This window comes from Algimonas porphyrae, from assembly GCF_041429795.1.
GTDB classification, from domain to species: Bacteria; Pseudomonadota; Alphaproteobacteria; order Caulobacterales; family Maricaulaceae; genus Litorimonas; species Litorimonas porphyrae.
Genome location: NZ_CP163424.1, coordinates 3103403 through 3158610, shown reverse-complemented (window position 1 = coordinate 3158610; position 55208 = coordinate 3103403). Strand labels below are relative to the sequence as shown.

The window sequence follows — 55208 nt, the reverse complement described above, 5'->3', positions numbered from 1 at the left end:
CGCTGGGCGAGCGGCAGATCGTGGTCGATTGCGACGTTATGCAGGCTGATGGCGGAACGCGCACGGCGGCGATCACCGGTGCTTGGGTCGCGCTCAGCCAGGCCTGTGCCGGGCTGGTGGACCAAGGACTGATCGAAACCAACCCGGTTACGTCGCCCATGGCCGCAGTCAGCTGCGGGATCGTGGACGGCACGTGCCAACTCGATCTGGAATATGTCGAAGACAGTGCCGCACAGGCCGACGCAAATTTCGTCCTGACCGCCAGCGGCGGCATCATCGAGGTTCAGGCCACCGCCGAAGAGACGCCCTTTTCTGGCGAGGAAATGGACGAACTGATGCGGCTGGCGAAAAAAGGCATTGGCGAGCTGTGCGCGATGCAGGAAGCCGCGCTGGCGTAAATGCTGGCGTAAATGCTGGCGCTAGCGCTTTCCGACTGAAAATTCGGGAATGGGTGGGGTGTCGCCTTCGGGCACCCACTCCAAGATATCCGCGGGCTGGCACTCCAGCTCGCGGCAGAGGGCGTCGAGCGTGGAGAAGCGCACGGCGCGAGCCTTGCCGGTCTTCAGGATTGACAGATTGGCCAGCGTGATGCCGACGCGATCGGCCAGTTCGGTCAGGCTCATCTTTCGGTCGAGCAGGACCCGGTCCAGATTGACTTGAATGGCCATCAGATCGTCAGTTCCGCTTCCGCGCGCATTTCCGCGCCTTGACGGAAGGCTTCGGACAGGGCGGCGATGACCAGCACCAGGAACCAGGTCCCGATGCGGATATCCATGCCGGTATCAGCTGGGGCGACGCCCAAGGCGCCGACGGAAATATCGGCAAAGCCGTGGACCAGTATGCGGAAGATTTCGGTCGCCGCGATCAGCATCCACATTGCCCGCAGGCGGGTGATATTGGCCTCAACGAACGGATCACCCATCTGCACCGTGCGGATCACGCGGATCAGGATTGACAGCACGGCGAGCCAGGCAAAGGCGGTGATCGCCCCGGTAATGCAGGCAAAGGCCAATCGGCCCGCGCCGGGCAGGGGCCCGGCTTCGGAATTGCCCTGAAGCCAGTCATAAACACCGGTATTGAGTGCAAAGGCCAGCGCGCTGGCGCTCAGCACGACCAGCCCGACCAGCAGCAGAGCCTGCACGATTCGCAACAGGATGATAAGGCCGCTGGAAACGGGTTTGGGGGTCTGTGTCAGAGCATTCACGCATGTGTTGATAAACGATAAATCCTCCAACGCAAGGTAGGGATACGGCGTGTCAATGACTGTCCCAATCCGCCGCGCTGGCCGTTATCAAGGGTTCCGGCGTTGCGCTGCGGCGTCGCTGCGATTACGTCCCGCCCATGACTGATAATCCGCCCCTGACACAGCTCGCATCCGGACAGACCCTGGTGGTCGCGTCCCACAATCAGGGCAAGGTCCGCGAGATCCGTGCCCTGCTGGCGCCGTTCGGCCTGCAAACGATCAGCGCGGCGGAACTGGACCTGCCCGAACCGGACGAGACCGAAGACAGCTATGCCGGCAATGCCCGTCTGAAAGCGGTCGCCGCAGCCGTGGCCTCGGGCCACCCGGCGCTATCAGATGATAGCGGGATCGACGTGATCGCTCTGAACGGGCAGCCGGGCATTCATGCGGCGCGCTGGGCCGAGGACGAAGACGGGAACCGGGATTTCATGCGAGCCATGACGCGTGTGCAGCGCGAACTGGGCGAGAGCGAAGACCGACGTGCGCGGTTCGTCTGCGCCCTCTGTCTGGCGTTCCCGGATGGGTCGAACAGGGTCTATGAAGGTCGCTGCGAGGGGCAGATCGTCTGGCCGCCCCGGGGCGATCAGGGGTTCGGCTATGATCCCATTTTCATCATGGATGGCGACAATCAGACCTTTGCCGAGATCGATCCGGAGGAGAAACACGCCAAGAGCCACCGCGCCGCCGCTTTCCGCCTGTTCCTGGATGACCAGTTTCCGGATGGGCCCGTGACTGATAGCTGTGACAGCTGACACTGGGCCGGCTCCGGGGCCGCTGGCCGTCTATCTGCACTGGCCCTATTGTGCCCGGATCTGTCCCTATTGCGACTTCAATGTTCATCTCGACCGGCGTGCGGGCGAAGCCGAGGCGTTGGTCGATGCGATGGTTGCGGATCTGGGTCACTGGCGGCGCTGGACGGGCGCGCGGACCGTCGGATCGGTGCATTTCGGGGGCGGAACGCCGTCCTTGCTCATGGAAGGACAGCTCGACCGGCTGATCGGGGCGATCGACCGCCTCTGGGGGCTGGGGGCGGCAGAGCTCGCTCTGGAGGCCAATCCCAGCGATGTGACGGCGGACCGCATGACTGCCTGGCACTCGGTCGGGCTGACGCGCCTGTCGCTCGGGGTGCAGAGTTTTGATGACGGCGTCCTCAAACGATTGGGGCGGGACCATGACGGCCTGTCCGCGCGCCACGCCGTCGATACGGCGCTGGCGGCCATGCGGTCCGTTTCCGCCGATCTGATTTTCGGCGTGGCAGGGGAAACGGATGATCGGCTGGCCCGTGATCTGGATCGGCTGCTCGACTCTGGCGTGCCGCATCTGTCGACCTATCAGTTGACCATCGAGCCGGGCACGGCCTTTGCCCAGGCCGAAGCACGCGGATCGCAGCGCGCTGTTGGTGAGGATCGCAGCGCGTCGGATTTTGAACGGATTCAAGCCCGACTCGGCGTGGCTGGCTATGGCCATTATGAAGTGTCCAACTTTGCGCAGCCCGGACATGAGAGCGCGCATAATCTCGCCTATTGGCGCGGACAGGATTATGTCGGGGTCGGCCCGGGCGCGCATGGTCGTCTCTGGACGGAAAAGGGGCGCATCGCCACGGAGACAGCGCTGCGACCCGTAGACTATATCAATGCGGTAGACGTGTCCGGTACGGCAATCCGGTCCGAGCGGCTCACACCGGCAGCGGCTTCCGAAGAATATGTTCTGATGGGTCTGCGGATCGAAGAGGGGCTGTCCCTGTCACGCCTGGCGACGATCCGGGGTGAGCCGCTTACCGTCGATCCGGCCCTGATCGCGGATGGCCTGTTACATGTCGATGGCGACCGTCTTCGGGCGACGGCAGAAGGGCGCTTCGTCCTGGACGCACTGACGCGGGCATTGCTGTTATAGATGGCACGCCCCGCAGATGTCACGACATGAAAAAGCCCGCCGGGAGACGGGCCGTTTCAGATCGATCTGGCGAGGACTATCGGTATTGCTGGATCCGCGTCGTGCGCAGCCCGCTAATGCCGTGGCTCTCGATCGAGCGCTGCCAACTCATGAATTCCTCGGAGCTGAGGCCGTAGCGCTCGCAGGCGCTTTCCAGCGTCAGCAATCCACCGCGCACCGCAGCAACGACTTCGGCTTTGCGACGGATCACCCAGCGGACCGTGTCCGGCTTAGGCAGATCGGCCATCGTCAGAGGTGTCCCTTCCGGGCCGATCACCATATGCTCTCTTTTCAGCGTTCGCTCGCTCATCAGCAATGTCGTCCCTTGTTGCCGGGACCCTCCTTGCAGTTCACCCACCACTATTCAGTGCTCACGACATAGGCGCGGGGTCTTAAAGAGGGCTTAAGCGGGGCGATAATTTTCTATTGTTTTCAGTCGTTTACCATTCTTAATGGATAGTAGGTAAGGTTAACAAAACCTGCCCGTCCTGTGGATTGTTCCGGTAGCGGTCTGATTCTGTTGAGCCTTTTTGACGGACCGTCATGGCTCGGATGGCTGCCGCGGGCCGTCGACTCTGTCCCGGACCTTACCTATATGGCGTTCGCTATGGCCAATGCCGTTCTCGATACGCCGCTTAATTCGCTCGGATTCGCGAAACCGGAAGCGCAAACCCGCGTCGTCGTCGCGATGAGCGGAGGCGTGGACAGCTCCGTCTGCGCCGCCCTGCTGGCGCGTGAGGGTTATGAGGTCATTGGCGTGACATTGCAGCTGTATGATCATGGCGCCGCCGTGAAATCGGCTAAGAGCTGTTGTGCCGGACAGGATATTTACGATGCGCGCCGCGTGGCTGAAATGATCGGCTTTCCGCATTATGTGCTCGACTACGAAACCAACTTCCGCGAGTCTGTCATTGAGGATTTCGCCGACACTTATCTGATGGGCGCAACGCCGATTCCCTGTGTGCGTTGCAATCAGACCGTCAAGTTTCGCGACCTGCTGAACGTCGCGCGCGATCTGGGCGCGGACTGTATGGCAACCGGCCATTACATACAGCGCGTAGCGGGGCCCAACGGGCCGGAACTGCACCGCGCCTATGATGGCGGTAAGGATCAGAGCTATTTCCTGTTCGCTACGACGCGTGAACAGCTGGATTTCCTGCGCTTTCCGCTCGGCCATATGGACAAGTCGGACACCCGCCGACTGGCTGAAGAGATGGGGCTGAATGTGGCCTCGAAACCTGACAGCCAGGATATCTGCTTCGTCCCTGAAGGGCGTTACACGGATGTGATCGAGAAGATTCGTCCACATGCTGCGCAGCCTGGCGATATTGTGGACCAGAACGGCACTGTGCTCGGTCGCCACCGGGGCGTGATGTATTATACGGTCGGGCAGCGGCGCGGTCTGGGTCTGGGCGAACATACGGGCACGGATCCGCTCTTCGTGATCCGGATCGACGCCGATGCCGGGCAGGTGGTGGTCGGCCCGCGCGCAGCGTTGGAACGCTCCGACATCTATCTGACGGATGTGAACTGGATCGGGCCCGGCACGCTGGCGGATGCGGACGGGGCGGACATTCACGTCAAGGTTCGCTCGACCCGTCCGCCCGAAGCTGCGACCTTGCATGTGGAGGGCGAGACAGTGCGCGTCCGGCTCGCAACACCGGATATGGGGATATCCCCCGGTCAGGCCTGCGTCTTCTACGAACCCCGCGCCGACGCCCAACGCACTCTCGGCGGCGGCTGGATCGTGCGAACGGGGTGAGCTGAGGTCGGGTTCCTCATCGGTTCCCATCTGGACACATTATTTTTTTGAAAGCCGACAGGGCGGGCTGGTTCGCTTAAGGAGGGAGTCTAACCCACCAGAGAGGAGCCCCTTATGGCTGTCATGAAAACCGTCGAAATTATGGCTGAGAGCGACAAGTCGTTCGAAGATGCGATCGAAAACGCCGTGCAGCGGACCGGCAAGACCGTGAAGAATATCCGGTCGGCCTATGTCAATGAGATGCACACCAGCATCAAGGACAACAGGATCGACAAATACCGGGTGAACGTGAAGATCACTTTCGAAGTCGGCGACTGATCCGCCAACCCTGAGCCGTCATCAGACGGACTCCTATCAGACTGAACCCTATGCAGACTGAAGTCTAAGTCGTGCCGAACCCGTCATCCCAGAGGGCGGGTTCGCATTGTTTCTGCCGGTTTTCAGTACGGATACCATGCAGCGGTGCGGCAGCGTTATGCTGGATCAGGCCCCAGAGCAGCACCAGTGCGATCATACCCCCAATGACGGGGGCGAGAGCGGGCATGACGATCAGGGCGGATAGCAGGCCTGCCAGCAAGATGATGCTGACACGGCGTCCGCGGCGGCGATCAGAGCTGTCATGACGACGTTCCATAGTGTCTTTATTACCGCACTGACGTTAATTCCGTGTTTACAAGCCGATCGACCCGTCGCCACCGCTGATTTCGAGGCTTCGGAGACATGGTTGACCTCACCTGATCCGTCCCCACATAGACGCCTGACTGCATCGCGGCTGATGAAAGGATGCCTCGTGACCGATACAACTCTCTTTGTCATAATCGCGCTGCTCGGCCTCGTCGTGGTCGCGCTCTTCGTCTATTCCAGTCGCCAGAAACGCCGTTTCGAAGCCGAACGTGCGGAACGCCGCCGCAAGCTGGACGAGATCAAGGCGAAAGCCCGCGCCCAAGAGGCAGCAGAGGACTAAGGGGCCGTCCCGTCCGCGCCTGCTGAAAAGCTTGCGCGTGTCCACCTGGACATGACCTTCCCGGACAGGACCTCCATAGATGACGCTGACACGAGCAGCTGAACCCGCTATCGCATACGCCACGCAACAGATTATTCCCTTTTGGAAAGCTTTCTCATGAACCAGTCCTCCGATCCTGTCGTCATCGTCGGCATCGCCCGTACACCGATGGGCGCTTTCATGGGCAGCCTGTCCTCCGTCACCGCGCCGGAGCTTGGTTCTGCCGCCATCATGGCGGCGATGAACGAAGCCGGCGTCGAAGCAGACGCCGTCGAGCAGGCCATCATGGGCTGCGTCCTGCCGGCCGGGCAGGGCCAAGCGCCCGCGCGTCAGGCTGCGCTCGGCGCAGGTCTGCCGCGCAGCACGGAGGCGACGACCGTCAACAAGATGTGCGGATCCGGCATGCAGGCGGCGATCATGGCGCATGATGCCATCAAGGCGGGCAGTGTCGATATCGCTGTCGCAGGCGGCATGGAGAGCATGTCAAACGCGCCCTACCTGCTGCCCAAAGCGCGTGAAGGCATGCGGATGGGCAATCAGCAGGTCATCGACAGCATGATGCATGACGGGCTGACCGACGCCTATGCCGGTGGCGCGATGGGCGTGTTCGCCGACGAAATCGCGACCGAATATCAGTTCACCCGTGAGCAGCAGGACGCTTACGCCATCGAATCCGTGCGCCGCGCCAAGGCCGCGCAGGGTGAGGGTGGCTTCGACCGCGAGCTGACGCCCGTCACGGTCAAGACTCGCAAAGGCGATATCGTTGTCGATACGGATGAAGGTCCCGGCAAGGCCATGCCGGAAAAGATCCCGAATCTACGCCCGGCCTTTACCAAGGACGGCACGGTGACGGCGGCCAATGCTTCCTCCATCAATGACGGTGCGGCCGCCATGGTGCTGATGCGCCGCTCTCAGGCGGAGGCAGGCGGCCATAAGGTTCTCGCCGAAATCGTCTCCCATGCCGCTCACGCGCATGAACCCGCCAAATTTACCACGGCCCCGGTTCACGCCATGAAAAAGGCGCTGGAGAAAGCGAGCTGGGAGGTGGATGATGTCGACCTCTGGGAAATCAACGAAGCCTTCGCTGTCGTGCCGATGATCGCCATGCAGGAAATGGGCATCGACCATGACCGCGTGAATGTGAATGGCGGCGGCTGCGTCCTCGGCCATCCGATCGGCGCATCGGGCGCGCGCATCATGGCGACCCTGATCGGCGAAATGGAACGCCGCGACGCCAAGACGGGCGTGGCGAGCCTGTGCATCGGTGGCGGCGAAGCCACGGCGGTATGTCTGCGTCGGGACTAGGGGGCTGGGACTACGTCGTCGCGGGTGGTTCAGCCGTGTCGTCCTCATTAGGGGCGGATGGAGCAACGGGTTCATCACTTTGAGCGGGGGGTAGGTCTGTAAAGATTTCCCGCCGTAATTTTCCCAACTGTCCTGCGATGATGATTTGCGCCTGATGTGGAATTGAACGCTTACCCGTCAGCCAGGCTTTGACAGTGGATTCTGGCACATCAATCAAGGTCGCAACAGGTCCAACTGTCGTTGCCTCATTAGCGACAGCGACGTCGCCAATGTACCATCGTTCGATCGAATCCCCCGTTTCGTTGAATATTCGGCGACCGACGGAGTAGATTGAGTCAAACGCTTCTTGCGATAGCAGGCCTGACACCAGACCGAGAAAAGAAACGAAGTAGGGGCTTAGATAGGTCGAGTCGTCACCTGCACCGGTGTCAGCAATCAGGACCACACCTGACTTGGCCACGACGTAGATTGCGAAAGCCGCTACACCGCCCATCATCGGGAGGAAAATATAGTGACTTAGTTTCGCACGGTTGTTTCCAGCCAGGAAAAGACGGACGAGGTTAATGGATGCACCCAGAGTCCCCATAAATATGACGAGCAGGACAGTCTGAATCTGTCGGGGTGAATGAATTAAATTGATGTAGACGGAACCCGGTGAAAAATTGGCGACTGGGGCGAAGAGTGTTCCCAGAAACGTAGATTTATTAGTTTCACTTGCTGTCTTTGAACTCTCTGTCGTTGAGCTCTCTGACTTTGAACTCTCTGACTTTGAACTTTCTGTCTTTGAATTCTCTGTCTTTAATCGAGTGAAATATCTGTAAGTTTGCCATGGCTCTTCCATCTGCGGCACCATCGTCCAACGTTTGTCGAGAAAGCTGATGTCATCTCGATCACATTCAAGTTGGTGGTTGGCGATCCCGGATGTAGTAAATCTATCATATTTCGAAAATCGCCTTAAAGCTGATGCCTCAGTCATGGGAATGTCTCGATCTTTGATAATAGCGAATGGTGTATCCTCGACCGTTTGAAACGTCCTGATTTGACGTATATTTTCTGCGCGCCGGGCTATCTGAGATACTTCACAGGCAGCACGGAATGCCGCGAGGTAACTTTGGGGAGGAGATTGAATCCCGTCAGCGCTATCCTGCTCAGCCGGTTGCGTCGTTGACGAAGGAGGTGTTGAAGTCGCTCTATTGGAATTTTGATCCGTGCTCTCACGATTCCAGTATTCTGACAACATCGCGTCAGCTTCTTTTATAAGTTGGCTACCTGAGGATATCGCCCTGACGTTGTGAGTGTACTCGGTGGTGGCCCCGTTTATTCTTTCGGAAAAGACCTTCAATCCTGCCACCGTTAAAACGGCATTCGCGTCGTTTAGCTGTACATCGCGAATAGTATGTTGAAAATGATGGGCCGCCAGCGAACTGATCGACAGAAAACCTGAAATGACGAAAAACAGGAATGGGATCAGGGCCAACCCGAATCTATGAAGTCTTGAAAAGACTGCCTCCGCAGATCGCATCCACGGGTTCTTCGGCTTGTTTTCATCACCGTGCTGACGCCGCACACCCATGTCCGGGTCGATGACTGTTGGTTCTGTCAGGCTTTTGAAATTAGCGCGTTTCGACTGCATATTTTCGCCTTCCAAAAAGATGGCGCGTGCTCTTTCTAAGCTTAAATCTTATATGACTTATAATTGCGCCGAGTGTACGCATAAATTAATGCTAAAGATTGTAAAGCGAAGTGTCGGCTTTCGAAGCCTATGGAAGGGTCGCAACTTAAAATTGGCATTGGTCGAGTGACGACTGCGGTCAGATCGCTCTGTCGACTTCTGGTCGAGCGCATTTCCGAAAAGCGTCAATATGCGTGTCTGCCGTTATCCGTCAATGTGTCCTCGTGCACTGTGCAGTCCGGCGAGAACCAACCACATCGCATGCCCTCGGAAACGTCGGTCTCGACGATAAGTTATTCCGCGATATTCGAATCTAATGCCCGCCGCCCAGCCGCCCGAGCCTTACGCCGTAATCCACGGCTAGTCCGTAATCCGGGTCGTCGTCGCTATCGACCATAAGTTGCCCGGCATTGGTCAGCAGCTGGTGGCAGTCGCGGGTGAGGTGACGGAGCTGCAAGGTCTTGCCGGCGGCTTCATACTTAGCGGCGATGGCTTCGATGGCTTGCAAGGCTGATTGATCGACAACGCGGCTATCGGCGAAATCGACGATCACCGTATCCGGGTCGTCCTTGATCGTGAAGAGCTCGGAAAACCCTTCGGCGGAGCCGAAAAAGAGCGGGCCTTCCAGCTTGTAGATTTTGATGTCGTCCGTTTCTTCCGTGTGCGCGTCGATCCGGCGCGAGGCGTTCCAGGCATAGGCGAGCGCGCTGACAATGACGCCGACCACCACCGCCACGGCCAGGTCGTGCCAGACTGTAACGACGGTCACGAGTATGATTACCCCCGCGTCGAGCTTGGGAATGCGAGCCATGATCTTCACCGAATGCCAGGCAAACGTCCCGATCACGACCATGAACATCACGCCGACAAGAGCGGCGAGCGGGATCATCTCGATCACGGGGCTGGCGAACAGGATGAAGGCGAGCAGGAACAAGGCTGCCGAAATGCCGGACAGGCGCGTGCGACCCCCCGATTTCACATTGATCATGGACTGTCCGATCATGGCGCAACCGCCCATGCCGCCGAAGAAGCCCGTGACCGTATTGGCGACGCCTTGCGCAACGCATTCCTGGCTGGCTCCGCCGCGCTCTTCCTTGATCTCGCCGACCAGGTTGAGCGTCAGCAGAGACTCAATCAAGCCGATTGCAGCCAGAATGACGGCGTAAGGCAGAATGATCTCGAAGGTTTCGACGTTCAGCGGCACCATTGGAACATGAAATTGCGGCAGGCCGCCCGCGATGGAGCTCATATCGCCGACAGAGGGCACGTCGATACCGAAACCGATGACCAGGGCGGCGACGATGCCAATGCCGGCCAGCGGGGCCGGGATCGCCTTGGTGATCTTCGGCGTGCCCCAGATGATCAGCATGGTCAGGCCGACCAGACCCAGCATGAGCAGCAGCTGCGGCATCTCCATCCATGTGCCGTTGAGCATGTTGAACGGGCCGGGGTGGTCGGTCGGCGGGGCCGGAGCCGTCTGGAACTGGGTCAGCTGCGCCAGGCCAATCACGATGGCGAGGCCATTGACGAAACCCAGCATGACCGGGTGGGGGACCAGACGGATGAATTTGCCAAGACGGAACACGCCCGCGAGGATCTGCAGGATGCCCATCAGTACGACCGTCGCGAACAGATATTCGACACCGTGCAAAGCGACGAGGGCGACCATGACGACCGCCAGCGCGCCTGTCGCGCCCGAAATCATACCGGGGCGACCGCCGATCAGAGCCGTGATCAGCCCGACGATGAAGGCGGCATAAAGGCCGACCAGTGGTTCGACCCCGGCCACGAACGCAAAGGCGACGGCTTCAGGAACGAGCGCGAGCGCGACGGTCAGACCGGCCAGCAGCTCGGTCTTTGTCCGCCCGGCATTGAAGGTCAGCGGCCCGGAACGGCGGCGTGCGGGAATAGTGATACGGTCGGCAAAGGCCGACAATGTCGAAGAAATCATAAGAGCGCCATGGGGCTGGGCCTACGGATGGGCAGGCATCGCGATGGCGCGGCGCGTAAGCGAGGCGGCAGGCGATAGCAAGGGCCTGTCGCGGTCCGGCTTCACATCGATCGCCCGTTTTATCGGGAGCACGCTGGCGTTTGAGTTCTCTTACTGCGTCGTGTCGCTATCTTCTGCGTAGACCCATTCATATAGATCGCCGAAGCCGGACTGGTCGGCGTGGGAGGCCCAGAGCTCGGCGTCCGAGGGCTGACTGTTCATCACGAAAAAGCCTGCAACAAGGGTTGCTGCAATACCGGTCATGCCCGCCCAGAGGGTTTTTCCGTGCCAGAAGCCGTGATCATTGGCTGCGTCCAGCGGGGCCTGATCGCGGGCTGCGCTCATGATGCGGTCTGCCAGATCGGCACGCGGGGCAGGCGTGCTGGATCGGGCGAAGGCGGTTTCAATTGGATCAGGCATGTTCAGTTTCCTCCATCAGAGCGCGCAGGGCGCGGCGGGCGCGGACCAACAACGCCTCATAGGCTTTCTGGCCCAGTCCCATAACCGCAGCGGCGTCGCGTTGCGGCATGGCTTCGTCATAACAGAGCGACAGGGCCGTTCGCTGCCGTTCCGGCAAGGTCATCATCGCCGTTTGCAGCGCGTCCCAGCGTTCATCGGCCACCATCTTTCGGTCGACCGGTGCGCGGCTATCGACCGGTTCCAGCATGTCGCCGGGCAGGTCCGGGCGCTTCTTGCGCAAACGGTCATAGCAGCCATTGGTCGCAACCCGGCACAGCCAGGTCAGGATCCGGGCCTCGCCGTCCCGCCAGTTCGGTGCGGCGCGCCAGAATTTCAGGAATGTGTCCTGACACACATCCTCAGCTTCGAATCTGTCGCCGAGAAGGCGGTAGGCCACGCGGTGAACGCTCGCCATGCGGCGATCGATCAGGGCGCGCAGCGCCGCCTCGTCCCCGGCCCGAAGGCCGGGAATCAGGTCTTTATCAGGTTCGTGCATGATCCGTGCGACCGCTAGGGTTGGCCGCCAGGTGCGCCAGGTGCGCCAGGTCGGCCGGGACCACGGGGGCCGCGCGGCTTGCGGGCTTCGCCCTTGGTCAACACACCATCGCCATTCCTGTCCATTCTGGCAAAAAGCGCTTCGCCCATAGCGTCATATTCGGCACGACTGACAAGACCGTCCTTGTCGGCGTCCAGTCGGGGGCGTTCGGCGCGGCGTTCCTTGCGGTCGCCCTTGCGCGCCTGGCGCCGCTCTTTCGCCGCTTCGCGAGCGGTCTGGCGTTCCGCCTCGGACAGTTCGCCATCACCGTTGGTATCGAACCGTTCCATCGCCTTTTCGCGACGATCGTCGCGGCGCTCACCGCGTTTCTCCTGAAGGGTCGCGCGGGCGGCCTGCATCTCGGCCTCAGTCACAGCGCCGTCGCCATTGGCGTCCATCTTCATGAAGCGCTCGCGGGCTTTATCGGCGCGGTCGTTTGCGCGCAGCGTGCGCATTTCGTCGCGTGTCAGTTGCCCATCGAAATTGGTGTCGGCCGCCGAAAACCGGGCATCGCCTGCCGCCTTGAATTCAGCGTAGGTGACCTGACCATCCTGATTAATGTCGGCGGCGGGGCCAGCGGCGAGCAAGGTTGTTGCAGCGGCGGCCAGTAAAAGGGGTCTGAACATATTGTCCTCCATGGGTGTGCGTTCATACACTCCAACGGACGGTGCGGCTATCTCCTGCGCAGATGACTGCTTTTTTAGAAAAACAGGTTGGCGTCACGCCACGCGCGTGCGGTCTGTCATATCGCGCATCAGACCCAGTACATCGCCGGGCAACCTGCTATCGAGCGCATGGCCGCCATGGGGGGCTGGCGCGCCGAGATGATCGCGGACGACCTCGCGCAGCATTTGCGACGTCTCGGTCGCATCACGGGTGGGGCCGAGCGCCAGCGTCACCGGATCCCACATACGGTTGCGGCGACGCACCGTATCGATCGTCCAGTAGGCGCGCATGAAGCCATCGACGCGTGTATCATAGCCTAGCAGGCAAGTATCGGCCCCTGCAGCCAGACAGGCTTGCGCCGGGCTGAGGCCCGCCGGCCCGACCGCAAACACCCAGTCATAGGACATGGACAGGGCCGCCATGGTGCCCAGACCTTCGGACAGATTGTCGGGATGCAGGACGGTGGCCGAAAAATGTTCATTGGCGGTCACAAATAACGCATCGCGCAGGGCGCAGGCTCCGGCCAGAAAATGTTCCAGTGTACGGGAATAGAGAATACCGGCTTCTTCCATCAACGCGCCGTCCGTGCCGTCAAGCAGCAGCACGGTCTCGCCACGGCTTGCGGCTTCGCGCGCCAGACGCAATGTCGCGCTGATCAGCTGGGCATGGCAGGAGGGTTCTTCGGCCGCGCAGAGCACGCCGACCAGACGCCCGGCAGGTTCGTAAACCGACCTGTCGGGGACGCGCAAATCCGCCATCGCTTGAGGGCGAGCGATCATTCTACCACCTTTCACCGGCAACCCTTGTGGGTGCTCATTGAAAGACGGGTGTAGGGGCGTCGCGCTAAGGCCGCGCTAAAGAGCGTGGTTAAGCGGGACTAAGTGCGCGGTTTACGAAATGTAGACATCTGTAAACCGCGCAGGTGATTGGCGATTGGCGAACGGTGAGGGCCTAGCTTTCCGGCGCAGGTCCGCGCGGTGCCGGGTCCATCACGACGAATTGGCCCTGCCGGATCTGATAGACTGCCAGGCCGCGTTCGGGCCGCCCATCCGGGCCGAAGCGCAGATATCCATCCGTTCCGTAGAAGCCGAGGGGACTTTCCGTGCGCTCCACACGACCGCGCGGATCACCATCAGCGACCACGGCACCCAGAAGCACCGCGTCATAAGCCAGGCTCGTCAGGCTCAGCGGCGCGTTGCCATACGCACGCTCATAGGAAGCATCGAAGTTGGCACGGGCCTGTTTGTCGGACGCAGCGAAGACGCCGCCGTCCAATGCCGGTTCACGCGCAATGGACGTGTCGTCCCAGCGCGACGTTCCCATGAACAGAACCCGGTCCGGATCGACACCATAAAAGGGCATGAGCGGTGCGAGCGAGCGCAGCGCGGTTCCCGCTTCGGGCATCAGGATCGCTTCGAACGCATCAAAGGGCTGGTTACGGCTCTGGCGATGAAACTCCGCCAGACGCTGTGCCGGCTCCTGCATCACCGAAATATCGTTGCCGCGATAGGTTTCCGCTGCCGTGACCTGTCCGCCCATCCGGTTGACGCTCGCCTCATAGGCGGCGCGCACGCGGCGGCCATAGGGATCGTCAGGACCGAAATAGGCAAAGCGCGTCACACCCTCGCTCATCGCGAACTGGACGATGCGTTCCACCTCCGCTTCCGGCGGGAAGGAAAGGAGATAGCGACCGCGAGCGGCGACAGACTGATCGTTGGAAAAGGCCAGCAGGGGCGTGCCGGTCCGGCCTGCCACCTCGGATGCGGCCACAACATTGCCGGCTATGATCGGACCCAGAATGACGTCGGCGCCTTGTTGGATTGCGGCCTGAGCGGCGGAACGCGCCCCTTCGGGCGTGCCCTTCGTGTCCAGCACGGTCAGCACCACATCCGGGTCGGGCCGTTCGAACAGAGCCAGTTCGGCCGCTTGAAACATGGCGTTGGCTTCCTCACGCAGACGCGAACTTTCGGCAGAAAACGGCAGCAGAAGCGCCAGACGCTTGGTATCGCGGCCCGCCATATGCGGCAGGGTCAGCCCGTCGCGATTGTTGAAATAGGGCGCGGCCTCGTCCGGCACATCGATCGGAATTTCGACGGTTTCTTCAGGAACGGTCGGTTCGACCGGCTCCACAGGCTCGGGCGTGCGCGGATCGACGGGACGGTCCGGGCCTTGTGTGACTGGGCCGGGTTGCTGCGGCTGAGGCTGCGGCGGTTCATAGGGAACGGTGGTGCAGGCGGCGAGGGTGATCACACCCAGTAGAAGGGTGGCCGTCCTCAGCTGCGACAGGGTCCGCCATTTGGCGTTGGATTTAGCGGCGCGCTCGCGCATAGATGGTCTCACAAGGTCAACCCCCGGCTGGAAGGTCTCGACATAACCCCTACTCCTATAAGTGTGCAGGACCCGGCGCAACCATTGCCCACTGCGTATGACGGTTCGCCAAAGCCGGATGATCTTGCGTCAGGCCTGTATGTCGTGGCGACCCCGATCGGCAATTTGCGGGATATCACCCTGCGGGCGCTCGACGTGTTGCGCGGCGCGGACCAGATACTGGCCGAAGATACGCGCCAGACCGCGAAATTGCTGAGTGCCTTTTCCATCGACGCCTCTGTGAGCGCCTATCATGACCATAATGCGGCCAAACGGGTTCCGGGCCTGATCAAGAGCCTGAAAAAGGGCGGGACCATCGCGCTCGTTTCAGATGCCGGGACACCGCTGGTCAGCGATCCAGGCTTCCGTCTGGTGCGGGCCGCCGTCGAAGCCGGGATCGATGTCTACCCGCTGCCTGGAGCCAGCGCGGTGCTGGCAGGACTGGTCAAATCGGGTCTGCCCAGCGACCGCTTCTTCTTTGCCGGTTTTCTGCCAAACCGCAGCACGGCCCGGCAGCGAGAGATCGAAGCGTTGCGAAACGTCCCGGCCACACTGATCCTGTTCGAGACGGGACCCCGGATCGAGGCCTGTCTGCGGGATCTGGCGCAAGGCCTCGGCGACAGGCGCGCCGTGCTGGCGCGGGAGCTGACCAAACGCTTTGAAGATGCCCGACATGGGACGTTGAGCACGCTGGCGGACGGCATGGTGGCGGACCCGCCCAAAGGCGAGCTGGTCTTGCTGATCGACGGGCCTGAGACCGCGCGCTGGGACGGCGATGTCGTGCGCGAAGCGCTGCGTGATCGGCTGGAAACGCTGAAGCTGAAGGCCGCCTGCGCGGAGCTGGCCGAGGTGTCGGGCTGGTCGAAGCGTGAGCTTTATGCGCTCGGACTGTCCTTGAAGTGACCGAGCGGCGTCAGCGTGCGGAGCGGGCGGGCCGCCGCGCCGAAACGCTTGTAGCGCTTTATCTGCGCCTGACCGGGCACCGCATTGTCGCACAGCGCTACAAGACACGGTCCGGGGAAGCGGACCTGATCGCCCGGCGCGGTCGCACCCTGATCATTATTGAAGTCAAGCAGCGCGCCCGCGCCGATCATGCTGTCGATCCGGTCACGGCGCGGTCCGAAGAACGGATCATCCGGGCGGGCGAACAGTTCCTGTCGCGCCATCCTCACTATGTCGAAGCGGGCTACGCCTTGCGCTATGATATCGTGATCGTGCTGGGACGCTGGCGCATCCGGCATCAGCGCGACATGTTCAGAGGTTGGTGATCTGTGTCGGCATGGCGGTCGTTAACCGCTTGGTGACTCCGTTTCCTTAGACTTCGGTCATGTTTAGATCTGCTCGTACCCTCTCCCTTGTGCTGCTTGGCGCGACCATGCTTTCGGGTTGCGCCCTGGCGACGGCAGGGATCAAGAAAGGCGATGAACGCAATTTCGTCCGCTCGCTGCAGGATGTGAATGCAGGCCGCGCGATCGAAGCGCGCATGAAACGCGCCCACGATTATTCCCTGTCCGGTATCGATGTCGAAGTCGCCGAAGGAGTGGTTCTGCTATCCGGCAATGCGCCGCGCAAGGAAGACCGGATCGAAGCGGCCCGGATCGCTTGGTCCGCCCCGCAGGTTGAACAGGTCGGCAATGAAGTCATGATCCGTGACAAACAGGGTTTCGTGCGCAATGCCAAGGACGGGCTGCTGGAAAAATCCGTGCGAGCGCGTCTGGTCGCCGACAAATATGTCAAGGCGCGCAATTTCAATATCGAGACGCATGACGGCATCGTCTATCTGATGGGTGTGGCGCGGACGGATGCAGAGCTGGAACGGGCGGCGCGGATTGCCTCGCTGACGCGCGGGACGCTCGAAGTCGTGTCCTACGCCCGGATTGCTGACATACAGGTCCAACCGGATATGGGTCCCGTGGAAAGACAGGCTGAACTGATGGCGCCGACTCCGGTTGTTCCGACGCAGCGTGACCTGCCCGATTTCGTTACCCGCGCGCCCCTGCCGCAGCAGGACCGGTCGGACATTCCCGCCCCGATGCGCGCGGCCCCGATGAACGAACCGATCCCGTATCGTGATCCGCAGCCCGCCATTCCCTATGATCTGGGCCAGACCGACGTCCCGGCCTTGCCGGCGCCCGATCCGAATGCACCACCCTATTATATCGACCCGGAAACCGGTCGTCAGATTCCGGTCAAAGTGCTCACGCCTGGGCAGCCGGACGAATAGGAGTGCGTTCTTTCGTAAGAGTGCCGTGTCCATGGATTCCTTCGACCGTCGCCTGCTTGATCTGGTTCAGCGCAATAACCGGCTGACCTACGACGCCTTGGGCGACGCTGTCGGCCTTTCCTCCAGTGCTGTCAGGCGCCGGTTGAAACAGTTGCGCGAAGACGGCGTCATCATTGCGGATGTCGCCTTGGCCGATCCGGCCAAACTTGCGGAGACGGTCATCATTTCTGTGCATATGAAGATTGAGAGCCACGAAACCTACGCGACTCTTAGTGAGCGGATGCGTGACTGTCCCGAGGTTTCGCAATGTTACACAGTCTGTGGCGACACGGACTTCATCATTATTGCGCATTTCGGCAATTTGACGATCTATGATGGCTGGGCCAAGGCCAAGCTGATGTCCGACCCGGCCATTGCGCGCTACACAACACATGTCGTCTCAGGCCGGATCAAATATGATACGGCCATTGCAACTGAATGATTGGCGGAATCCGCAATAACAAAGGCTGAAAATAATGGATAGCGTTGCCATGGTGCCTGATTTCACCGGGATTTGACATGGACGCTGCGTTATCAGCGGCGCATGTCACATGCCGCGATACGCCATATTCTTCTTAGCCTTGGTTTCGGTGTTACAGCTTTCAGTCCCTCCATCGGGCTGGCCGTTGATGAGAGCCAGCATGCGGTACAACCGTTTGAAACCGCCTTTCAGCCTGGCAAAGGCGGTACGGTTCTGAAGGGTGCCCGCACCGATGCGGACGGTCTTGTCAGGACTCCGGATGGGAAATTGGCGACGGGACTATTTGAAGACCGGTTTGAGACAGGATCGATTCGGGTCAGGCGTTTTGTTAAGGACGGCAAAGCCCATGGTGTTTGGCTGGAATATGACCCGGATGGCCAGCTGCGATTTTACAGCGAATGGCGGAATGGGCTCGGACATGGGCTATGGATCTACTTTCACGACAATGGCTGGATCCGCGAGCGATCCACAGTTCTCAATGATCGCTGGCACGGGGTCAGCGAAGGCTGGGATCCGGATGGGCGGAAACGGTTCGAAGCGATCTATATTGATGGCGAAAAACGCCAGGAGCGCAGTTTCAGCGCAAAGGAAGAGATCATAAAATGAGCCGATTTATCAAGTCATCAGGCGTCGCATTCCTGCTTACGCTGGCGTCGGAGGCCTGGGCCGGGCCTGAGCGCTTTGCGCCGGAAGCGCTGGGTCAGGACGGACGTATTACGCTCACGCCGACCTTCTCTCCAGACGGCACAACTGTCTATTTCGCGCAGTCAGAATGTGCGCCGATCTGGACCTGCCCACAGCGTCTGAAACGCGCCACCTTGGGGCCGCATGGCTGGAGCCGCCCGGAATGGGTGACATTGCCTGATAGTGTCGGCTCTCTGAAGGCCCGCGTCGATTTTCCGTCCGTCTCCCCGGATGGCACGCGATTACTTTTTTCATGGTCTGCACTGCCGCAAAGCCTATCAGGGCGAGACATTTACGAAAATTTCGATCTGTATTCGCTTGATCTGACGGACCCGGGAGCCGTTCCGGAACCGCTCCGCGGTCCCGACCTCAACCGCGTGCGCGAAGGGCGTGTCGCCAAGCTCAGATTTGTGAACAATGAGACCGCGCCCATACTGACGCGGTCCGGCGATCTCTATTTCTGGTCCGAACGTCTGGACGGTGTGGGTGAGCGCGATATCTATTTGGCCAAACGCGACGGTCAGGGCGGGTGGCTGGCTCCGGAACCTTTGCCAGCGCCGATCAATTCAGCGGGTCGGGATGACGGCTCATGGATCGATCCGTCAGGGCGTCTGATGCTTGTGACCTATGGGGACCGCGGTGGATCGGGCGGGGCGGATCTGTTCATGTCATCACGCACAGATACGGGCTGGACCCAGCCCGTCAATCTGGGCCCATCTGTCAATTCACCCGACAATGACTTTGCAGGAATGATCAGCCCCGACGAAAAGACGCTCTATTTTTCGTCTACACGCCCTGTACCGGGTCAGGACGAGACGATGGCCCAGATCTGGATGATGCCCGTTAACGAGATTCCTGTTCTGGCGAGAGCCTTGTCTCGTCTATCCGACTGATTTACAGCCAGGTTTCCTCGACCGCTTTGTCCCAGCCGACTGTTGTCGTCTCGCCATCCGTGATGGCCGGGCGTTTGAGCAAGAGGGGGTGGGCGTCGATCAGCGTGACGGCCCTTACATTATCCACGCTTCCGTCATCTGGATTGTCGAGGGCGCGCCATGTGCTTGAGCGGCGGTTGAGCGCGCGCTCGAATCCGACGGCGTCGACGATCTTCGCAATGTCCTCGGTCTTCAGCCCGTCTTCGCGGACATCGACCACATCGAATTCCTTGCCGGCTTCGCGCAGGGCCTTGGTCGCCTTGCGGCACGTATCGCAATTTTTCAGCGCATAGACTTTCATGAGGGCTTCCTTTCCCAAGTGGCGCCGTGATCAGCAGCGGCTCAGACACGTCCCGACAGCAGGTCGACAAAGTCGGTGATCGCTGCATAAATCTGTGCGCGCGTCGTGTCATTATGGAGTTCATGTTCGACCTTATCGAAGGCGCGAAAATCGGCCCGCGCCGCCGTACCGAAGGCCTGACTGGCCGCATAATCGGTCAGCTGGTCGCCTGTCGCGTGCAGCATCAGCAGGGGCAGGGACCAGTCGGCAGCCGCCTCGGTCAGCTTTTCGCCCGCCTCGATGATTTCGACGGCTGTCCGCAGGCCGAGCTGACCATGATTGAGCGGGTCCTGCTCATAGGCGGCCTGCTCCTCCGCTAGTGTGGAAATCTTGCTGCCCGCGATCGGTTGCTTCATCGTCAAGGACGGAAACAGTTTCGACATGCCTGTCACGAGGCTGCGCTGCACGCCTTTGACAGGCTCGGATGGCGCGATGAGTGGCGCCGATGCGATGATCCCGTCAACGCCCGGGTCTGGTCGCAAGCCGTGATCCAGCACGATCCCCCCGCCCATGGAATGACCGAACAGGATCAGGGGGCCGCTTTTGCGCTGGCTGTGTGCGTGATCGAGCAAAGCGGCGATATCGGCGCGAAAATCATCGAAGCTGCGGATCACACCGCGCTTGCCATCGCTTTTCCCGTGCCCGCGCAGATCGACTGCAAATACGTCGATCCCGTTGGCGGCCAGATGCTGGCCCATATCGCCATAGCGGCCCGAATGTTCGCCAAAGCCGTGGATCAGTGCCAATGCGGCATGGGGCGTTTGCGCCGCCCAGTGCCGGGCAGACAGGCGCGTGCCGTCTGCGGCGGTCAGCTGAAAGCTGTGAACATCATCCATGACGTCGGGTCCTAATCCCAGATGGCCGTACCGTAAGCGACGACTTCGCAGCCGCCCGTGCCGCGACTGCTGTCGCCCAGGTTGGACGACACCAGCCGCACGTTATGTACGGAAGTGGCACCAAGGGCCTGCGCGCTTTCGGCCATGCGCAGCACGGCTTCGCGGCGCGCGCGCATCATGAAGCCCTCATGCATGTGAAACCGTCCGCCGATCAGCTTGCGCAGCAGCACGGCAATCCGGCGGAAGAAATCATAGGCCACAACGGTGGACCCGGTCACAAGTTCGCCTCTCTGGCCGTCGATACGGCTGCAATTGGTCAGCAGAAACGCCCCCAGTCTGGCTTCACGCTGCTCCAGATCGGCCAGATGCCGCTTTTGCGCCAGCGTGCCGAATATGCTGCCAATGATCAGCAGGGCGATCAGCGGACCGAATGTTGCCGCCAGCGATATGAGGATTTCGTCAAGCACGCGGTCCCGCCTTCGCGCTGGCTATTCGACCAGGACGGCCGTGCCGTAGGCGTAAAGCTCGGACGCGCCTGACGTAACGGAACTGGTCGAGAGCCGGACATTGACGACTGCATTTGCGCCTTGTGCCTTGGCATCCTCGGTCATGCGCCGGATCGCATCGCGCCGGGCTTCTTCGAGCAATTCCGTATAGCCGCGCAGTTCCCCGCCGACGATATTCTTTAATCCGGCGGCTATATCCCGCCCGACATGTTTGGCGCGCACCACATTGCCTTGCGCCAGCCCGATATGTCGCACGACGGTGCGCCCCGGTACGGTTTCCATATTCGTCAGGATGATATCGTCGCTCATAGGCTCCCGATTGGCATGAAAATGCAGGCGGGACAATGTTGGTCGGTCAGAATCCGCTGATCGGTCCGGGCCAGTTTGCGTGTCCGGCTTGCGCGATCCTGACCCTTGCGGCAAAGCGCGCCCCATGCCTGACCTTCAGAATTTGCGTGTCGCCTTTCAGATGGATCCGATGGAAGGCGTAAATATCGCCGAGGACACGACCTTCGCACTGGCGCTGGAGGCACAGCGCCGCGGGGCGACCCTGTTCGATTACGGGCCGCAGCATCTGGCCTATGATGCCGGACGGGTTATCGCCCATGCACGCCCCATGACGCTGCGCGATACGGTCGGGGATCATGTGCGCTTTGAAGACCGCCGCATCATCGATCTGACGGACGATATCGATGTCGTCTGGATGCGACAGGACCCACCCTTTGATATGGCCTATATCACGGCAGCGCATCTGCTCGAACGTCTGAAAGGGCAGACCCTCGTTGCCAATGATCCGCAATGGGTCCGGTCCCTGCCGGAGAAGATCGTGCCGCTGGATTACGTCCATCTGATGCCGCCGACCATGATTGCGCGCGATCCGGTCATGATCGACGCGTTCCGCAAGCGTCACGGCACGGTCATCATCAAACCGCTCTACGGCAATGGCGGAGCGGGTATTTTCAAGATCGCGCCCGATGATTCCAACTATTCCTCCCTGCTGGAAATGTTTTTTGCCAGCAACCCGGAACCGGTCATGGTGCAGGCTTTCATCCCGGAAGTCAGTGCCGGGGACAAACGCATCCTGATTGTCGACGGTCAGCTGGCAGGGGGCTTCAACCGCGTGCCGCTTAAGGGCGAAACCCGGTCCAACATGCATGTCGGCGGCATTGCCGAACTCGTCGAGCTGACGGATACGGACATCGCGATTGCCGAAGAGCTCGGTCCCATGCTGCACGCGCGCGGGCAGATACTGGTCGGCATCGATGTCATTGCGGGCCGCCTCACGGAGATCAATCTGACGAGCCCGACTGGCGTGCATGAGCTGAAGCGCTTTACCGGCGTGGATACGGCGGCGATGTGCTGGGACGCGATAGCGGTCCGCCTCAAGCGGAATTTTTGATTGCTAATCAAAAATAGCGAAGCGCCGCGAACGCTGTGAGCGGATGGTCGCAACGCGGCCAAAACCAAGTCCGCCTTGGGCGGAATTTTTGATTGGCATTCTTCACGCTGCGAGAGGCAAAAATAGCGAAGCGCCGCGAACGTTGGGAGCGGATGGTCGCAACGCGGCCAAAACCAAGTCCGCCTTGGGCGGAATTTTTGATTGGCATTCTTCACGCTGCTAGAGGCAAAAATAGCGAAGCGCCGCGAACGTTGGGAGCGGATGGTCGCAACGCGGCCAAAACCAAGTCCGCCTTGGGCGGAATTTTTGATTGGCATTCTTCACGCTGCTAGAGGCAAAAATAGCGAAGCGCCGCGAACGTTGGGAGCGGATGGTCGCAACGCGGCCTCCCAGCGAAAAGGGGCTGTGTTGGTGCGATACGAATCTCGGCAGGATATTAAATTATCGCCCCATTTCAATGATTTGAGTTAAGAATAGGCGTCGGGGGTGAAATCCCGCGTTGCATGCTGCGTATATAGGTCATGAGCACGCTTGCGCTGATCACCTTGCCGCTTCCCGGCCATATGCGGCCGATGATGGCCGCCGCGCGCGCCCTGCAGCAGGCAGGCCATCATCCGGTTGTCGTCGGTCCGGCGGACCTGACGGCGCGGGTTCCTGACGATATCGCCACGCGGACGATCGGACAGACCGATCTGCCAGCAGGCGCGGTCGATCATATGTGCGCCTGTCTAAGCCGGATGAGCCGCCTGTCGGATCTCCGGCAGATGTTCAGGGCCATCGCTACTTTGTCGCAATTCTACCTCGACCATTTGCCGCAGGCGATTGAGCAGATCGGAGCAGATGCGATCCTGCATGATCAGCTCGAACCCGGTGCGGGTCTGGTCGCGCGCAGCCTGTCGCGCAGTTGGGGTGTACGCCATATCAGTCTGGCCTGCGCCCTGCCGATGAACCGCGAGCCGTCCGTCCCGCCGCCATTCATGGGCTGGCGCTTCCGTCCGAGCCGTTATGGCGCGTGGCTGAATGCCGGTTATTACCGTGTCGTCAATGCGCTGCATGCTGAGCAGGGGCTGGTGCTGGCGAACGGGGCGCGGCGTTTCGGGCTGACCAAGCCGGACGATCTTGAAGACTGGCAGCAAGTCTGGTCCGTCGATGACGGGATTTCTGATCAGACCGATCTGGTGCAGGGTCTGGCCAGCCTGGATTATCCACGCCAGTCGCCGCCAACCTATCTTGGTCCGTTCCGAGACAGTCGCGACGCCTATCCGGGCCTGTCATCCATACAATCCGAACGAGACGGTCGCCCGCTCGCCTTCATATCGCTGGGAACCCTGATGGGCGGAAAACGCCGCATTCTCCGTGCGATGGCCAACGCCGCGACCGCACGGGGGTTGCAGCCTATCCTCGTCCATGGCGGACGTCTGAATGTGGAACAGGCCGATCTGCCGACCGGGACGATCGCCCGCGACTTCCTCGATCAGCGCGCGATCATGGCCGACGCGGCTGTGGCCATGCTGCATGGTGGCTATAATTCGACGACGGACGCGATTGCGGCGGGTTTGCCGCTGATCACCGTGCCGCTGGCCTTTGAACAGGGCGCGATTGCTGCCCGGGTCGAGCGGGCGCAGTTGGGCCGGACCGTCGGGCGGTTGGGGTCGGGCCTGACGCTGCGCCTGCAACAGGCTCTGGACGCGGTGACAGGGTCGCCGACCATTCGTGCCGCCAGCCGCCGGGCCCAATTCGAGGCGCTGGCCGCGCCGGGCCTGTCCGGTCTGGTCGCCAGTGTCGATGGCGCGCTGCGGCAGTGTCAGCCGCGCCTCCGCCCTGTCGATCAGCCCGGTCGTGAGCATGTTGCCTCGCAGCACAGGCCCGAGATTGTCCCGGCGCAGTAGATTGATCCGGAACCAACTGCTCCGACTAGACGTTTGACGGGTCCAACACATTGACTGAGGAGATCCCCATGTCCCGCACGGAAGACACAAAAATCATCGATAAAAAAGGCCTCGGCGTAGCCGGCCTGATTCTGGCGGCAACCCTGTCGCTCGCCGCCTGCAACACGATCGAAGGCGTGGGCGAAGATACGGAAAGCGTCGGCGAAACCATTCAGGAAGCTGCGGATTGATTGTCCCCGCTTAATCGCATCAAGCCGTCCTTCCCCTGGAAGGGCGGCTTTTTTTATGGGCGGTTAAATCCGCTCCGTGATCCGGATAGCGGTATGGCAGCCCGCACGGATCAGGCGTGACAGGACCGGATAACCCGGCGCCTCATGCGCGCCACCATCAACGGCAATGTCGCGGTGATGCAATTCATCTTCGCGAAATTCGCGGAAGGTTTCGGCGAGTTCCGGCTCGTCCTGCGCGATTTCTTCGGCCTGACTGGCATAATGCTGCTCGATCACGGTCTCGACCGCTTCTGTACAGACATGGGCGGCTTTCTCACCCATCAATGCCGTTGCGACACCCAGGCCGTAACCGGCGACGTTCCAGATCGGCGTCATCGCCGTCGGGCGCACTTCGCGTTCGACCAGCAGGCGATCGAAGGCGTCCAGGTGCTTTTGTTCTTCGGCTTCCATTTCGGCCAGCTGCGCCGCCATGGCCGCAGTCTTCGGACTGCGCGAGAAGACGGCCTGCTGCCCGCGATAGATGGCGACCGCGCCATATTCGCCCGCATGATCGACGCGCAGCATTTCGGCGACGCGGCGCGGTGTGCGGCGTGAGGGACGGGCGGGCTTCAGACGCGGTTTCACGTCGAGGCTTTCTCTATGCCAAGACGCCAGACGCCGAGTGCGCCCAGCAGCGAGATCAGCGCGTTCCAGCCCGCCATGGAAATGCCCAGAAACGACCAGGCCACATCCGAACAGGCAGGCAGCTTGATCGGATTATCGAGAAATCCGAGCGGATCGTCGGGATCGATCGTCGGCACATCACCGATGGCGCCGGCCGCGCAGGCTTTCGGGCCTTCCCACCAGCCAAATTCAACACCGACATGAAAACTGCCCAGTCCGGCGGAAAAGAGCAGCAGCAGGATCAGCAGGACCGGGCCTAGCCAGAAGGGCAGGCCGCGGGCCGCACCGACCGGCGTGACGCCGAACGCTCCGCGCGACAGGATGACCGCCACAGCGACCGCCAGAACAGCCATATGCGCATAGCGCTGCCAGTAGCACATGATGCAGGGCGCATAGCCGAGCACATATTGGAAAAACCACGCCCCGCAGAGCAGACCGAGCGACAGGGTTCCGGCGAACAGCGCTGCGCGCGCATCGGAGTGTTTGAACAGCGGGGTCATTGAACCCCTATAGGATAAATCCCGCGCCCTGTCAGTGGGTCGCGCAGCGCCGCAGACTAAACTTTATGCAATGGGCGGTTGGCCTGTCCGTGGAAATAGGGTTAACCGCCTGTTCAGCTTGATTTCCTAACCAGCGGACCATCATGTCACCGCCGTCCCACGCCACCGCCGATCTGCCCGAGAGCCAGCGACCACCGCTTGGCGCGCGCCTGCGTGAACAACGGCGCGCCCTGGGGCTCAGCCTTGATGATGCGAGCGAGCGGTCGGGTGTGCGGGCCGATTATCTCGCTGCGCTGGAGCGGCACAATCTCGATGCGCTGCCGACGGTCGGTTACGGGCTCGGTTATGTGCGGGCCTATGCGCGCGCGCTCGGGCTCGACGAGGCCGCCTCGGTCGCCGATTTCAAGCGTGACAGTGCGGTACCGAAAAACCTGTTCCGCCGCGATACGCCCCATTTTGTCCCGACCCGGCAGCTGCGCCTGCCGCGCGGCTCCGTTCCCGCGCTCGGTGTCATTGCCGCCGTCGTCATGCTCGGGGCCTGGTACGGGGTGCAGCTCGATACGGTCGCCGCACCGTCGCCCGTCATGACCGCGCCGTTCGACCCGGACGCCACGCAGGACGCACAGCCCGTGCCGGACACGATCCTGACGCTGCGCACGACCGCGCCGAGCTGGGTCACCATTCGCGATCCGCGCGGACGGCTGGTCGCCAACCGCGTTTTCGTCACTGGCGAGAGCTGGCAGATGGAAGTCGGACGCGATTACCGCGTTGATGTGCGGGATGGCGGGGCCGTCGAGATTCTGATCGGCGAGCGCACGCTCGGCCCGGTCGGCGAAGCGGGCGTGCCGCGCCGCGATCTCGCTCTCGGGACGCTACGCTAGCCTACTGCGCTTGGACGGCTGCTGCCGCCGATCTGCCTTTAATCCGTCACGGCCTTGGGCTAAGCCCGCAAGCATGAGCGCACAACCGACCTCTCTGGATGCCGTCCGCCCCTGGCGCACCATCACCCGTCGTCCCTGCCGCAAGATCAAGGTCGGTGCCGTCGAAGTCGGTGGCGATGCCCCCATTGCTGTACAGTCCATGACCAACACGCTGACCCATGATGTCGACGCGACCGTGGGGCAGATCCGGCGGCTTGAAGAGGTCGGGGCCGATATCGTCCGCGTGTCCGTGCCGGACAAGGAGAGCTCCGCCGCGCTCCGGGCGATCGTCGATCAGGTCAAGGTCCCGCTCGTCGCCGATATTCACTTTCACTATAAGCGCGGGCTCGAAGCGGCCGATAATGGCGCGGCCTGCCTGCGCATCAATCCCGGCAATATTGGCGGGCAGGACCGGGTGCGCGAAGTCGTCGCCGCCGCGCGCGCCAATGGCTGCTCGATCCGGATCGGCGTCAATGGCGGGTCACTGGAACGCGACCTGCTCGAAAAATATGGCGAGCCCTGTCCCGATGCCATGGTGGAATCTGCGCTCATGCATGCGCGCATGCTCGATGAAGAAGGGTTTCACGACTATAAGATCAGTGTGAAGGCGTCCGACATCTTCCTGACTGTTGCCGCCTATCATCAGCTCGCGGAGGCCACGGACGCGCCGCTCCACCTCGGCATTACCGAAGCGGGCGGGCAGCGCATCGGGACAGTCAAATCCTCCATCGGCATGGGCAATCTGCTCTGGGCCGGGATCGGCGACACGATCCGCGTGTCGCTGTCGGACGAACCCGAAGAGGAAATCCGTGTCGGCTTCGACATGCTGAAATCGCTCGGGCTGAGGACGCGCGGCGTCAACATCATCTCGTGTCCGTCCTGCGCGCGGCAGGGGTTCGATGTGATCAAGACGGTCCGAGAGCTTGAAGATCGCCTGTCCCACATTCACGAACCGATCAGTCTGTCCATCATCGGCTGCGTCGTCAACGGCCCGGGCGAAGCCATGTTCACCGATATCGGCTTCACCGGCGGCTCCGCCGGCTACGGCATGATGTACCACGCGGGCAAAAAAAGCGGCAAAACCGACAATGACGACATGATCGCAGAGATCGTCGAAGCGGTGGAGGCGCGTGCTGAGGTGCTCAGGGCTGAGCGCGACGGGGCGATGGCGGCGGAGTGAAGTGTAGCTTTGCGAAATTTATATGATTTTGGACTCTATTTTTTCTATGAATGCTGACCGCTCTGGGGGCTTTTTGTAAAGGAACGCGTTTTGCAAGTCAGGGCTATATCTTATAGCCCCACCCTATCGAAACCATAGACACAATATACATCGCCTAATCTCGCTTTTCTGAAACCATCTCTTTATCTGCGACGTAACAACGCATGTGAACCGGTTTGGAGTGGAACCAATGAAACGAGTGGCTTTGATGGTGGGGGCTGCGGCTCTTGTGGGTGCGTGTACGACGGCGGAAATGGCCGAAGAGACGGAAACCGTGACGATGGCGGCGGCGGAGAATGTCTGTACGACCTTCGGTCCGCAGACGCCGCGCGATATTTCCCTGAGGACGGGCACGAACCCGGATATGTTCCAGATGGCCCCGGCCTCGTCCGAGATGAACCTCTGCAACATTCACACGCACACCAACGCCGAACATAAAGGGCCGGGCTTTTCCGTCTTCGTCGATGATAGCGATTATGGCGGCTATGCCTGTAATGGCACGGACGAGCTGACCGCCGCCGAACTGGCTCCGGCTCCGGGCGCTTATGGCAAGGTCAAGCCGGGCGACACGATCGAGGTGCACTGGGTGCATACCTCCTGCGATATCGATCCGGGCGAGGGTCTCGGCTCCTGCCTGTCCGACACCTGTACCGACCCGCTGCTGCGCGTCGAAGCGCAGACGTTCCTCGTCGTCAATGACAGCAATGCGCTCGACTTCACGACGATGGACTGGACGGGTGCGGAGGTGAACGGCCTCGATCAGCCGATGATGATCCCAGCCAATACGGGCGAGCCGATCGTCTTCCGCGGCTCCACGACAGGACCGAGCTTCGATCAGCAGACCTGCTCGCCGCTCAAGGTGACATGGTCGGTCCGCCCGACGTGCGCGAAGCTTGACATCAACTCCCTGCATCGCTGGGCCGAAGCCGGGAACGTCTTCAACGAAACGGAAAGCCACGGCGTCCGCCAGCTGGTCACGGATCCGCGCCTGCTGTCCGAAATCGAATAGATAATGACCGAATAAGCCTGTCCCCTTTAGGCTTGCGACCCGGACCGCTTCCCCTGGCGGCCCGGGTCTTTTTTTGGGGGGAGTGACCCTAGCGACTGATCCAGCCGCGATACCAGTCGACGAATTGCGGCAGGCCCACGCGGATCGGGGTCTGCGGGGCGAACCCGAAATCGGCCTGTGCGCGGACTATATCGGCATAGGTGGTGGACACATCGCCGGGCTGGCGCGGTTGAATATCGAGCGACGCGGTCACGCCGCAGGCGCGTTCGATCTCGCGCACGAAATCCATCAGCGCGACCGGCGATGTATTGCCGAGATTATAGACGGCGTGACCGTCCGCAGGCGTTCTCAAGATCGTCTCCATCACGCCGGAAATATCGTCAATGAAAGTGAAATCGCGCTGCATGGCGTCCGGCGCGAACAGGGTGATCGGCTCGCCCTTCAGCATCTTCTCCGCAAAGATCCAGTAGGCCATGTCGGGCCGACCCCAGGGTCCATAGACGGTAAAGAAGCGCAGTCCCGTCAGTCTCAGGCCGTAAAGCCGCGCATAGCTCTCCGACAGCATTTCCCCGCCAATCTTGGTCGCCGCATAGAGAGAGGCCGGCGTGCGGACTGTGTCGGACTCCGAGAAGGGAACGTCCGTGCGCTCGCCATAGACCGAACTGCTGCTGGCATAGACGCAGTGTTCCAGCGTCTCGCAATGGCGGGCCAGTTCAAGCACTTCCAGATGGCCGGCCAGATTGGCATCGATATAGGCGCGCGGCGCTTCGAGGCTGTAACGTACACCCGCCTGTGCAGCGAGGTGGAGGATATGGGTCAGCCCGGCCGTTTCGAATTGTGACCGCAGCGCACCGGGCTCCGCAATGTTCTGCGGGTTGAAGGTAAAGCCGGACTTGTCCGTCAGCTGCGCCAGACGCGCCTGTTTCAGTGCCGGGTCGTAATAATCGTTCAGGCTGTCGACGCCGATGACTGTATGGCCGGCGCGCAATAATGCGCGCGCGCAATGAAAGCCGACAAAACCCGCTGCGCCTGTTAACAGGATTCTCATGGGCGCGCTGTAAGACGGGTGGATGGAAATGGCCATGCCCGAAAACTTTCGACATTCCACCCCCGTTCCGGAGATCGTTCCGTCGATCGATCCGGCCTTGCGCCGCAGCGCTGCACGTCTGCGCGAATGTATGGCGATGGCATTGCCGATCTGGGCGGCGCGGGCTCAACGCCCAGACGGCAGCTGGGTCGAACATCTCACGCTTGACGGAACGCCCGATCTGGGGGCGGAACGGCGCTGGCGCGTCATCGGGCGACAGGCTGTCGCCTATGCGCAAGGGACGCTGGCGGGCTGGCATGACGGCACGGACACTGCCCGGCGCAGCTTTGACGCCTACTGGTCGCAGGGTTGGACCGGCACGCATATGGTCCACCGCATCGGCGCTGACGGCACGGTCACGGATGGGCGGCATGATCTTTACGATCACGCCTTTGCGCTGCTGGCATGCGCTCGCATGCTGCAAGTGACCGGGAATGCGGATTATCACCGGAAGGCGCAGGCCGTGACGGCCTATCTGGATCGCCATCGGCATCCGGCTGGCGGTTGGTATGAGGGAACGGTCAAACCGACGCCGCGGCGACAGAACCCGCATATGCATCTGCTCGAAGCGTCACTGGCTCTGTTCGAAGCGACGGGTGATGGGGCAGACCTGTCCATCGCTCACGCGGTGATCGCGCTGTTTGACACGCATTTTCTCAAGGACGGACTGATCGGTGAATTTTTCGGCGATGACTGGTCGCCTGACCCGGCATGCGGCGATCATGTCGAACCGGGGCATGCGGTGGAATGGGTCTGGCTGTTGCGCCGCTACGAAGCGGCGACGGGGACGGATCGCCGCTGCGCGCGGCTGTCCCTCTATGACCGGGCCTTCCGGCAGCGTCTGGGCCGGCTTTACGATGCGGAACAGCGCGACGGGACGATCGACCGTCAGACGACGCGCCTCTGGGTTCAGACCGAAGCTGTCAAGGCGCATCTGGCCATGGCGGATGCGGGATGGGCCGGGGCCGCCGGCATGGCCGCCGCGTCGATCGATGCTATGTTCGGCACTTTCCTGCGTGGGGACGGCCTGTGGAATGATCAGCTCAATGCGTGCGACGCGGTGCTATCGGACACAATCCCGGTCAGCACGCTCTACCATATTGTCGGCATGGCGGCGGAAGCGGACCGCCTGGTTCGGGGCCGCCCCTAACGGTCAAAGCCATCTGCCTTGACGCCTATGTCTCCGGGACAAGCACTTCGATGTTTAACGCGGCCAGATCCATCTGCCGCGACTCGCCGGCGACGCCCGGGAAAATCGCCAGTAGATCCACATTGGGCGGATTATCCGTGATCGGCGGCATGAAATCGAACGTATAGTCCTGCCAGTCCGGGCCAAGATTGAACTGGAACCAGTCCGACCGCCGTGATTCCATCGGATAATAGGCCGACTCGAACTGCTCCAGCGCGTCGATGCGTGGCGCACGTGCGCGCAGCGTGACGCGCAACCTGCGTCCGGAAAAGGCGCGCTCATAATCCGGACCCAGCGTCAAAAACACACCGATCGAGGCCGGGCCTTCACCCTTGGGCGTGAATTGCGACAGCCGCATATAGCCGCCGCCTTCCTCGACATAGGTGCCGTTCGATCCGGGTGAAATCGTCAGGGCCAGCAGGTCGGGTCCGGTCAGGCTCAATCCCTCATTGACGATGTCCTGATCGCTCAGAGGCGTATTGCCGGCAAAGGACAGGGCCAGCCCGACCATGGCGATGATGACCATGGCTGCCAGCGGATAGAAAATACGGTCCCCGAACATGGGCGCGCCCTATCACGTTTTGCGCGCTGCGCCATAGCTGCGCCGCCGATTGCGCGCGAAATACGACCCTCAGATCAGGAACAGGCCTCAGATCAGGAACAGGACGGCGCGCTCATCGGCGCGATCCAGCAGCGCCCGGCCCAGCATGTCGGTCAGGTCTTCGGAAAACCGTTCCGAGGCGTGTCCATCCCAGGCTTTGCGCACGGCGGCAATCAGATCGGGTCGCTGCTTGGCGATCGCCTGATCGATGCGCTTTTCCGTCAGGACCTGCCGCGCCAGAACCGGGACCTTGGCCCCGCGGAAACGTCCAGCAAGCGCACGTTTGCCATAGAGAAAACTGCCGCCCGCCACGGCCCCGCCAATCAACAGGCCGAGCGGGTTCATCAATAAGGGCGCAAACAGATTAGCATGGGCCAGCAAGGCACTGACCAGAATGGCGGCCAATGTTGTACCCAGCAGGGCCGTATCCGCCTCCAGATGGCCGATGGACGGGGCGGACAGGCTCATCCCTTCCAGATGCTGGCTGACATGCTGGCTGTCATCCAGGCTCAGCACCATGGCGGGCAAGCCGTGTTCGCGGCAAAGCGGGTCGGTGATGGTCTCGATGTCGCGCTGTAATCCCGCGAACCAGCGTCCAATGACGGGCTTCAGCTTGGCCTGCGCCGTGTCCGACCGCAACCAGTCCGCGACCGATTGCGTCAAGGTCGCTTCGACCGCATCGAGCGAGGCGATCGTGCCGGATCGCCAGCTGCGGAAGGCGGGTTTGATGCAATCCTCGGTCAGACCGTCCACCAGAGCCGGCGCCAGGGTCTCGCCCAGCGACAGGGCGGCCTTGGAGGCGAGGTCCGTCACGGCACCGTCGGGCTGCATCAGCGCGCCGACTTCCGACTTGAAGCTGGCGTGGAGGAATTCGAACCGGCCCAGCCAGGCCAGGCCGCGCGCAATGGCAAATTCCGGTTCCGCGCCCCGAATTACACGGGTCTTCGGAAAGGCCTTTTTCGTGGCCGGCAAGACGAGCGGCAGGCGCGACGCCCCGCCCGTTAGCAGGACCGTGTCCGGATCCCGCCCGCCCAACCGCTCGATCGTCTCGCGCAGGGCGTAATCGAATGCGCCGGCCCAACTATAATCATGCAGGGCAACCAGCGGTTTGGACAGGATGGCATCGGCGTCAGTCTTGTCGATGCGGATTTCGAACAGAACGCTCTTCCCGCCCGCAACGGGCAGCCGACGGATCATCTCGACCGGTTTGTCCTCGCCGGTAAAATAGGCTTCCTTGGCCTCGCGACACCAATATTCGAGAATGGGCCGATAGGAGGGATGGGCCTTCAACAGGGCGTCGATAGCCTTGCGCTGTGGCTGCCGGGACAGATTGAGGTCGAGGATTTCCCGGTCCAGCAGGCCGGAGCCGAGCACATTATGACCGACATCGTCGGCTTCCAGATCCCGGCAATAGGTGAAGTCGGTCGTCGAGCTGCCAATGTCGACGATCAGGACGGATGCCCGCGCATCGTCCATCGACAGATAGCCCTGTTCCAGCGCCGTCATCAGCGCAGCCCGCGATTCGGACACGATACGGGCCTGTTTCAACCCGGCCGCGCGCATGAAAAGATTCCGGTAGCGTTCCCGCGTGTCTTCGGTCCAGCCCGATGGACAACCGATCAGAAAGCGGCTTTCCTGCGCGCCGCGCAGCGAGCCGTCCTTGGCCAGCCCGTCGACCAGCGCCTTGGTGAACAGGGTCAGCGGTTCGCGCACATCCGGCGCGTCGAGATCGGGCGATTTGAACTTCGCCCAGATCCGTGCATCGGACAGGCTGAGCGCTTCCGCGCCGATCCGTACGGCGCGCCCGTCCTTGGCGACCGCCGTGACAAGGCTGCGCGTGCCGCGATATTCCAGAATTTCAGGCTCGGAATGGCCCTGCGCAAAAGCGCGGGCGAGCGCGGTCTCGCCGTGGCCGAGATCGAAGCCGATAAATTCGATGTCCTTGGCGTTGCGTGTCGTCATCTGCTGCGCACCCAGACCGTCCCGCGCCGCACGACCCGGCCATCATCCGTGACGAGGGCGGGCGCTGCCGTTTCGAATGCGGCGAGACCGGGCTCATCAGCTGATGCGGGGGCAGGCAGACGGTCGAACCAGTCGGCGGTCTTTTTCGAATAATCGACCTGCCGCAGCCCTGCGCCTTCGATCAGGGTCGGCAGTTCGCGCCGCGCCAGTTCCAGCGCGTAGGCTTCGTCATCGGCCCGTCCCGCTTCCAGCAACCCTTGCAGCAGGGCCGTCAGGCGCGGATCGTCATGCCAGTGCGCCTCCGTCACCGGGGCGGACAGGCGCAGCAGAATGTGATCGGCGGTTTTCAGCGAGTTGGTGACCTGCGAAATCAGTCCGGCCTGATCCAGCCGGACGACGGCGCTCGCCTTGTGTCGGCGTCCCTGCGCGTCTTCGATTGCCGTCGGGCGGGGCCAGAACGGCAAATGAGTCAGATTGATTGTCGAGGCCGCATGCAGCGCTGCAAGTCCGAATGCGCCCCAGACGGCGAGACCGACACCCTGCACCAGACCTGCCGCGCCCAGCAGCAAAGCCCCGCCATAGAACAGAGACGGCCGCAGCTTGACGGAAAAGCCGGGTTTGGCTGCAACTTCGTCCCAGACGATGTCGGCATGGCTGGCCCTGTCGATCAGCCCGGTTCCGGATTTGACGATTTCGATCAGCCATTGCCCGGCGCGTTGCAGCTGCGGGTCGGTCGTCGCGCGGGCGTAGCGGGCCGCCGTCCGGTCGAGCACGCGGCGTACCGCGCCGACCGCCTCTGACGGGCTGTCCGTGTCGGACAGAGACAGGCTGCCGACTTCGCGCGCGAAATGCTGCGACAGGGACAGGCTTGGTGTTTTCGGATCGGTCGGCACGATACCGGATGTCGTGACGCAGGCGGATCAAGTCAAGCCGATTGGAACGGGTTCGCGAAATCGGACGTTGTGAAGGACACGGGCAGCCCGTCCGGACTGCACATGAATTGAGCCTTCAAGGAGAGCCACCATGACCAATGATATCGATATTCTCAACGATGTGACCAAGACGCTGATCGACAGCCATAAGGGCTACGAAACCTGCGTTGACGTGTCGGATGACAGCTATGCGCTGCAAAGCAATTTCCGTGACCGTGCCGAGCGTCGCGCCGCGCTGATCCAGGAATTTCAAAGTCATGTGCGGACACTGGGCGGCGAGCCGTCCACATCCGGCTCTGTCGCGGGCGCGGCACACCGGGCCTGGACATCGTTTACGACGCTGTTCGCGGATGATGAAAAGGCTGCGATCGAAGCCATCGATGACGGCGAAGAGTATCTGGCCGAAAAAATCGAGGCCTGCCTGAACGATGCGGCCATCCAGCCTGGCACGCGCGAACTGCTGCAAAAAGCCTATACGGATGCGCGCGAGGGCGAACGCTTTGCCGATGCGCTGGAAAAAGCGCTCTAATCGGGCGTCATACTCGCTGCAGCAAGGCCGCCTCCGGGCGGCCTTTTTCACGTTTGAAACAGTCAGGACCGGATGAGGGCCAGCTTTTCGCTACGTCCCAGCTGTTTGATCGAATATTCGCGCTTTGATGCCGTGCTGCGGCAGGCGGCCGGTTCGGACCAGACCAGCGCGACAGGTCGGCGCGCCTTCGTATATTTCGCACCGCGCCCGGCATTATGGACGCTCAGTCGCGCGGCGGCGTCGCGGGCAATCCCGGTATAGAGCGAGCCATCCGCGCAGCGCAGCATATAGACAGTCCAGTCGGCCATAAGCGCTGTCTGACGCGTCGGGCTTAAGGTTCGGTTGACCGCGCCTTGGCAAGCTCTGCCAGATTGTCATCCAGCAGGTGCGCCGTATTGACCGCCAGCTGCACGGTCATTTCGTACGTATCCAGCGGGATTGTTTCGAACGTATCGCTGGGGCGATGGTAATGCGGATGATCCTCGACACCGAAATAGAGAAACGGAATTCCGGCGGCGTGCCAGGCGGCATGGTCGCTCTGACTGGTCCAGTCATTCGGCCCGTCCTCCGGACGGTCATGACCGAGCCTCACGCTCAATCCGGTGCCGGCTGCGGCCTGTTTGACAAAGGGCGCGAGCGCGGGCGTGTGATACGTGCCGGAGCCATAGATCACGCCCTCATCATTCTGCGCGATCATGTCGAGATTAAGGTTCAGGCGCGGGCGGTCGTCAATTTCCGTCCGGACATATTCCCGCGCACCGCTCAGGCCCATTTCTTCGGCGTCCAGCCAGATCAGGCGGACTTCATGGGTCGGTGGGGCGTCGCGGAAACTCGCCAATATCGCCAGTAATGCCCCGACACCGGACGCATTATCGTCCGCGCCATTATAGACGTCTCCTGTCTCGGTCATGCCGAGATGATCGAAATGGGCTGTGATCTCCAGAATTGGGCCGTCAGCCGTGCGGCCCGGCAAGGTGGTAATCAGATTGGTTCCGCGAATGTCGCGCGTTTCGCCGCTGCGACGCGTCACCGTGCGGGTGAAGGCGTGCTCCGTCGGTGCAACGCCGTCATTCAGATCGCTCACCCTTTCCGTAATATAGGCCTGCGCCATCGCAGCCCCGTCCGTCATGGCGGCACGGCCCATCATGGCATCGTCCGAGAGAACGCGCATGGCCTCGATTGCGATCTGCGTATCGGCTGTGGGAAGCGGCTCGACCGTGTTGCAGGCACTCAGCAGCAGGGCAGCACTCAGGACAAGATGTTTCATTGCGGCAGGCTTTCTGAAAAGAAGCGGCGGACATTGGTGCCCATGATGGCGCGGATATCCGCCTCGGACAGACCGGTTTCGAGCAGTTGATGGGTGATGACCGCCAGCTCCGACGTATCGAAGGCGACTGCGACCGTTCCGTCATAGTCGGAGCCGAGCGCGACCGCCTCGACCCCCATCAGATCGATGGCCTTGCGCATGGCCTTTGCGATCCCTTCGGGTGAGATATCGCAGATCGCGCCTTCGAAATAGCCGATCCCGACAATGCCGCCGCGCTCTGCAATCTGGACCAGCACCTCATCGGGCAGGTTGCGCTGCTGGCTAACGGTACAGACATCGCGGACGCCGCCGTGGCTGATAAATACGGGACCGGATTCCGGCATGGCGAGCACGTCGCGGCTGACCGCTTCGGACGCATGGGCCAGATCGACGGCAATGTTGAGCCGCCACATTTCGCGGACGGCCTCGAAGCCGAAGGGCGTCAAGCCGGCCTGGCTCTGACCGTGCAGGGAGCCGCCCAGCGCATTGTCGAAGAAATGCTGCAACCCCATGGCGCGGTAGCCTTCATCGAACAGGCGTTGCACATTGGCGATATCGCCTTCCAGCGGGTGCGCGCCTTCGGTCAGGAGCAGCCCGACCAGCACGCCGTCCGGCTGTTCAAGGTCGGCGGCGGTACGAGCAATGACCAGTCGGTTATCATGCTGGCGCTCATAACGGGCCAGACGTTGCGCCTGAAAGGCGGCGCGTTCGTAAATCGATTGCCATGTCCGCACCGGCCAGAGCTGCGCGATGGCCAGAAGCGTAATATCATCCGGCGCATCGGCGGCATTTTCAGCGAAGTTCAGTCCGCGCGGAGATTTGGTGACAGCCGAGAAGATTTGAAAATCCACGCCGCCTTCGCGCAGGCGCGGAAGATCGACATGACCATGATCATGGCGTTTGGACGTATCGCGCCGCCACAACAGGCTGTCCGCATGCATGTCCGCGACATAGAGCGTATCGTGCAGGGCCTGCGCTTCGGCGCTGACTGGATGGGGTCCGAGCTCGACGAGCGGGTTCATCCTGGCATCGGTCTTCGGCACGAAGACGAGCTGCAGATAGGCAAAGCCGGCAATGAGCAGGATCGCCAGTCCGATAAGGATTTTCTTCAGCATCCTGTCTCCCTAACTCCGCCAGCGCAGCGTTCGCGCCTTGACCGGATTAACGAAGGGTTTGCCGGTTTGCTGCGCCTTCGCCCAGTTCTTCTTGAGCTGGTGATACCATTTGGCCTGTGTGTCGGCGTCTTCGATCAGCATCAGATTGGGATCGAAGCGCAAACCCTGCGCCTGCAGATCGACCATGTCGCCATCCTGCCGCAGGAAGGCTTTCGCCCCGAAGGCCAGCACGGGCGACAGCGCCTTGAACAGGCCATGATCTGTGAAGAAAAGCTGCCGGATCCGGGTGTGGGTCGCGTCTTCAGGCGTCACGGCGGTAAAGGACAGGACGGTCTTGTCGCCGACGCGGATATGCTCGGTGCGAATGCCGGGCAGCTGGAAGGTGATTTCCGTGACGGGTTTTCCTCCCAGCAATTTGTAGGCCGCCGAGTTGGAGGACGGGCTGTGCGCGGCCATGGCGAAGCCCCGCTCGCGCGGTTCGAAGGCTTTGGCCTTTTCGTGCATGGAGGCCTGGCTGCGCCACCACCATTGTTTGTGCACGTACGGCCCATGTGCCGGGTCCATCAGACCGATCACGGCGTGATCGACATGACAATTCAGACGCACACCGTCATCGATGACGGGCCGGGTCTCGACCAGTGGAAATAGCGGCGGCGGGAAAGGCGGCTCGCCGGAAAAACGCTTATCCGCGCTGAACCATATCCAGAGAATTTGTCCCGTCTGCGCCACCGGGAAGGTGCGAACGCGGATTTTCTCCGGCGCGACGGCGCTGTCCTGCGTCAGCGCCGGTATCTCCGTGCAGCGTCCATCCTGCGTGTCGAAGACCCAGCCATGATAGGGGCACTGGACGCCGCCTGCCGTCAGGCAGCCCGCAGAGAAGGGCGCGGCGCGGTGCGGACAGATGTCGCGCATGGCGAAGACGCTGCCGTCTTCACGACGCCCGATGCAGATCGGCTCTCCGGCGATGATGACGCGGTGCAGGCCCGCCGATCGGCCACGCTTGGGAATGTCGGACGCGAGCGCACCGAAATACCAGATGTCGTGAACGAAGTCGGTCATTTCGGCAGTCCGGGTCCGTGCAGAATATACTGAATGGTCAGGTGCCAGTCCTTATCCGGCTGCAGCACCATGTCGATCCCGTCGACCGGCTGATTAACGGCATCGGGCGGCGATTGCGGTTCCAGCGCCAGGCCAGCGCGCGCGATGAAACCGGCCTCCGTCAGCGCTTCGCCCGTATAGAGCTGAAAGCCGGGCGCATCCGATTGCAGGAACAGGGTCCGCACCCCGTCCGTCAGCGCCGCCAGATCGCGCAGGCCCGCACCGGGGACGAGCAGATTATTGTCGATTACGCGCGCGCCGATCTCCTGCGGGTCGCCGAAATCAAGCGCGGTGTCCGTGACGGACAGTGTCTGTCCGGTCGGAATGTGATCCGTATCGGTCTGGGTGACATGGGTCGCATGGCTCTGCAGGGCGTGGGCGTCGATAGGCTGGCCGACATTGCCGCTCAGGTTGAAATAGCTGTGCTGCGTGATGTTGATCGGTGTGGCTCTGTCCGTGCTGACGAACCATTCCAGGCGCAGGGCGTTTTCAGCCAGCTGCGCCATCATCACGGTCTGGCGGTCGCCTGGAAATCCGCCATCGCCATCGTCGGCGTCGAGGGTAAACTCGAGCATGCCGTCCACGACGGTGACGTCCCAGAGCCTGTGCTGCCAGCCCGCCGCGCCGCTATGCAGCGTATTTGGCGACAGGTTGGGCTCCGTCTGGAAGATCTCACCATCGATCGAAAAGCGGGCACGACCGATCCGGTTGGCGACCGGGCCGATGGTCACGCCGATACTGGGATGGTTGGACAGATAGCGCACCGGATCGTCAAAGCCGACGACGATGTTGGTGCCATCCGGCAGGATAAGCTGCGTCAATGTCGCGCCGTAATTCAGCCAGACCGCGCTCAGCCCTGACGGCGCGCGCATGGTAAACTCGATCAGATCGCGCCCGTCAGATGTCTGGCCGACGATCCGCTGTGTGATGGTGTCGCGCTTGCTGCCGCCTGCGGAATGCGGCAAGACTGATCCGAAGACCGACGAAAGGCTTGAACGGAGAAAACCCATGAACGCCCCTACCAATGAGAAGAAGATCCAACAAGCGATGGAAGCAACGCCCGGCTTCAATATTCCGGATCCGACACAGATCGACCGGCTCGAAGGGCAGGTCTCCGACACGGAATGGCGCATCCGCAAGGATCTGGCCGCACTCTACCGCCTGATCGCCATGCATGGCTGGTCCGATCTGGTGTTCACCCATATTTCCGCGCGCCTGCCGGATGAGGACGGTGAACACCGCTTCCTGATCAACCCCTACGGCGTCATGTTCGACGAAATGACGGCGTCGAGCCTGGTCAAGATCGATGGCAATGGCGGGATCAAGCAGGCGACGCCCTATTTCGTGAATCCGGCGGGTTTCACCATTCACTCCGCCGTCCATCTGGCGCGCGACGACGCACAGTTCGTGATCCACGTGCATACAGCCAACGGCATGGCCGTCAGTGCGCAGAAAGGCGGATTGCGGCGCTATACGCAGATGGCGATGCAGGTCCATGATGACCTCGCCTATCATGATTATGAAGGCATCGCGCTGGATCTGGACGAACGTGAGCGCATCGTCGCCGATCTGGGCAGCAAGAGCCTGCTGATGCTGCGCAATCACGGTACGCTGACGCTGGGCCCGTCTGCGGGCACGGCCTTCCTGCGGACTTATTTCCTCGAAAATGCCTGCCGTGTGCAGATTCTGGCGCAGGCTGCGGGCGAGGATAATCTGATCGAGGAACCGGCTGAGATGGGTGCCAAAGTCTATCAGCAAGGCGCCGCCGCCTTCATGCCGGGCATGGGGGATAATCTCGTCTGGCCGGGTTTGATGCGCAAGCTCGCCCGGACCAATCCGGGACATGATCACTGACATCGGCCCGTTAAAGGCATGAAACCTGCACTGTAATGCGCGCGGGCCGACTGCAGATGACCAACTGTAAATAGTCTTTCCTTAACGCTGGCTCCTTAAACCGATTGCCAGTAACGCAGGAATTGGGGCTATCGGGTTATCAGGGCACGCGTGAGGGGCGCAGAATGCGGTGGAGACTGTCGTGAGACTTGGGTTTGTATTTGGAAGTGCTCTGGTGTGCCTGGTCGCGATGAGCGGGCTGGGGCCGACCCTGTCTGTCGCCAAGGCCCAGACGACGCCCGATCCCTACATCAATGCCCTTGACGACCGCCCCGCAGCCCGCCTGCGTCGCGCGCGCGAACAGGGCAAGATGGCGGCGCGCGCCCTGCCGCCCCAGACGATGCGCCCGATCATCGATCATGTGCCACCTGCCGATGGTCCCGACATGGTGGTGATCCCGCCCGGTCGGTTCATGATGGGTAGCCCGGTTTCGCAGAGCAAGCGCGACCGGAATGAGGGCCCGCAAGTGCCCGTGACAATCGATTACGCGTTCGAGATCGGTCGCTATGAGGTGACGTTCGCAGAATGGTCCGAATGTGTGAAAGCCGGCGGTTGCAACGGGTTCCGACCCGAAGATAATGGCTGGGGACGCGGCAAGCGCCCGGTCACCAATATCAGCTATAATGACGCACAGAGCTATATTAAGTGGCTGAATGCGAAGACCGGGCGCAATTACCGCCTGCCATCCGAGGCGGAGTGGGAATATGTCGCCCGCGCCGGAGAGCAATTACCCTTCTCGACCGGATCAGGCCGCGCGATCAGCGCACAATTCGCCAATTTCAACGGCGAATTTCCTTATGGGCCCGGATCGACACCGGGCAAATATCTTCGCAAGACCGTGCCGGTCGGCAGCTATGCCGCCAATAGTTTCGGCGTCCATGACATTCACGGCAATGTTTATGAATTCGTCAGCGACTGCTATGTCGCAGGTCACAAGGGCAATCCCGGCAACGGGGCGCCGCGCCGGGATGGCAATTGCGACGCGCGCATCATTCGCGGCGGGTCCTGGGTGACGCATGGCTATCAGATGCGGGCCGCCAAACGGCTGCGCTATACCAAGGATCACCGCTACGACGATTTCGGCTTCCGTCTGGCACGAACGATCCCGACACCCCCGCGTCCGCCGATGCAGCCCGGTGCGGGACCGGTGGTCCGGACCAATCCGGTCGCGCCGCTGCAACCGATCCGCCGCTAGGCTGGACACGCGCGCCTGCGAGCCGCCCGTCCCCCCATGCAGCTATGATGCGGCTCTGATGCGGTTCTGATTTTTCTTTGCCCCGACGCCTGACAGCGCGCATAGCGACGGGCATGAGCGAAATGATGACGTCGGATTATTGCCTTGTCGGGGCCGGGGCGATGGGCATGGCCTTTGCCGACACGCTGATTGCGGAAACCGACAAGACGCTGACAATCATCGATCGCCACCCCAGGCCGGGCGGCCACTGGAATATCGCCTATCCCTTCGTGACCCTGCATCAGCCATCGAGCTTTTACGGCGTCGCCTCGCGGGAGCTGAGCCGGGACCAGATTGACAGAACGGGCTTTAATCGCGGCCTGGCGGACCTCGCGACCCTGCCGGAAATTCAGGCCTATTACGAAGCCGTGATGCGCGACACATTGTTGCCATCCGGGCGCGTGACCTATCTGCCCAGCCATGACTATCAGGGCGAAGGGCTGGTGAAGAATGTCCGGTCCGGGGCCGTGCAACAGATCGCATTCGATACGCTGGTCGACGGCACCTACTGGCAGAATAGCGTTCCGGCCAATCATACGCCGAGTTTCAACGTCGATGACGGTGTGCAGTTCATGCCCTGCGGCGGGATTGCCACACTGGATACGCCGCCCGCCGGCTATGTCATCATTGGCGGCGGCAAGACCGGGATTGACGCGCTGCTATGGCTACTGGAACAGGGCGCAGACCCGGATCAGCTGACCTGGATCATTTCGCGCGATGGCTGGATGCATGACCGCGCCGCGACCCAGACGCGACCCGAATTCTTCAAGCAGACCATGGGCGTGCAGGCCGCCGCCTTCGAAGCCATGGCGCAATCCACCAGTCGCGACGACATGTTCGACCGGCTCGAAGCCTGCGGCTATTTCGTTCGGCTCGACCCCGATATTCGCCCGCAAATGTTCCACGCTCCGACCATCAGCCGGGCAGAACTGGAGGCTCTGCGCAGTATCAAAAACGTGATCCGCCTGGGCCGCGTCAGCCATATCGGGCGCGACCAAATCACGCTGGCGCGCGGGACGCTGCCAACCTCGCCGGATCATGTTCATGTCGACTGTTCGGCATCGGCGGTCAAGAATCGCAAGACGACCGCCATATTCAAGCCGGGCCGGATCACATTGCAGACCGTGCGTGCCTATCAGCCGACTTTCTCCGCTTCCTTTATCGCCCATCTCGAAGGGCTGGGCGGAACCGACGCCGACAAGAACGCCAAGGCAGGCGTCGTACCGCTGCCGGACGGGCTCGACGATTTCGTGCGCATGGCCGCAGCCAACATGATGAACCAGGCGATCTGGTCGCAGGATAAGGTGCTGCAGCGCTGGATCCGGACCAACCGTCTGGACGGCTTCTCCGGCCTTATCGCCAGTGCCGACAAGGATGACCCCGAGATCGTCGACATTCTCACCCGACTCCGCAAGAACGCCATGCCCGCCGCAATGAAGCTTCAGAGCTATCTTGTCGGTTGAGGCTTATGTCTCTGACGATGACAGGGAATGCGGACCATAGGGAAATGGGGAGGGCGACTGAATTTGCGAGGGGCCCAGCAAGGCGTTGAAACGCAAGCGGTCCTTGAGGCGATAAGCATGGATCGATTTTCCCCTCTCTCCCTCATCCCGGATATGATCCGGGATTCATCTCCCAACCCTCCCGGCCAGCCCAGCCGTCCCGTGATGAATCCCCCGGTCAAGCCGGGGGATGAAAGGGAGGGGAGAGCCAGAGGATGAGGAGGAGAGGTGTGCGGGAGAGGCGAGAGGAGGAAGAGGAGAAAAGAGTGACGGGGCGGAAAAATTGCCAAGGAAAAAGAGTCGGCAGCGATCACCGGGTTGATCGGAATCCCGCGTAGTTCTGCGACTAAGCCCCTGTCATTGCATGTGACTTGAATCCCTCATCCCCGCCTCTCGAAACGGGCTTATGATCTGACGATCCATTCCTTCGTCACGAGGCGGTTGCATGACCGTGGTGGGGATGGGGTCTTCCGGGGGTCCGGGCTGGGCGCGTCATCGCAGCGGCGTGCCGAACAGGCCGCAAGGCATGTTCGACAAGACCGGTCTGGATGGCGGACGTTTGCGACATGCACCGCAGACCGAGGCCCGAATGCCCGTGGGGAGCGTGAATATCCGGCTGTGCCGGACGAGTTGGCGGCGCGCGCCTTTGAGCCGTCCTTCGCTGCGAAGGGCTGTGAGACCGTCGTCATTCGTTTGCGACCGACCGGACACGTATCCCTGCTGGTGACTGCACCGGAAACCGACGCGCGGGCTTTCGTTCGTTGCAAAAGGGTGTTCATTGCTTTTTTCCCGCAAGGGACGAGAGCCCGCGCCTCGTGCTTCTTCAAGAAGCGCCTCTTCAGGTCGACCCCACGATGGGCGGCAGGACAGTGCCGTGTGGCCAAAAACGCAATAAAGCAGGCGCAGCGTGTATTCACACTGATCGGCTTTGATCCGGGCACCCAAAGGCTCACGCTCACGGCTTGAACGCGACCGCGCTCTCGCCTAACCGCCGCTCATGACTTTTGACGATCTGACATCCCGCGCGACAGCGACCCCCGACCTGACAGCCTTGTTCGCCAACGAACCGGACCGGCTTGACCGGATGGCGCTGCAGGTCGGGCCGCTCAGGGCGGATTTCTCCAAGCAGCGCGTCAGCGCAGAGGATCTGGACGCGCTTCTGTCGCTCGCCGAAACACGCGATGTTGCGGGTTGGCGGGCGCGCCTGTTTGCCGGTGAACCGATCAACAGTTCAGAAAACCGCGCCGTGCTGCATACGGCCTTGCGCGGCGTTGGCGGCGAGGCCGTGGCGGATGATGTTGCGGCGATGCGTGCCCGGATCGCGACATTCGCCGCCGAGCTGCGCCAGTCCGGTTGCTTTGATGATATTGTCCATATCGGAATCGGCGGGTCGGATCTGGGGCCGCGTCTGGTGGCTGATGCGTTTGACGCAACAGCCAAGGCCGCACCGCGTCTGCATTTCGCCAATAATGTCGACGGCGCGTCCGTGAACGATGCCATTGCCGGGCTCAACCCGAAACGCACCCTCGTCATCGTCGTGTCCAAGAGTTTCGGGACGCAGGAAACCAAGATGAATGCCGAGAGTGTTCGCGCCTGGCTCGCGGCTGCGAACTGTTCTCCCAAGGATCATGTGCTGGCGGTCTCGGCCAATCCAGACCGGGCGATTGCCTTCGGTATCGATCCGGACAATATATTCGACTTCTGGGACTGGGTCGGCGGGCGCTATTCGGTCTGGAGCGCAGTCGGTCTGTCGCTGGCCATCGCCTATGGGCCGGAACTGTTCGGCGAATTGCTCGACGGGGCGGCGCAGATGGACCGTCACTTCCGCGATGCGCCGCTAGTCCGGAATATGCCCGTGCTGATGGCGCTGATCGGCATATGGAACCGCAATGGGCACGGTTATGACAGTCTCGCCGTCATCCCCTATGCGCGCCGCCTGCGCAAACTGGCGGCCTTCCTGCAGCAGCTGGAAATGGAAAGTAACGGCAAAAGCGCAGGCCGGGACGGCACCGGTGCCGGGGTGACTTGTCCGGTGATCTGGGGCGATGAAGGCACGAACGGTCAGCACGCCTTTTTCCAGTGGCTGCATCAGGGTCCCAAAGGCGCGCCCGTGGACTTCGTGGCTGTGCTGACGGACCATGAGAACCGTCCGGATCATCATCGGGCGCTGCTGGCCAATTGCTTTGCCCAATCCGAAGCACTGATGCTGGGCAAGGATGAGGCGACGGTGCGCCGGGACAATGCCGAGCGGGACGATCTCGACAGCCTGGCGCCGCAAAAGACCTTTCCGGGCAATCGCCCGTCGACCACGCTGACGCTGGATGCGCTCACACCGACCGCCATCGGTCATCTGATCGCGCTCTACGAACATAAGGTGTTCGTTCAGGGCGTGATCTGGGGCGTGAACAGTTTCGACCAGTGGGGCGTGGAGCTGGGGAAGGTTCTGGCGGATACGATTCTGAGCGAAATAGAGGGGGGTAAAACCGGCGATCACGACCCGTCGACATCTGCACTGATTTCGAGCGTTCGATGACCTATGTTATTGAACGATAACTGACTTCGCATTAGGTGCGCATAACATTTGTTATGCCGCCTCTGCGTTTTTGGACGGGACGCACAGTCGGTCAGAAGGAGTTGCCCTTGACCCCCGTCTTCACGGGCAATGTGCTGATTGTCGAAGACAATTTCATCATTGCCATGGATACCCAGGAACTTGTCGCCGACCTCGGCGCTACCAGCTCCCAGGTCGCCAATAGCTGCAACGATGCCCTCGCCCTGCTTGATGAGGGTTGCTTCACGGCTGCGATCCTCGACTTCAATCTGAGTGACGAAACATCGGTTCGGATTGCCGATGCGCTGGAGGAACGCGACATCCCCTTCGTCTTCGCGACAGGCTATAGCGATGCCTCCGTTCTCCCGGAGCGCTACCGCGATACGGTAATGTTGAAAAAACCCTATTTGCAGGATGACATCCGGGCGGCGTTCGCCGCGTTGAAAGACAGTGGAGCCGACGGCTAGGCTTGCCGCCTGCGGGGCGGGCGGCTAGGGCCGCGCCGTCATGGCAAAAAAGAACAAACCCTTTCGTCCCAAAGCCCGCCGTCCGCGGGGGTTCGAAGATCGTCCCGCCGATGTGATCCGGGCCGAAGCATCGCTCGTGGCGAAGGCTTTCGCCGTCTATGACAGTTTCGGCTTCGAGCCCCTGCAAACGCCTGCTTTCGAATATGCCGACGCGCTGGGAAAATTCCTGCCCGATGAAGACCGACCCAATGTCGGCGTGTTCGCGCTGCAGGATGATGATGAGCAATGGCTGTCCCTGCGCTACGATCTGACCGCGCCGCTCGCCCGCTTCGTGGCGGAGCATTACGACGCCATCCCCAAACCCTATCGCCGCTATCAGGCGGGGTCTGTCTTCCGTAATGAAAAACCCGGTCCAGGACGGTTCCGCGAGTTCACCCAGTGTGATGCGGACACGGTCGGGGCGGGCGGAGCTGTCGCCGACGCTGAAATGATCATGGTCGCCGCAGAGATTGCGCGCGCAGCCGGACTGCGCGACGATCAATATGCCGTCCGGGTCAATAATCGCAAATTGCTGGACGGCATTCTGGAAGCGTCCGGCGTGCCCAATACAGATGCCGGTGCGACGCAGCGCCTGCAGGTCCTCCGCGCGATCGACAAGCTCGATCGGTTGGGCGAAGACGGGGTCGAGGCGCTGCTCGGCGAAGGCCGGGAAGACGAATCCGGTGACTATACGCAAGGGGCGAGACTAACCGCCCACGGGATCAAGGCCGTACTGGGTTTCACTACGGCCTCCGCCGACCGGGAAACCACCATTGCGACCCTGTCGGGTCTGGTCGGCGGATCGGACCGTGGCAAGCAGGGCGTCGATGAACTGGCCGAGATCGACCGGCTGCTGACAGCCACCGGCTTCGGACCGGAGCGGGTCAGCTTCGACACTTCAGTCGTGCGCGGCCTGGGCTATTATACCGGCCCGGTCTTCGAGCTCGAATTGCTGGCGGAAATTACCGACAAGAAGGGGCGCCCCGTGCGGGTCGGCTCGATCGGCGGCGGCGGTCGTTATGACGATCTGGTCTCGCGGTTCCGCGGACAGCCAGTGCCTGCGACGGGATTCTCCTTCGGTGTATCGCGCTTCGTCTCTGCGTTGGAGCGGATGGATGCCATGGCCGTCGCCGCACAGCCGCCTGTTCTGATCACCGTCTTCGATCGGGGACTGTTGCCGCATTATTTCAAACTGGCGGCGGAGCTGCGTGCGGCAGACATTCGCGCCGAAGTCTTTACCGGCTCAGGCAATGTCACCAAGCAGCTGAAATATGCCGACAGGCGCGGCGTGAAACTGGCTGTGCTGATCGGTTCGGACGAGGCTGAAAACGGGCAGGTCACGATCAAGGATCTGTTCCTAGGCGCGGAAATGGCCAAGGCGATCGAAACCAATGAAGAATGGAAATCAACCCGCCCGGCACAGCAGACGGTCGCGCGCGACCACGCTGTCGCGGCGATCCGGGAGATGATGGCGGAGCCGTAAAAAAGGGGGGCGGCTTGTGCGTCGTCTAGGGGAAGGGGAGAGGCACAAGCCGCCAGTCAAGGGATGGCCTCTCTTAACGCCTCAATCGTGACGACAGCATGACGATAGGCTGACATATCTGTGAGACTATGCGGGTGCTGAACCGTTCGGAGCCACAAAAAAAAAACCCGAACGCAAGCGTCCGGGCGAGTCGAAAAGAGAGAGACCGAAGAAACGGCCCATCTCCGTCTTAAGAAAACACCGCTGAACCTTATCTGAATGTCCGAATTGTCATGTCGGACGTTGACGCCGGGGCCGACGGGCGCGACATGGCGGGCATGCTCGAGCTCAAGATTATCCCTGTCACACCGTTTCAGCAGAACTGCTCGCTTCTCTATGACTCCGAGACCAAGGAAGGCGTCTTCGTCGATCCGGGCGGCGAGGTCGACAAGCTGCGCGCCAAACTGGACGAGCATGGTGTGACGCTAAAGGCGATCTGGCTGACACATGGCCATCTCGATCATGCTGGCGGCGCGGACCAGTTGCGCGAGGAACTGGATGTGCCTGTGATCGGGCCGCATAAGGACGACCAGTTCTGGATGGACGAAATCGCCGACCACTGGGCGCGCTATGGTCACCCCGGCATGGGTCGCGCCGTCGTGCCGGACCGCTATCTGGATGATGGCGACCGGCTGGAACTGGGCGGTGTGCATTTCGACGTCGCCCACACACCGGGCCATACACCGGGCCATGTGGTGATCCACAATCAGGATATGAAGATCGCCTTTGTCGGCGACGTTCTGTTTCAGGGCTCGATCGGGCGGACCGACTTTCCCAAGGGCAATCACGCGCAACTGATCGACAGTATCAAGACCAAGCTGTTCCCGCTCGGTGACGATATGCGCTTCGTTCCGGGTCACGGCAATATGAGCACTTTCGGGCAGGAGCGTCGCACCAATCCGTTCGTCGGTGAGAATGCCACGATGGGCCCGAATAGTTCGGGTCCCGGCTAGGTCGACTAATCGTCTGTTTCGCTGTCGTCGTCCGCGCTGCGTTCCAGCTGCTGCGAGGCGACGGATGCGATGACGCGCTCCTGCAAGCCGTTTGGGTTGAGGCTGCGTGCGATGTTGAACAACTCGCCCTCGATGGTCATGTCGAACTGGAACGGCACGCCGAACAGCACGTCCGGGTTCGACCCGGTAAAGAGCAATCCCATATTGACAGCCCCGTCCAGCGGGCCGTCGATTTCCGCAAACAGAGCCTGATAGTTGAAGTTCTCCAGCGCCTTGAAAGCCGTGGCCGCCGGATTGGCATCCGTATCGCCGATCGGGTTGTCGCCCGAATAGCGGATCGTACCGCCGTTCGGGACTTGCAGACGCCCATTCTCGACATTCACATTGATACCGCGAACGACGACGGGAATTTCGCCTTCGATGGCGCCCGTCACCGATAGTCGGCCATCGCCGATATCATTCAGGAACTCGCCGATCTGCACATCGCTGACGCGCAAGGTGACTCGGTTCTCTTCCGCGCCATAGGTCCAGATGAACGGGTCGAACGAGATGCGCCCATCGCCGATCGGAAAGATAGCGTCGGAAATCGCGACACCATCGGAGACCAGCGCATAGGTCAGCGTTCCGTCCAGCAAAGGAATGCCCGGGTCGAAACTGGCAATCCGCAGGATCTGATCCGGTGCCGTCACGACCGGGAAAAGCGAGGTGAGCTCGATAGTTCCGGACAGTCCGGTCACGGGGCCCGGAGCCGTACCCAGCGACATGTCGCTGATCTGGACCTGCCCTGATCCGGTGATCGGCTCATCGCCGCCAAAGGCGATCCGCAGATCGGCGTCAATCGATCCATCGACCTGAGCGATCTTGCCGCGCAGGGCCGGGGCCAGTTCCTGCGGTTGCAGGCCGCCCGGTCGGAAGCGCAGATCGCGAATGGATACTTCGGCTTCGCCGCGCCCATCGACCAGACGGTAAGCGATGTCGATCGGATTGCCCGGGACTTGCGGCAGAACAGTCTGGGCCGTTCCAGTGAACTGACCGTCGGCGAAACGCAATTCGCCGGATGCATTCAGGACCGGGATTGGAGGACCGTCCGCGGTCGGCGGGATGACGCGCACCCGTCCGCCAGTGAACGTCAGCGCATACGCTTCCGCCGTGCCAGCGGCCGTCAGGGCCATATCCCTGACGCGGTAGCCGGGCGTGATCAGGGTCGATGATGGGGTCGACAGGCTGAATTCGCTGCGCCCACTCTCTGTCAGCCGGACGGAGAGCTCGCCGTCTGGCAAGGTCAGATCCGTCCGTTCGACGGGGAAGGTGTCGGACTGAAGCGCGACCTGTTCGAAATCGACCGCCCAGTCCTGATCCGTATCAGCGACCGATCCGACGACGCTGGCGGCACCGATCTGCAGATCGAGCTCTGCGGCAGGGGCCGCCTCGCTGGCCGGTCGCCGGGCACTCAGCTTGGCTTCGGTCAGGCCCGTCCGCACAGTCGCTGGACCAGTGGCCCGGCGGGCATAGACGGGTCCGTTCGGGCGCAGCGTTCCCGAAAAATCTTCGACGATCCACTCCGAGGTCGTCTCCAGCCGGTCGAAGCGCAAAATGCGGTTCGGGCGGAAATTCATTGCGACGGCGCCGTCCTGCAGGGTCGTTTCAATCACGCCGGATGCCCGCAGATTCTCGACATAACCGCCGGGCAGGTCGCCATCATAGATCGCGCCACCGTTCAGGCTCAATCGTGACGCCGCATCCAGCGGGGCCTGATAGTCAAAGTCGATCGAGAGCGGTGCCAGACGCGCCGGTCGGCCTGTCCGCGTTTGCGCTTGCCAGGACGCGCCAGTCGTCATGGACCCGGATGCAGCCTCCGTCCCGGTCGGGATCAGCCCATTGTCGGAGCGGATGGTGAGCCTTAGCGGCGTGAGCGTGAGCGGGATCGGTCGGGACAGATTGGCCTGCAGGGCCAGCTGATAGGCTGGATCGTCCATATAGTAGCGATAGGCGGGCGCGTCATCGACAGAGGAAAGAATGACCTGCCGGGTCGGATCCCCTAGCGATTGCAAGGTTGCGGGTCGGCGCAGCGACACGGTGCGGGTCCGGTCGGACAGTTGCAGGCGGAAAGACCCGTCCAGCGATGACCCGCTCAGCATGTCACGGATCGGTCGGACCAGACTGGGGGCAAAATTCTGCGCAACGGGCACATCGGCCAAGACTTCGCTGAGGCTCAGCGTGCGGGCCAGATCGTTTCGGCGCGCCTCATCCGTGAGCACCAGCCGCGAGAGATTCGCGTCGATATTGGCGTCGATGTCGCCGCCGTGCCAGCCGCCGTCGATCGACAGCCGGTTGATCGTCCCGGCCATATCGGCAGCACTGTCGAAGGTACCGCCGTTGAGTTCCAGCGTGCCCTCCGCAAGCTTCCGTGTCGGATCGTAGACGGCCGAGAGGCTGAGCCGCGTCTGGTTCAACGAGGCGGACGGGTGAGCCACAGAGATTTGCGTATCCGGCATGCTCACACGTAGAGGATCACCGTCCCGCGTGAAGTTGATCGGGCCTTCGAGCTGGACGGAGACATCGTCGCGGGTCAGCGCGGTCCGCGCGATCTGGCCGGAGACAGTGAAAGTCTGGAGCGAGTCGATCTCCATATCGCCTGAAAAAGGAACTGTGCCGTAAGGCGTGCGGAGCTCGATGGCAGCGTCGTCCAGGCCGATCCCCTGGATTGGCAGACCTGCACCGCCCCCCGTCGATGGAGGTCGCCAGCCATCGATGATATTGCCGTCTTCATCGACAGTGACGGAGGCGTTCAGCCCTGTGAAATCAAGCCGTTCGACCTGCCCGTTCAGCAAGTCGCGCCACTGGTACGTGGCTTGCATGCGATCGATGGTGAGGAAGGGCGTGTCCTCATAGGACAAACGGATATTGCGCACATCCGCTTCGGTACCCGTGGCCGAACGGATTCGGAGGTCCGCCGTGACGCCCATTGATTGGAGATAGGTGATCGCTTGACGTTCCATCAACGCATAGCGCTGGTTCCATACCCAGATCGCCGCTGCGCCGACGATCAGCAGTGTGATGGCGGCGATCCACAAGCCGATCCGCAGGAGGCGCGCAGGCACGCTGCGCTTCTTATTTGCGATTGGGCGGGAACTCATGTCACAAGGCTTACGCCGGACCGACTGAACTCACCATAAAAAACATGTAACGTGACGGGTGAAGTGGGAATGGTTAACTTTTTACGAAGGTTGGACGGGCACTGTCAGGGGAGCAAGTCCAACCCTAAACCGACATATTGTGCCTTTCTGCGTGCCCGAGGACGACACTAGCCATGAAGAATACCCTTAAATCCGCGCTTGCCGTTCGCATGCAGGCTTTCGGTCAATATAGTTCGACGCGCGTGCCAGCCGGTAATGGCATCAAGGCGCTTTGCGTTTTCGGCGCTGTCGCGCTGGTCGGCCTGATGGCGCTGCCGACGACCGATGACGGGGTTGACGCGGTCACGATCGCCGAGGCCACCGCTCTTCCGGTGCCGACTCTCGATTTGGCCCGCTTCGACATGGCTCTCGCCGAAGAATTCGCCGCCCCCGAACTGGCGGTGCGTGAAGTCACGCTCAAGCCCGGAGATAATCTCGGGCCGCTTCTGCAACGCGAAGGGATGAGCGGGCCGGATGCGCACCGTTTTGTTCAGGCATTTTCCGAACAGTTCTCGCCGCGCCGTCTGCGCGCCGGTCAGAGCTTTAACCTGCATCTCTCAGGCGATACGATTACAGACGTCACCTTCCGTCCGTCCGCGGAACAGACAGTGTTCGTTTCGCGCCAAGGTGCGGACTGGACATCACGCGCAGTCAATGCGGAGTTCCGCTACGAAATGATGGCAGTGAAAGCGTCGATCGCAAACTCTCTCTATGTCGATGCAACGCGCCTGGGCGCGCCTGACAAGGTCGTGGCGCAATTTGCGAGTATTTACGAATATTCCGTCGACTTTCAGCGAGACATTCAGCCGGGGGATGAATTCGAGCTCTTCTTCGAGGTCGCGCGCGACCATAAGGGCGATGTCGTGAAAGCGGGCGACCTGCTCTTTACCTCTTTCTCGCCGCGCGGCAGGACGATGGATTACTGGCTGTTCGAAGACGATAACGGTTTTGAGAACTATTATGATGCGTTGGGCAAGACGGCCAAACGCAAGCTTCGCGCGACACCGATCAATGGCGCGCGCCTGTCATCGTCTTTCGGGAGCCGTAAACACCCAATTCTCGGTTATCGCAAAATGCATTCCGGAGTCGATTTCGCCGCACCACGTGGCACGCCGATCCTGGCGGCGGGGTCCGGCGTCGTCGAACGCGCCAACCGCTATGGCAGCTTCGGCAACTATATTCGTATCCGTCACACCGATGGATATAAAACGGCCTATGCGCACCTTCAGGGATTTGCGCGCGGCGTGAAGGCGGGCGCGCGCGTACGTCAGGACCAGGTCATCGGCTATGTCGGCACAACCGGTCGCAGCACCGGACCGCACCTGCATTATGAAGTCATTCACAACGGCAAGAAAATCAATCCGCGCAAACTCAGCCAGCTGTCGGGTAAACCGCTGTCGAGCGACCGTATGCCCGAGTTCGAATCCCGGCGTAGTGAGATCGAAGCCATGCGGGCCAGCACCTTCACGGTCCAGCCTGTCACCGTCCCGCCTGTATCGCTAAGAGTCGCACAGGCCACCGAGACGGATATGCCGGTGCTGGCCGGGCAATAGCCAAAGCGCGCTAATTAAAATCAAGCCCTGCTCGCTCAGCGAGTGGGGTTTTTCTCTTTCTATCTATGGTGTTTGTGATTGTTTAATTCGCTTGCGAACCGAAATGGGCTTGGGTTAGTTGCAGGTGATTCCCATCGGCTCCAATTGGGCGAATATAAATGAAAAACCTCGTCAATTTCTTTTTCTCCTTCGACAAATTGTTTAAGGAGAAACTGGTTATCCCCTTCTTCTGGCTGGCATTGATCGTCTGGGCGCTGAGCTATTCGGCAACGGCGCTGGATTCAATCGAGCTCGATCCGCTTGCGGCGCTGATCGAATTTGTCGGATTCTTTGCGGAACTCTTGCTGGTCCTGGTATCGATCCGGATTATTTCCGAGATCTTCGTCGCAATCTTCCGGATCAATGATAATCTCTCCCCCGATGGCGGGAAAAGTGAGCTCGCGGATATAGACCCGATTGCCGAAACCCGCCGCGCCGCGGAAATGGCGGCGTCCCGGACCCGCGAAGTCACCAAGAGTGCGACAGAAAAAACCCGCTCGACGCTCGACGATGTCAAACATTCCGTCGAGGACACGGCTGAAAATCTGACAAGCCGGGCCCGCTCTCTCACTGGAACGGCCAAGCCACAGCCCAAGGTGATTGATCGTGACGAGTCGGCGCTCGGTGTCGGGTCGACGCCGAAACCGGAAGATGAACCCACACCGGTCAAGGCGCTGGAACCGTCCGCGATCGACAAGGCGACCGTCCAGAAGCGGGGTCGCGGGCGCCCGAAAGGCTCCAAGAATAAGGCCACGCCTGCCAGTGTCGCAACCACCGCCGCCAAGCGTGGCCCCGGTCGCCCGAAAGGTTCCAAGAACAAGTCGACCACGAAGACCGCTGCGACGCCCAAGGCGGCCGCAACAGCCAAGACAGCGACTGCGACAAAAGCATCGTCTGCGCCTGCAAAACGGGGTCGCGGTCGGCCCAAGGGCTCCAAGAATAAGCCGAAACCGGTCGGAGCGAGTATGGCGTCAGCGCCAAAGCGTGGTCCGGGTCGTCCGAAAGGATCCAAGAATAAGGCCAGCGCCAGCGGGTCCAAGCCCGGCCCGAAAAAAGGACAACCTATCCCGCGCGATGCCGATGGCAATCTGCTGAAAAAGGATGGTACGCCTCGCAAGAAGCCAGGACCGAAGTCGAAAGACTAAGCCCCCCCCTTAAACCATCAAAGCCCGGCCTTGCAGCCGGGCTTTTTATTCTCGGGATAGGGTCGACCCTAGAGCGTGTCGAGTTTACCCTCGGCCTTCGCTGCCAGATAGTAAAATACGACGCGATCCTTCAGCCGGTCGGCTTTCATGGTCTGGCAAACGGATTGCACCTTTTCGTCCAGCGCTGCGAGATCGCCATCGACGTTCAGCGTCTTGCGTAGCCAGTTGCGTGCAACCGTCTTGCGTTCCGTTTCATCGGAGCAGGCAACAAACATGGAGTCGCGCGAACTGAGAGCGGCGCCCAGATGATCGACAATCTTCATGATGTGGATCGGGTCGGCGGCTTTGTCATAGGCGCTGACCTTTTCAAGGTAAGGCGCATATTTGTCGCTCTCCTCGACCTTCTCGGACAGTTCTGCGCGTTTGTCAGCCTTTTCGACTTTAAGAACGATCTCCTCTTTCAGCTCCTGAACGGTTTCTTTCGCATCCTGGACAGTCTGCTCGAGCTCA

The 55208-nt window shown here is 61.4% G+C and carries 58 protein-coding genes (2 of these 58 running past the window's edge); 30 read left to right on the top strand and 28 right to left on the bottom strand.

Annotated elements, in window-relative coordinates:
* Positions 1 to 398, top strand: the 3' portion of a protein-coding gene (gene rph / locus AB6B39_RS15350) for a ribonuclease PH (protein ID WP_371398655.1). Its footprint begins 316 nt before the window's first position; only the last 398 of its 714 coding nucleotides appear in the window; the start codon falls outside the window, past its left edge; the stop codon is at positions 396 to 398.
* A 21-nt stretch (positions 399 to 419) separates the two neighbouring features.
* Here rph and AB6B39_RS15345 read toward each other — a convergent pair whose 3' ends face one another.
* Complete coding sequence (locus AB6B39_RS15345; RefSeq protein ID WP_284372194.1) at positions 420 to 668, bottom strand: helix-turn-helix domain-containing protein; 249 nt, start codon at positions 666 to 668, stop codon at positions 420 to 422.
* Positions 668 to 1204 carry a DUF2975 domain-containing protein gene (locus AB6B39_RS15340; protein WP_284372196.1) on the bottom strand — a complete coding sequence of 179 codons (537 nt, stop codon included), beginning with the start codon at positions 1202 to 1204 and terminating at the stop codon, positions 668 to 670. Before AB6B39_RS15340 ends, AB6B39_RS15345 begins: the two co-directional genes overlap by 1 nt.
* 137 nt (positions 1205 to 1341) lie before the next feature.
* Here AB6B39_RS15340 and rdgB point away from each other — a divergent pair, with 137 nt between their 5' ends.
* On the top strand, positions 1342 to 1995 hold the full coding sequence (gene rdgB, locus AB6B39_RS15335) for an RdgB/HAM1 family non-canonical purine NTP pyrophosphatase (protein WP_284372198.1): 654 nt from the start codon (positions 1342 to 1344) through the stop codon (positions 1993 to 1995).
* A complete protein-coding gene (gene hemW / locus AB6B39_RS15330) occupies positions 1985 to 3136 on the top strand; it encodes a radical SAM family heme chaperone HemW (protein WP_284372200.1) in 1152 nt (383 codons plus the stop codon). The genes rdgB and hemW overlap by 11 nt, the downstream gene beginning before the upstream one ends.
* 76 nt (positions 3137 to 3212) lie before the next feature.
* Here hemW and AB6B39_RS15325 read toward each other — a convergent pair whose 3' ends face one another.
* Complete coding sequence (locus tag AB6B39_RS15325; protein WP_284372202.1) at positions 3213 to 3485, bottom strand: DUF1153 domain-containing protein; 273 nt, start codon at positions 3483 to 3485, stop codon at positions 3213 to 3215.
* Between the two features lie 297 nt (positions 3486 to 3782).
* Here AB6B39_RS15325 and mnmA point away from each other — a divergent pair, with 297 nt between their 5' ends.
* Both mnmA and AB6B39_RS15315 read left to right on the top strand, forming a co-directional pair.
* Positions 3783 to 4937, top strand: a complete 1155-nt coding sequence (gene mnmA, locus AB6B39_RS15320) for a tRNA 2-thiouridine(34) synthase MnmA (RefSeq protein ID WP_284372204.1) — start codon at positions 3783 to 3785, stop codon at positions 4935 to 4937.
* A gap of 114 nt (positions 4938 to 5051) precedes the next feature.
* Positions 5052 to 5255 (top strand): dodecin family protein, encoded by a 204-nt coding sequence (locus AB6B39_RS15315; protein ID WP_284372206.1) that lies wholly within the window; start codon positions 5052 to 5054, stop codon positions 5253 to 5255.
* 64 nt (positions 5256 to 5319) lie between these two features.
* Here AB6B39_RS15315 and AB6B39_RS15310 read toward each other — a convergent pair whose 3' ends face one another.
* On the bottom strand, positions 5320 to 5571 hold the full coding sequence (locus tag AB6B39_RS15310) for a hypothetical protein (RefSeq protein ID WP_284372208.1): 252 nt from the start codon (positions 5569 to 5571) through the stop codon (positions 5320 to 5322).
* 156 nt (positions 5572 to 5727) lie between these two features.
* Between AB6B39_RS15310 and AB6B39_RS15305 the strand changes: the two genes are divergently transcribed.
* Both AB6B39_RS15305 and AB6B39_RS15300 read left to right on the top strand, forming a co-directional pair.
* Entirely contained in the window at positions 5728 to 5901 is a 174-nt protein-coding gene (locus AB6B39_RS15305) for a hypothetical protein (RefSeq protein WP_284372210.1), read from the top strand.
* 156 nt (positions 5902 to 6057) lie between these two features.
* Entirely contained in the window at positions 6058 to 7245 is a 1188-nt protein-coding gene (locus AB6B39_RS15300; protein WP_284372212.1) for a thiolase family protein, read from the top strand.
* 10 nt (positions 7246 to 7255) lie between these two features.
* Here AB6B39_RS15300 and AB6B39_RS15295 read toward each other — a convergent pair whose 3' ends face one another.
* From AB6B39_RS15295 to AB6B39_RS15265, 7 genes are all read right to left on the bottom strand, one after another.
* The gene (locus AB6B39_RS15295; protein ID WP_284372214.1) at positions 7256 to 8878 is read right to left on the bottom strand and encodes a hypothetical protein; all 1623 of its coding nucleotides are present in this window, start codon (positions 8876 to 8878) and stop codon (positions 7256 to 7258) included.
* 352 nt (positions 8879 to 9230) lie between these two features.
* Positions 9231 to 10868 carry a SulP family inorganic anion transporter gene (locus tag AB6B39_RS15290; protein WP_284372216.1) on the bottom strand — a complete coding sequence of 546 codons (1638 nt, stop codon included), beginning with the start codon at positions 10866 to 10868 and terminating at the stop codon, positions 9231 to 9233.
* Positions 10869 to 11018: 150 nt separating this feature from the next.
* On the bottom strand, positions 11019 to 11327 hold the full coding sequence (locus tag AB6B39_RS15285) for a hypothetical protein (protein ID WP_284372218.1): 309 nt from the start codon (positions 11325 to 11327) through the stop codon (positions 11019 to 11021).
* Positions 11320 to 11862: a sigma-70 family RNA polymerase sigma factor gene (locus AB6B39_RS15280; RefSeq protein ID WP_284372220.1), complete on the bottom strand. Its 543-nt coding sequence runs from the start codon at positions 11860 to 11862 to the stop codon at positions 11320 to 11322. Before AB6B39_RS15280 ends, AB6B39_RS15285 begins: the two co-directional genes overlap by 8 nt.
* A gap of 14 nt (positions 11863 to 11876) precedes the next feature.
* The gene (locus AB6B39_RS15275) at positions 11877 to 12527 is read right to left on the bottom strand and encodes an EF-hand domain-containing protein (RefSeq protein ID WP_284372222.1); all 651 of its coding nucleotides are present in this window, start codon (positions 12525 to 12527) and stop codon (positions 11877 to 11879) included.
* A 93-nt stretch (positions 12528 to 12620) separates the two neighbouring features.
* A complete protein-coding gene (locus AB6B39_RS15270) occupies positions 12621 to 13346 on the bottom strand; it encodes a MinD/ParA family protein (RefSeq protein WP_284372224.1) in 726 nt (241 codons plus the stop codon).
* Between the two features lie 172 nt (positions 13347 to 13518).
* Positions 13519 to 14895 (bottom strand): penicillin-binding protein activator, encoded by a 1377-nt coding sequence (locus AB6B39_RS15265; protein ID WP_284372226.1) that lies wholly within the window; start codon positions 14893 to 14895, stop codon positions 13519 to 13521.
* Positions 14896 to 15039: 144 nt separating this feature from the next.
* Between AB6B39_RS15265 and rsmI the strand changes: the two genes are divergently transcribed.
* The 6 genes from rsmI (at position 15040) to AB6B39_RS15235 (ending at position 19255) form a co-directional block, all read left to right on the top strand.
* On the top strand, positions 15040 to 15837 hold the full coding sequence (rsmI, locus tag AB6B39_RS15260) for a 16S rRNA (cytidine(1402)-2'-O)-methyltransferase (protein WP_284372228.1): 798 nt from the start codon (positions 15040 to 15042) through the stop codon (positions 15835 to 15837).
* Positions 15834 to 16202 (top strand): YraN family protein, encoded by a 369-nt coding sequence (locus AB6B39_RS15255; RefSeq protein ID WP_284372230.1) that lies wholly within the window; start codon positions 15834 to 15836, stop codon positions 16200 to 16202. The genes rsmI and AB6B39_RS15255 overlap by 4 nt, the downstream gene beginning before the upstream one ends.
* 59 nt (positions 16203 to 16261) lie before the next feature.
* The gene (locus AB6B39_RS15250) at positions 16262 to 17158 is read left to right on the top strand and encodes a BON domain-containing protein (RefSeq protein WP_284372232.1); all 897 of its coding nucleotides are present in this window, start codon (positions 16262 to 16264) and stop codon (positions 17156 to 17158) included.
* 31 nt (positions 17159 to 17189) lie between these two features.
* Positions 17190 to 17639: an Lrp/AsnC family transcriptional regulator gene (locus tag AB6B39_RS15245; RefSeq protein WP_284372234.1), complete on the top strand. Its 450-nt coding sequence runs from the start codon at positions 17190 to 17192 to the stop codon at positions 17637 to 17639.
* A gap of 102 nt (positions 17640 to 17741) precedes the next feature.
* Complete coding sequence (locus AB6B39_RS15240; protein WP_284372236.1) at positions 17742 to 18284, top strand: toxin-antitoxin system YwqK family antitoxin; 543 nt, start codon at positions 17742 to 17744, stop codon at positions 18282 to 18284.
* A complete protein-coding gene (locus tag AB6B39_RS15235; protein ID WP_284372238.1) occupies positions 18281 to 19255 on the top strand; it encodes a hypothetical protein in 975 nt (324 codons plus the stop codon). The genes AB6B39_RS15240 and AB6B39_RS15235 overlap by 4 nt, the downstream gene beginning before the upstream one ends.
* 1 nt (position 19256) lies before the next feature.
* Here the strand turns inward: AB6B39_RS15235 and AB6B39_RS15230 are convergent, their stop codons facing one another.
* The 4 genes from AB6B39_RS15230 to AB6B39_RS15215 are packed head-to-tail and all read right to left on the bottom strand — an operon-like array spanning position 19257 to position 21285.
* The gene (locus AB6B39_RS15230) at positions 19257 to 19595 is read right to left on the bottom strand and encodes an arsenate reductase family protein (RefSeq protein ID WP_284372241.1); all 339 of its coding nucleotides are present in this window, start codon (positions 19593 to 19595) and stop codon (positions 19257 to 19259) included.
* 41 nt (positions 19596 to 19636) lie between these two features.
* Complete coding sequence (locus AB6B39_RS15225; RefSeq protein ID WP_284372242.1) at positions 19637 to 20470, bottom strand: alpha/beta hydrolase; 834 nt, start codon at positions 20468 to 20470, stop codon at positions 19637 to 19639.
* 11 nt (positions 20471 to 20481) lie between these two features.
* On the bottom strand, positions 20482 to 20937 hold the full coding sequence (locus AB6B39_RS15220) for a YbjQ family protein (RefSeq protein ID WP_284372244.1): 456 nt from the start codon (positions 20935 to 20937) through the stop codon (positions 20482 to 20484).
* 21 nt (positions 20938 to 20958) lie between these two features.
* Positions 20959 to 21285 (bottom strand): YbjQ family protein, encoded by a 327-nt coding sequence (locus tag AB6B39_RS15215; RefSeq protein ID WP_284372246.1) that lies wholly within the window; start codon positions 21283 to 21285, stop codon positions 20959 to 20961.
* Positions 21286 to 21409: 124 nt separating this feature from the next.
* On the opposite strand from AB6B39_RS15215, the gene gshB reads away from it, so the two are divergent.
* The 3 genes from gshB to AB6B39_RS15200 all read left to right on the top strand — a co-directional run bounded on the left by gshB (position 21410) and on the right by AB6B39_RS15200 (position 24494).
* Positions 21410 to 22375 (top strand): glutathione synthase, encoded by a 966-nt coding sequence (gshB, locus tag AB6B39_RS15210; RefSeq protein WP_284372248.1) that lies wholly within the window; start codon positions 21410 to 21412, stop codon positions 22373 to 22375.
* 521 nt (positions 22376 to 22896) lie between these two features.
* A complete protein-coding gene (locus tag AB6B39_RS15205; protein WP_284372250.1) occupies positions 22897 to 24264 on the top strand; it encodes a glycosyltransferase in 1368 nt (455 codons plus the stop codon).
* A 68-nt stretch (positions 24265 to 24332) separates the two neighbouring features.
* Entirely contained in the window at positions 24333 to 24494 is a 162-nt protein-coding gene (locus tag AB6B39_RS15200; RefSeq protein WP_284372252.1) for an entericidin A/B family lipoprotein, read from the top strand.
* A 63-nt stretch (positions 24495 to 24557) separates the two neighbouring features.
* Here the strand turns inward: AB6B39_RS15200 and AB6B39_RS15195 are convergent, their stop codons facing one another.
* Both AB6B39_RS15195 and AB6B39_RS15190 read right to left on the bottom strand, forming a co-directional pair.
* The gene (locus AB6B39_RS15195; RefSeq protein WP_348520184.1) at positions 24558 to 25058 is read right to left on the bottom strand and encodes a demethoxyubiquinone hydroxylase family protein; all 501 of its coding nucleotides are present in this window, start codon (positions 25056 to 25058) and stop codon (positions 24558 to 24560) included.
* A gap of 56 nt (positions 25059 to 25114) precedes the next feature.
* Positions 25115 to 25657 (bottom strand): disulfide bond formation protein B, encoded by a 543-nt coding sequence (locus tag AB6B39_RS15190; RefSeq protein WP_284372256.1) that lies wholly within the window; start codon positions 25655 to 25657, stop codon positions 25115 to 25117.
* Positions 25658 to 25800: 143 nt separating this feature from the next.
* Here AB6B39_RS15190 and AB6B39_RS15185 point away from each other — a divergent pair, with 143 nt between their 5' ends.
* From AB6B39_RS15185 to AB6B39_RS15175, 3 genes are all read left to right on the top strand, one after another.
* Positions 25801 to 26538 carry a helix-turn-helix domain-containing protein gene (locus tag AB6B39_RS15185; RefSeq protein WP_284372259.1) on the top strand — a complete coding sequence of 246 codons (738 nt, stop codon included), beginning with the start codon at positions 25801 to 25803 and terminating at the stop codon, positions 26536 to 26538.
* Positions 26539 to 26611: 73 nt separating this feature from the next.
* Positions 26612 to 27757: a flavodoxin-dependent (E)-4-hydroxy-3-methylbut-2-enyl-diphosphate synthase gene (ispG, locus tag AB6B39_RS15180; RefSeq protein WP_284372261.1), complete on the top strand. Its 1146-nt coding sequence runs from the start codon at positions 26612 to 26614 to the stop codon at positions 27755 to 27757.
* A 292-nt stretch (positions 27758 to 28049) separates the two neighbouring features.
* Positions 28050 to 28805 carry a delta-class carbonic anhydrase gene (locus AB6B39_RS15175; protein ID WP_371398772.1) on the top strand — a complete coding sequence of 252 codons (756 nt, stop codon included), beginning with the start codon at positions 28050 to 28052 and terminating at the stop codon, positions 28803 to 28805.
* A gap of 88 nt (positions 28806 to 28893) precedes the next feature.
* Here the strand turns inward: AB6B39_RS15175 and AB6B39_RS15170 are convergent, their stop codons facing one another.
* Positions 28894 to 29853 (bottom strand): NAD-dependent epimerase/dehydratase family protein, encoded by a 960-nt coding sequence (locus tag AB6B39_RS15170; RefSeq protein WP_284372265.1) that lies wholly within the window; start codon positions 29851 to 29853, stop codon positions 28894 to 28896.
* 34 nt (positions 29854 to 29887) lie between these two features.
* Here AB6B39_RS15170 and AB6B39_RS15165 point away from each other — a divergent pair, with 34 nt between their 5' ends.
* Positions 29888 to 31042, top strand: a complete 1155-nt coding sequence (locus AB6B39_RS15165) for an AGE family epimerase/isomerase (RefSeq protein WP_284372268.1) — start codon at positions 29888 to 29890, stop codon at positions 31040 to 31042.
* 25 nt (positions 31043 to 31067) lie between these two features.
* On the opposite strand, the gene AB6B39_RS15160 is transcribed toward AB6B39_RS15165, so the two are convergent.
* The 3 genes from AB6B39_RS15160 to AB6B39_RS15150 all read right to left on the bottom strand — a co-directional run bounded on the left by AB6B39_RS15160 (position 31068) and on the right by AB6B39_RS15150 (position 34537).
* Positions 31068 to 31643, bottom strand: coding sequence for a hypothetical protein (locus AB6B39_RS15160; RefSeq protein ID WP_284372270.1), 576 nt, complete (start codon positions 31641 to 31643; stop codon positions 31068 to 31070).
* An 87-nt stretch (positions 31644 to 31730) separates the two neighbouring features.
* Positions 31731 to 33644, bottom strand: coding sequence for an Hsp70 family protein (locus AB6B39_RS15155; protein WP_284372272.1), 1914 nt, complete (start codon positions 33642 to 33644; stop codon positions 31731 to 31733).
* The gene (locus AB6B39_RS15150; RefSeq protein ID WP_371398653.1) at positions 33641 to 34537 is read right to left on the bottom strand and encodes a hypothetical protein; all 897 of its coding nucleotides are present in this window, start codon (positions 34535 to 34537) and stop codon (positions 33641 to 33643) included. The genes AB6B39_RS15155 and AB6B39_RS15150 overlap by 4 nt, the downstream gene beginning before the upstream one ends.
* Positions 34538 to 34667: 130 nt before the next feature.
* On the opposite strand from AB6B39_RS15150, the gene AB6B39_RS15145 reads away from it, so the two are divergent.
* The gene (locus AB6B39_RS15145) at positions 34668 to 35105 is read left to right on the top strand and encodes a PA2169 family four-helix-bundle protein (RefSeq protein ID WP_284372278.1); all 438 of its coding nucleotides are present in this window, start codon (positions 34668 to 34670) and stop codon (positions 35103 to 35105) included.
* 62 nt (positions 35106 to 35167) lie between these two features.
* Here AB6B39_RS15145 and AB6B39_RS15140 read toward each other — a convergent pair whose 3' ends face one another.
* From AB6B39_RS15140 to AB6B39_RS15120, 5 genes are read right to left on the bottom strand one after another with little or no spacing between them, the layout of a single operon-like run.
* Positions 35168 to 35413 carry a GIY-YIG nuclease family protein gene (locus tag AB6B39_RS15140; RefSeq protein WP_284372280.1) on the bottom strand — a complete coding sequence of 82 codons (246 nt, stop codon included), beginning with the start codon at positions 35411 to 35413 and terminating at the stop codon, positions 35168 to 35170.
* Between the two features lie 23 nt (positions 35414 to 35436).
* Entirely contained in the window at positions 35437 to 36372 is a 936-nt protein-coding gene (locus tag AB6B39_RS15135; RefSeq protein WP_284372282.1) for a M28 family peptidase, read from the bottom strand.
* Positions 36369 to 37526, bottom strand: coding sequence for a dipeptidase (locus tag AB6B39_RS15130; protein ID WP_284372284.1), 1158 nt, complete (start codon positions 37524 to 37526; stop codon positions 36369 to 36371). Before AB6B39_RS15130 ends, AB6B39_RS15135 begins: the two co-directional genes overlap by 4 nt.
* A 9-nt stretch (positions 37527 to 37535) precedes the next feature.
* Positions 37536 to 38585 carry an aromatic ring-hydroxylating oxygenase subunit alpha gene (locus AB6B39_RS15125; RefSeq protein WP_284372286.1) on the bottom strand — a complete coding sequence of 350 codons (1050 nt, stop codon included), beginning with the start codon at positions 38583 to 38585 and terminating at the stop codon, positions 37536 to 37538.
* Positions 38582 to 39634, bottom strand: coding sequence for a hypothetical protein (locus AB6B39_RS15120; protein WP_284372289.1), 1053 nt, complete (start codon positions 39632 to 39634; stop codon positions 38582 to 38584). The genes AB6B39_RS15125 and AB6B39_RS15120 overlap by 4 nt, the downstream gene beginning before the upstream one ends.
* On the opposite strand from AB6B39_RS15120, the gene AB6B39_RS15115 reads away from it, so the two are divergent.
* From AB6B39_RS15115 to AB6B39_RS15085, 7 genes are all read left to right on the top strand, one after another.
* Complete coding sequence (locus tag AB6B39_RS15115) at positions 39633 to 40478, top strand: class II aldolase/adducin family protein (protein ID WP_284372291.1); 846 nt, start codon at positions 39633 to 39635, stop codon at positions 40476 to 40478. The genes AB6B39_RS15120 and AB6B39_RS15115 overlap by 2 nt on opposite strands.
* Positions 40479 to 40659: 181 nt before the next feature.
* Positions 40660 to 41712, top strand: coding sequence for a formylglycine-generating enzyme family protein (locus AB6B39_RS15110; RefSeq protein WP_284372293.1), 1053 nt, complete (start codon positions 40660 to 40662; stop codon positions 41710 to 41712).
* A gap of 113 nt (positions 41713 to 41825) precedes the next feature.
* Positions 41826 to 43214 carry an NAD(P)-binding protein gene (locus AB6B39_RS15105; protein ID WP_284372295.1) on the top strand — a complete coding sequence of 463 codons (1389 nt, stop codon included), beginning with the start codon at positions 41826 to 41828 and terminating at the stop codon, positions 43212 to 43214.
* Between the two features lie 1036 nt (positions 43215 to 44250).
* Positions 44251 to 45786, top strand: a complete 1536-nt coding sequence (gene pgi / locus AB6B39_RS15100; protein WP_284372297.1) for a glucose-6-phosphate isomerase — start codon at positions 44251 to 44253, stop codon at positions 45784 to 45786.
* 107 nt (positions 45787 to 45893) lie between these two features.
* A complete protein-coding gene (locus AB6B39_RS15095) occupies positions 45894 to 46271 on the top strand; it encodes a response regulator (RefSeq protein WP_284372299.1) in 378 nt (125 codons plus the stop codon).
* 40 nt (positions 46272 to 46311) lie between these two features.
* On the top strand, positions 46312 to 47793 hold the full coding sequence (gene hisS, locus AB6B39_RS15090; RefSeq protein ID WP_284372301.1) for a histidine--tRNA ligase: 1482 nt from the start codon (positions 46312 to 46314) through the stop codon (positions 47791 to 47793).
* A 272-nt stretch (positions 47794 to 48065) separates the two neighbouring features.
* Entirely contained in the window at positions 48066 to 48785 is a 720-nt protein-coding gene (locus tag AB6B39_RS15085) for an MBL fold metallo-hydrolase (protein WP_284372303.1), read from the top strand.
* A 5-nt stretch (positions 48786 to 48790) separates the two neighbouring features.
* Here the strand turns inward: AB6B39_RS15085 and AB6B39_RS15080 are convergent, their stop codons facing one another.
* Positions 48791 to 51886, bottom strand: a complete 3096-nt coding sequence (locus AB6B39_RS15080; protein ID WP_284372305.1) for a YdbH domain-containing protein — start codon at positions 51884 to 51886, stop codon at positions 48791 to 48793.
* Positions 51887 to 52095: 209 nt separating this feature from the next.
* Here AB6B39_RS15080 and AB6B39_RS15075 point away from each other — a divergent pair, with 209 nt between their 5' ends.
* On the top strand, positions 52096 to 53514 hold the full coding sequence (locus AB6B39_RS15075; protein WP_284372307.1) for a M23 family metallopeptidase: 1419 nt from the start codon (positions 52096 to 52098) through the stop codon (positions 53512 to 53514).
* A 158-nt stretch (positions 53515 to 53672) separates the two neighbouring features.
* A complete protein-coding gene (locus tag AB6B39_RS15070; RefSeq protein WP_284372309.1) occupies positions 53673 to 54698 on the top strand; it encodes a DUF4282 domain-containing protein in 1026 nt (341 codons plus the stop codon).
* Positions 54699 to 54766: 68 nt separating this feature from the next.
* Here the strand turns inward: AB6B39_RS15070 and AB6B39_RS15065 are convergent, their stop codons facing one another.
* A protein-coding gene (locus AB6B39_RS15065) for a DUF2853 family protein (RefSeq protein ID WP_284372312.1) crosses the window boundary here: on the bottom strand, positions 54767 to 55208 show its 3' portion. It continues 242 nt past the right edge of the window; 442 of the gene's 684 nt are visible here — the last part of the coding sequence; its start codon lies beyond the right edge, outside the window — the gene reads right to left on this strand; the stop codon is at positions 54767 to 54769.

Excerpts from the sequence above, each read along its gene's own strand:
- AB6B39_RS15345 (WP_284372194.1), bottom strand. The coding sequence starts at position 668 with ATGGCCATTCAAGTCAATCTGGACCGGGTCCTGCTCGACCGAAAGATG.
- AB6B39_RS15290 (WP_284372216.1), bottom strand. The coding sequence starts at position 10,868 with ATGATTTCTTCGACATTGTCGGCCTTTGCCGACCGTATCACTATTCCC.
- AB6B39_RS15075 (WP_284372307.1), top strand. The coding sequence starts at position 52,096 with ATGAAGAATACCCTTAAATCCGCGCTTGCCGTTCGCATGCAGGCTTTC.
- AB6B39_RS15115 (WP_284372291.1), top strand. The coding sequence starts at position 39,633 with ATGAACGCCCCTACCAATGAGAAGAAGATCCAACAAGCGATGGAAGCA.
- AB6B39_RS15225 (WP_284372242.1), bottom strand. The coding sequence starts at position 20,470 with ATGGATGATGTTCACAGCTTTCAGCTGACCGCCGCAGACGGCACGCGC.
- AB6B39_RS15195 (WP_348520184.1), bottom strand. The coding sequence starts at position 25,058 with ATGCTGCGCGTCGATCATGCGGGCGAATATGGCGCGGTCGCCATCTAT.
- AB6B39_RS15155 (WP_284372272.1), bottom strand. The coding sequence starts at position 33,644 with ATGACGACACGCAACGCCAAGGACATCGAATTTATCGGCTTCGATCTC.
- AB6B39_RS15120 (WP_284372289.1), bottom strand. The coding sequence starts at position 39,634 with ATGGGTTTTCTCCGTTCAAGCCTTTCGTCGGTCTTCGGATCAGTCTTG.
- hisS (WP_284372301.1), top strand. The coding sequence starts at position 46,312 with ATGGCAAAAAAGAACAAACCCTTTCGTCCCAAAGCCCGCCGTCCGCGG.
- AB6B39_RS15140 (WP_284372280.1), bottom strand. The coding sequence starts at position 35,413 with ATGGCCGACTGGACTGTCTATATGCTGCGCTGCGCGGATGGCTCGCTC.
- AB6B39_RS15270 (WP_284372224.1), bottom strand. The coding sequence starts at position 13,346 with ATGATCGCTCGCCCTCAAGCGATGGCGGATTTGCGCGTCCCCGACAGG.
- AB6B39_RS15280 (WP_284372220.1), bottom strand. The coding sequence starts at position 11,862 with ATGCACGAACCTGATAAAGACCTGATTCCCGGCCTTCGGGCCGGGGAC.
- ispG (WP_284372261.1), top strand. The coding sequence starts at position 26,612 with ATGAGCGCACAACCGACCTCTCTGGATGCCGTCCGCCCCTGGCGCACC.
- rdgB (WP_284372198.1), top strand. The coding sequence starts at position 1,342 with ATGACTGATAATCCGCCCCTGACACAGCTCGCATCCGGACAGACCCTG.
- AB6B39_RS15275 (WP_284372222.1), bottom strand. The coding sequence starts at position 12,527 with ATGTTCAGACCCCTTTTACTGGCCGCCGCTGCAACAACCTTGCTCGCC.
- AB6B39_RS15300 (WP_284372212.1), top strand. The coding sequence starts at position 6,058 with ATGAACCAGTCCTCCGATCCTGTCGTCATCGTCGGCATCGCCCGTACA.
- AB6B39_RS15170 (WP_284372265.1), bottom strand. The coding sequence starts at position 29,853 with ATGAGAATCCTGTTAACAGGCGCAGCGGGTTTTGTCGGCTTTCATTGC.
- AB6B39_RS15145 (WP_284372278.1), top strand. The coding sequence starts at position 34,668 with ATGACCAATGATATCGATATTCTCAACGATGTGACCAAGACGCTGATC.
- AB6B39_RS15205 (WP_284372250.1), top strand. The coding sequence starts at position 22,897 with ATGAGCACGCTTGCGCTGATCACCTTGCCGCTTCCCGGCCATATGCGG.
- AB6B39_RS15325 (WP_284372202.1), bottom strand. The coding sequence starts at position 3,485 with ATGAGCGAGCGAACGCTGAAAAGAGAGCATATGGTGATCGGCCCGGAA.
- AB6B39_RS15165 (WP_284372268.1), top strand. The coding sequence starts at position 29,888 with ATGCCCGAAAACTTTCGACATTCCACCCCCGTTCCGGAGATCGTTCCG.
- AB6B39_RS15315 (WP_284372206.1), top strand. The coding sequence starts at position 5,052 with ATGGCTGTCATGAAAACCGTCGAAATTATGGCTGAGAGCGACAAGTCG.
- AB6B39_RS15250 (WP_284372232.1), top strand. The coding sequence starts at position 16,262 with ATGTTTAGATCTGCTCGTACCCTCTCCCTTGTGCTGCTTGGCGCGACC.
- AB6B39_RS15160 (WP_284372270.1), bottom strand. The coding sequence starts at position 31,643 with ATGTTCGGGGACCGTATTTTCTATCCGCTGGCAGCCATGGTCATCATC.
- AB6B39_RS15245 (WP_284372234.1), top strand. The coding sequence starts at position 17,190 with ATGGATTCCTTCGACCGTCGCCTGCTTGATCTGGTTCAGCGCAATAAC.
- AB6B39_RS15265 (WP_284372226.1), bottom strand. The coding sequence starts at position 14,895 with ATGCGCGAGCGCGCCGCTAAATCCAACGCCAAATGGCGGACCCTGTCG.
- AB6B39_RS15085 (WP_284372303.1), top strand. The coding sequence starts at position 48,066 with ATGTCGGACGTTGACGCCGGGGCCGACGGGCGCGACATGGCGGGCATG.
- pgi (WP_284372297.1), top strand. The coding sequence starts at position 44,251 with ATGACTTTTGACGATCTGACATCCCGCGCGACAGCGACCCCCGACCTG.
- AB6B39_RS15240 (WP_284372236.1), top strand. The coding sequence starts at position 17,742 with ATGTCACATGCCGCGATACGCCATATTCTTCTTAGCCTTGGTTTCGGT.
- mnmA (WP_284372204.1), top strand. The coding sequence starts at position 3,783 with ATGGCCAATGCCGTTCTCGATACGCCGCTTAATTCGCTCGGATTCGCG.
- gshB (WP_284372248.1), top strand. The coding sequence starts at position 21,410 with ATGCCTGACCTTCAGAATTTGCGTGTCGCCTTTCAGATGGATCCGATG.
- AB6B39_RS15175 (WP_371398772.1), top strand. The coding sequence starts at position 28,050 with ATGGCCGAAGAGACGGAAACCGTGACGATGGCGGCGGCGGAGAATGTC.
- AB6B39_RS15295 (WP_284372214.1), bottom strand. The coding sequence starts at position 8,878 with ATGCAGTCGAAACGCGCTAATTTCAAAAGCCTGACAGAACCAACAGTC.
- AB6B39_RS15285 (WP_284372218.1), bottom strand. The coding sequence starts at position 11,327 with ATGCCTGATCCAATTGAAACCGCCTTCGCCCGATCCAGCACGCCTGCC.
- AB6B39_RS15215 (WP_284372246.1), bottom strand. The coding sequence starts at position 21,285 with ATGAGCGACGATATCATCCTGACGAATATGGAAACCGTACCGGGGCGC.
- AB6B39_RS15130 (WP_284372284.1), bottom strand. The coding sequence starts at position 37,526 with ATGCTGAAGAAAATCCTTATCGGACTGGCGATCCTGCTCATTGCCGGC.
- AB6B39_RS15125 (WP_284372286.1), bottom strand. The coding sequence starts at position 38,585 with ATGACCGACTTCGTTCACGACATCTGGTATTTCGGTGCGCTCGCGTCC.
- AB6B39_RS15235 (WP_284372238.1), top strand. The coding sequence starts at position 18,281 with ATGAGCCGATTTATCAAGTCATCAGGCGTCGCATTCCTGCTTACGCTG.
- AB6B39_RS15190 (WP_284372256.1), bottom strand. The coding sequence starts at position 25,657 with ATGACCCCGCTGTTCAAACACTCCGATGCGCGCGCAGCGCTGTTCGCC.
- AB6B39_RS15310 (WP_284372208.1), bottom strand. The coding sequence starts at position 5,571 with ATGGAACGTCGTCATGACAGCTCTGATCGCCGCCGCGGACGCCGTGTC.
- AB6B39_RS15135 (WP_284372282.1), bottom strand. The coding sequence starts at position 36,372 with ATGAAACATCTTGTCCTGAGTGCTGCCCTGCTGCTGAGTGCCTGCAAC.
- AB6B39_RS15200 (WP_284372252.1), top strand. The coding sequence starts at position 24,333 with ATGTCCCGCACGGAAGACACAAAAATCATCGATAAAAAAGGCCTCGGC.
- AB6B39_RS15070 (WP_284372309.1), top strand. The coding sequence starts at position 53,673 with ATGAAAAACCTCGTCAATTTCTTTTTCTCCTTCGACAAATTGTTTAAG.
- AB6B39_RS15185 (WP_284372259.1), top strand. The coding sequence starts at position 25,801 with ATGTCACCGCCGTCCCACGCCACCGCCGATCTGCCCGAGAGCCAGCGA.
- AB6B39_RS15230 (WP_284372241.1), bottom strand. The coding sequence starts at position 19,595 with ATGAAAGTCTATGCGCTGAAAAATTGCGATACGTGCCGCAAGGCGACC.
- AB6B39_RS15105 (WP_284372295.1), top strand. The coding sequence starts at position 41,826 with ATGAGCGAAATGATGACGTCGGATTATTGCCTTGTCGGGGCCGGGGCG.